Consider the following 57,671-nt stretch of genomic DNA (forward strand, 5'->3'; position numbering starts at 1 on the left):
ATGGGCGCCAAATTCAGGCCGTTTTCTTCTCTGGCCGATGATCGATGAAGAACGGTTTGCCCTTGGTTACCCGGTCCGAAGCCCGAGGCATATTCACCGCCTGACTATCCTGAGGCTCGACATACCAGTAGCAATGGCTGACTGCGCGGGTGATGCCGACATAGGCCAGGCGCAGGATTTCGTCTTTTTGCGCGCTGTCGTACGGCTCGCTGTCACCAGCCTTGCCGAGTCCGGCCAAGCGATAGACCTGATTCTTGTAGGGGGAACTGGTCAGGTGCTGGCAATCACCCAACAGGAAGACCGCGTCGGCCTGCAGGCCTTTGGCGCTGTGATAGGTCAATTGTTTCAGGCGTCGCGCTTCGTAAGGCAAGCTCGAATCCACATTAACTACAGATTGAATATGCTGCTCTATCAATGACTTATCGCTACTTTTTCGATAGAGCATCAGGATTGAATCGCCGTTTCGATAGTGTTCCGCCAGACGCTGGCCGAGTGCCTGATCGTCGCGCTCCAGCACGTTGACGGGCTGCAACGGCCTCTCCTCGCCGCTGGCTTTTGCCTTCTTGCCCGGGATCGCGGGCGCGGCACGAACGATGTGTTCTGCCGCGTCGATGATGTGCTGATGACTGCGATAGTTGTCGCTGAGCATTACACGGGTCGTGCTCGGCGACGGGAACTCCTTGTTGAACTCCATGAAGTAACTCGGCGAACTGCCGCGCCAGCCGTAGATCGATTGCCAGTCGTCGCCCACGCAAAGCAGAGACGATCGCTGCGCGCCTCGCCCGACGTGCATGGCCGGGCCGCGGCTGCGGATTTCCAAGAGGCTGGCACGAATCCACGAAACGATCTGCGGCGAAACGTCCTGGAACTCATCAATCATCAGGTGCGACATCGGGCGCAGCAGCTCATCGCTGAGCAGTTTGAGGTTTTCCGGTGAGTGCTCGCTGAACAGCGCGAACATCCGGTTGTAGGTCATGATCGGCGGCTTCTGATCCAGAAGGTGATCTTCCAGCGCGCGCCAGAACAGACTCAGGGCCTCGAAGAAAAACCTGTCCGGATCGTCCTTGGCAAAACTCATGCGGCCGACGGCGTCAGGTACGTCGAGCCCCAGGTTCTCGATGAAACCTGCGGCGGCGACAAAACAGTCGAGCAACGGCGCGGACGCCAGCTCACCCTTGACCTTGTAGTCGAAGCCCGGACCGGCGCTGACATCACCTGCAAGCGTGGCCAACAAGCGCCTTGAGGATTCATAACTATCCAGCCAAATCAATGGCTTGCGACAGAAAGCTTGAAACAGGGTGCGCTTGACTGCCCACTCTGCACGAACCGTCAGCTTGGCGTTGGGACGGCAGACCTGCGGGTTTTCCCGAGGATCGAAACCCAGTACAACCCAAGCATCCAGACTCGGAATATAGCCGTGGCAATGGAACGACGCGCCGTTGATTTCGAATGTCTGGCGGCTCGGCTCGATGTCCTTGATCGGCCAGGCGCCGGCGCGAAGCCACATGTCCTCGATCATGTCGCACAACTCTTCATCCCGTCGGGCCGCGAGTTCCGTTACAGCGACGCGCTTCTGCACGTCCGGGTGATCGCGCTCCAGTTCCTTGAGTTGCAAGGCGTGGCGGGACAACGGTTGGATCAATTGCGCGAAGCGCGGGTCTTCGTTGTAGAGACGGTGGTAGCAGGCGTTCAGCTGCTGGCGTTGCGCGTCGTTGATGCGCAGATCGAATGGATTGCTGTCGACGTCTTCGTCACCCGGCTGCGCGCGGTGGCTGACGTTTTCGAATGCCTGCAAGCGCTCGAATCCCGGCAGGCTGCGGACCATCGGCAGGATTCGCGAGTGAAACGTGCGCACCAGGTCTTTCGCAGCTTTTTGACTGAGTGAGCGGCCCCATAACGCGAACAGTTCGATCAGCTTGTTGATGAAGTCCTTGCGCGACTCGCGAGTGAAAGTCACCACGGTCATTGAATCGAGCTCAAAGCCGAGGTAATGGGTCAGCAGCAGGATCCGCAGGACCAGCGTGGTCGACTTGCCGGCTCCAGCACCGGCAATCACCGAAGTTGACGGGGTATCGCTGAAAATCATCTTCCATTGCGCAACGCTTGGCTGGGCGTGGGCTGGCAGCAGGCGCGCGACGTCGGCTTTCATGCGCTTTTTCAGTTCTGCGCTGAGCGGCAGGCGCCAGTCGTCGAACAGGTGATTGTCGATACCCGGCGGGCGATGCTCGGTGTTGCGGCTGTCGCGGATCAACAAAACCTGCCGGCCCTCTTCCAGCCCGTCAGCCTTGCCTTCCTTGTACCCGTAATCCACGCCGGCAGTATGTCCGCTGCGAAAGCCGTCGGCCTGGCCGTGCAACCACGAAGCCCGGTGCTGGGCGCGCAGTTGCGTCAGGCCGTGCCCAAGGAAACGCGCAGCCAGGCGCTTGAACCAAGGCATCTCGGCCAGGGGACGAAGTTCGGGAGGAAGATCGGGGGTGTGTTGCGCCACGCTGACGGACTCCGGATGTGAGGCTGTTGGGAGCTATGGTGTCTGCATTTGCTTTTTTGTTCTAGCGAAATGCTTACAGGTCATTGGTTTAGGCGATGAATTGAAAGTCGGATGAGACGGTTTCGAGCCTTATTAATATCTATCGATTCGATTGGAATGCCGCACTTTTTACGCTTTTTATCGATGTTTGGCTGATAGATGATGCCTGTCATCAATCACCGGTCTCGCTTCGTGGCTCAGGCATCGCGCCCCATGACGAACCTTTTGAGGAGACGATCATGCTTGAACTCAGACCTTTCAGCTCGCTGGGCGGCGCCCATCACGGCTGGTTGGATGCCCATCACCATTTTTCGTTCGCCGAGTACTACGATCCGCAACGCATGAACTGGGGCAACCTGCGCGTGTGGAACGACGACATCATTGCCGCCGGCACGGGCTTCCCGACTCACCCGCACCGCGACATGGAAATAATCACCTACGTGCGTGAAGGTGCGATCAGCCATCAGGACAACCTGGGCAACAAGGGCCGCACCGAGGCTGGCGACGTACAAGTGATGAGCGCCGGCACCGGGATCGCCCACAGCGAATACAACCTGGAAGCCACGGACACCAAGATCTTCCAGATCTGGATTCTGCCAACTGAAACGGGCGCACCGCCGTCCTGGGGCGCCAAACCGTTCCCGAAAGGCGATCGCGAAGGTTTCGTGACCCTCGCCAGCGGCAAGGACGGTGACGATCAAAGCCTGCGCATCCGCGCCGACGCGCGTTTGGTGGCGGCCACTGTCAAGGCCGGAGAAACGGCTGAATACCGCCTCGATGCCGGACGTCGGGCGTATCTGGTTCCGGCGACGGGTGTCATTGAAGTCAACGGCTTGCGTGCACAAGCTCGAGACGGTGTGGCGGTGGCTGATGAACAGGTGCTGACCGTCACGGCGCTGGAAGACAGCGAGATCGTGTTGGTGGACCTGGCCTGACCGGCGAATCGCGGGCACAAAAAAGGGCGACCTCAGGGTCGCCCTTTTCCGTTGTCTGGCGTTATTTAGCGCTGATCGCACCGTCTACCAGGGTTTGCGCTTCAGCCACCAGTTGCTTGAGGTGGGCGTCGCCGATGAAACTTTCGGCGTAGATTTTGTAGATGTCTTCGGTGCCCGAAGGACGCGCAGCGAACCAGCCGTTTTCGGTCATCACTTTCAGGCCGCCAATGGCCTGATCGTTGCCTGGAGCCTTGCTGAGAATACTCTGGATCTTCTCGCCCGCCAGTTCGGTCGAGGTGACCTGCTCTGGCGACAGCTTGCTCAGCAGCGCTTTCTGTTCCGGATTGGCCTTGGCGTCGACACGCACCGAGAACGGTTCGCCCAGTTCATCAGTCAGTGCACGGTAGGCCTGACTTGGGTCGCGACCGGTACGGGCTGTCATTTCAGCGGCCAACAGGGCCGGAATCAGACCGTCCTTGTCGGTGCTCCAGACACCGCCATCCTTGCGCAGGAACGAGGCGCCGGCGCTTTCTTCGCCGCCAAAACCCAGCGAGCCGTCGAACAGGCCATCGGCGAACCATTTGAAACCTACCGGCACTTCGTACAGACGACGGCCCAGACGCTTGGCCACGCGATCGATCAGACCGCTGCTGACCACGGTTTTGCCCACGGCTGCGTCGGCACGCCATTGCGGACGGTTCTGGAACAGGTAGTCGATCGACACCGCCAGGTAGTTGTTCGGTGCCAGCAGACCGCCGGATGGCGTGACGATGCCGTGACGGTCGTGATCCGGGTCGCAGGCGAAGGCCACGTCAAAACGCTCCTTCAGACCGATCAGGCCTTGCATGGCATGGCTGGACGATGGGTCCATGCGGATCTGGCCGTCCCAGTCGACGGTCATGAAGCGGAACGTCGAATCGACTTCCTTGTTCACCACGTCCAGGTCCAGGCGATAGTGCTCGGCAATCGCCGACCAGTAACGCACCCCAGCTCCGCCCAGAGGATCGACGCCAAGACGCAGCTTGGCACCGCGAATGGCATCGAAATCGATGACGTTGATCAGGTCGGCCACGTATGTGTTGACGTAGTCGTGACGATGGGTGGTTTGGGCCTTGAGCGCTTGCTCGTAGCTGATGCGTTTGACGCCGGCCAGTTTGTTGGCCAGCAGTTCGTTGGCCTTGGCTTCGATCCACTTGGTGATGTGGGTGTCGGCCGGGCCGCCGTTGGTTGGGTTGTACTTGTAGCCACCGCTTTGTGGCGGGTTGTGCGACGGGGTGATGACGATACCGTCGGCCAGGCCGGTAGTACGACCACGGTTGTAGCAAAGAATGGCGTGGGAGACTGCCGGGGTCGGCGTGTACTCATCACCTTCGGCAATCATCACGGTCACGCCATTGGCCGCCAGCACTTCCAGCGCGCTGGCCCCGGCTGGAGTCGACAGCGCATGCGTGTCGATACCGACAAACAGCGGCCCGGTGATGCCCTGGGCTTCGCGATACAGGCAGATCGCCTGGCTGATGGCCAAAACGTGCCACTCGTTGAAACTCAAATCAAAGGAACTACCCCGGTGCCCGGAGGTGCCAAACGCCACGCGCTGGGTGGAAACCGAGGCGTCGGGTTGACCGGTGTAATACGCCGTAACCAGTCGCGGGATGTCGACCAACAGTTCTGCCGGTGCCGGTTTGCCCGCAAAAGGACTGAGTGTCATGCAAAACCTCTGAAATAGAGTGGTTCAGGAAATTACACCGGAGTTTACTGGCAGTTTGGCCGAAGCGCGATGGGGTCTATTGCACACAGGCCGGGTGTTTACGCGCATCTGTCCGCGGAGCCAGTCGCAACGCATCCCCGAGCAGTCCGACAAGTCTTAACAACTCGTGCTCGGCGCTGCCTGTCACGCTCAAACGCATGTGTTGCATGTGCAGGCCCTGTAGGCTGAACAACTCCCCCGGTGCAATCAGCACGTGCTGTTTGAGTAACCGATGAAACACTGCATCCATCGCGATCGGGCGTGCAGAGCGCAGCCAGATCGTTGCGCCGCCAGCGGGTTCCACAACCTGCAGAAAGTCGCCCAGACGTTCACGTATCAAATCGATCCATTGCGTTCGACGCTCTCTGAGCAAGCACTTGAGCATCGGCAAATGCTGGTCTACTCGCCCACTCGCGTAGAGTCGGGCGATGGCCTTCTGGCGGATCGGTGACAGGCGGAACGAACGCAGCAGGAAGTGACGCTGAAGGTCCGTACGCCATTGTCGCGCCAGTACAAAACCATAGGGCGCTTCGACCCCGATGACGTTTTCGAACATGGAAAACACCAACAGGCGGTCGGGATCCACCAGCTCGCGCAGCGGCGTTTCTTCGGCGTCGTCCAGCAACTCGCCGTGACAATCATTTTCCAGCAGCCAGGTGCCATGCTTCACAAGCAACCGCGCAATCGCCTGACGGCTGGACAGAGGAATGCGGCTGCCATGGGGCATATTCAATCTGGAGGACAGCAGGATCAGTCGCACCCGCTCGTTTGCGAGTAGCCTCTGCAGTTTCTGCGGGTCGAATGCGCCATCTGGCTGTAGCGGCAGCTCGATCACCCGAACCTCGGCGGACTGGAACAGACGCAGAATCATCCAGTCACACGGCGACTCGATCACCACGGTTGCGTGGCGCAGCTCAAGGGCGGCGATCAGGATTTCCAGCACCCCTCGCAGATCGGCACCGATGTAGACGTCTTCGGCGTGCCAGCAATGGGCGGCCGATGTGGTGTAGCGGGCAGCCAGCAACGTGCGCAGTTCCAGTTCGCCGCAAGGCTGGGCCAGCGTCTGCAAGTGCCGGGGATACTGGCGCAACAACTCGCGTTCAAGCATCAGCAAGGGACGATCCAGGGGTTGGATCGACGCGGGCTCATCGGCACTCAATACTTGCATGCCGAAGCGTCTGGCATTCACGTAAACCGTTTCCAGCAAATCACTGCCGCACCCGGGTGGCATGACTGTCGATGTCGGCCGCGCGAAATATCCGGATTTGGCCACGGAATAGACCCGGCCTTCTTTTTCCAGCAACGCGTAGGCGTATTGAATGGTCGAAATCGACACATTCAGCCGTTCCGCCAGTTGCCGTAGCGACGGCAGTCGAATGGCTTCCTGATTGCCCGGCTCGCTGATCAGCTGTGTCAGGTAACGATAGACCGCCTGATAGGCAAAGTCGGATTCTCTTGGCTCACTCATGAGCGTACGTCCGCAGACTTGTCCCCGTGGCCGGACAACAAAACCCCACTCAACCTTCCGCCGAACGGTCGTCCAGAGTGACATCGTGCTCGAGTAACTCCTGCGCTTTGGGAACATGCCCGTCCATCTGGATCGCTTCCATTGCGTACAACCGGCAGATCAGTCGCAGTGGCAGGCCGCTGACATCGGTCATCCATTGCAAGACCTGCTCCGGAGCGTGCAGGCCTTGCATGGCACGGTGCAGATCCGGCATGGCAACCAGCATGCCCGGATGACAGGTGCGCAGGAATCGCTCCAGGCCGGCGCCAGCGTTGATGAAAGGTGCGAACAGCAGGCAAACCAGTTGCTGTTCATTGAGGCCGAAATTCTTTTGCAGGGAAGCCGCCGCCAGCGATTGGTGCTCCGCGAGATCGGACAGATTGCCGAACGCCGATTTAAAGCGTTCGCAAACCTGCTCAGGTGTGTTCCTGCGGCGCATCGTTGCCAGACATTGTTGCTGATACTCCGAGACCCCGGCCCCGTAGGTGCGTCCTTCGGTGTAACTGGCCTGCAAACCTTGCAGGTAGGCGCCGACCAGGGGATCGGCACACTCGCCGGTTCGCGCCTCAAGCATCAGATCGTCGGCCTGAAAGCCGAGGAAATCGCTGAGCAAGGGCCAGCGTTCCTCCATTTTGCCGACCACCATGTCGTCGATGCCGATATAGCTGGTACGACGGCAGGCTTCGAACTCACCGAGCGGTCGCCACAGTACCCGATCCTCCTGGGCATAGAGCTCGCGATAACAATCGCTGCCGAGGCTGTCGAGCAAACTGAACAGTTCATCGAACCCGCCGCCCTTGCGCGACAACCCGCCCATGCCGACCTTGCGCACGGCCCGGTCGAGGCCATCGAGAAACTGCTCCTGACGACGCGCGTTGTCGCTGTTGATCAAGGCGTCGACACCGTTGCTCCAGCGGGCGACCTGACCGTAGAACTCGGCGGTGGTCAGGTACAGGTCATCCCAAAGCGTCAACGGCTCATCCCGGTCGCGGCGATGTCCTACCATCAGCAGGTTGAGCCTGCCGGCTTCGCGCCCCTCGTCGCAGACAGGCGCCAGATGGTTGAATGGCAGGATCTCGCGATGATCCACCATCAAAAGTTCTACGCGTGGATCGTCATACAGGAACAGCGCACTGAAGCTGCGGTGCATGTTGTGCAATGCCGAAGCCGGTACGCCATTGCAACGCAAGGTGGCAACACGCAACTGAAACGTGGCAGGCGCGCGCCCGGCGATGCTCAACTGGGCTGCACGCAAAAGGGCCAGGCTGTAGCAGCAGTCGCGTGTGCCGGACTGGATGGCCAATATCTTGAATTCACCGATGCGATCCATGCCCCCGGCAGCAACTGCCAGGCGCTGGATCAACAGCTGCAATGCCGTGCGCTCGGCACGGGAAAAGAAACTCAGCAGTCGCTGCAATACTTGCTGGTAGACATAATTCATTGCCTGATCATGGATCGCGCTCATCAGTACTTCACCCGGTATCAAAGGTTTTATATCGCACGGCCACGAATGGCGGACGCACAATCATTCTTCATTAATTAATAGTCGCTGAAATGCTAACACTTAAGCTTTTGTAGTTATTTGAAACAGTTGAGCCAGCGACATTTAGGAATCACGGCCGACACCGCCGAAAGCCCCGCCACTACTGGGCGCCTTCCGGGATAAAGTTTTCCTAGGAAACTTCTTACAACCCCCTGCACATAATTAGCACAAGAAAAAAAGAAGGGATTACATTGCACCCCTACAAACTTTAAACAGAAGTTTGAGGCGCAATGATAAACAGCCGATTGATGCTGTACGACACAAACAGAATGCACAGACATAGCTCATTCCTTGAGATGAAAGTAGTCATTCAATTATCAGCGTCTGGAGGGCAATTAGAAGATACAGATCGAGAGTAAAAACCAGTTCAGTTGCTGAACATCCCCAGGCTTCTGGCCCAGGGTTTCTCGATGTCTGAAGGATAAAACGCACAAGAGTCCGTGGGGCCACGGACTCTGACAGGGAAGATCAGGCAGGTTCGATTTGCAGGGCAACCCGCTCGCGGCATGGGCACTCGTCCATGTAGCGATGTGCTTCGACAAACTCGTTGAACGGGAACACACGAGTCTTGAGCGGCAGCAGCACACGATCGGCAGTGAGCTGGTTGATATCACGCAAGGCGCGCTGCAAGGCGACATGGTCCTGAATGATGCCGAGCTCCGGCTTGCCGGTGAAGTTGCCGATGCAATGCACGAAGAACTGAATGTTCTTCTGAAACGCGGCACAGGCCGGGAACGGCGTCTGGTTGCCGCCCTGCAGGCCGTAAAGCACCAGGCTGCCACGGGGAGCCAGCACATCGCCAAGCAGCGACATCTGCGGTCCGCCGAGACCATCGAACACAACGTCGACGCCACGGTTGTCGGTGATCTTGTTGATTCGCATCAACAGGTCTTCTTCTTCGGTGACGATTACTTTCTCGGCACCGAGAGACAGCAGGTACTCACGCTCTTCCGCCGTTTTGGTGGCAGCAATGACCCGAACACCCAGCGCCTTGCCCAACTGTACGAAGGACGGCCCGGCGCAGTGGCTGGCGTCGGTCACCAGGGCGAACTGACCGGGTTTGACCCGTGCCAGATCAACGTAACCGAAATAGGCGATCAACAGCGGCGTGTAATGCACGCTGGCCTCAATCGGGCTGAGCACGTCCGGATAACGGGTCAGCGCAGTACGCGGCAGAACGATCAGTTCGCCGTAGACCGGGTAATCATTGGGGCTTTCGGCCGGGAAACTGGCCACCTTGTCGCCCAAGGCCAGATGTTCGACGCCATCGCCGATGGCTGTGACTACGCCGGCCATTTCATGACCGAGGCCCGAAGGCAGACGCGCCTGGGACGACGCCAGATTCTGGCGCCACAGCGTGTCATACCAGCTGATGCCGATCGCCTCGACACGCACCTGCACTTCGCCAGGACCTGGCTGAGCAGCCGCATGCTCTTCGCATTTGAGCACCTCGGCTGGACCAAACTTGTGAAAACGGATCGTGCGGGACATCGCAAACCTCGTCAAAGTAACCTCTAATGCCCTGAACTCTATCTGGGCTTTCCAGCCAAGACTATCAGTGGCTATTAATAGTCGACATGCCTGTCATTGATTCCGCAGCATGGTCAGCATTGAGAAAATCCATGAAAAAACTGCTGCCGGCTTCTCAGTAAAGCTGAATTACCCGGTGCAGACTACCAGCCTTTCCCCGTAAGATTCATGCCGGCCATTGTTCTCATATGGTCGCTCTCGTCAAGCTTGATGACTCTGCCAGGACTCCAGATGAATCGTAATGACCTGCGTCGTGTCGACCTCAACCTGTTGATCGTGTTCGAAACGCTGATGCATGAGCGCAGCGTGACCCGTGCGGCGGAAAAGCTGTTTCTCGGCCAGCCGGCGATCAGCGCAGCACTTTCTCGCCTGCGCGGCCTGTTCGACGACCCTTTGTTCGTGCGCACCGGACGCAGCATGGAGCCTTCCGCCCGCGCGGTAGAAATCTTCGCCCTGCTCTCTCCGGCCCTCGACTCCATTTCAACCGCAGTCAGCCGAGCGGCAGAGTTCGACCCGGCCACCAGCACCTCTGTATTTCGCATCGGCCTGTCTGATGACGTCGAGTTCGCGCTGCTGCCGATGCTGCTCAAGCGCCTGCGCGCCGAGGCGCCCGGCATCGTGCTGGTGGTGCGCCGCGTCAACTACATCCTGATGCCCGGCCTGCTTGCCTCCGGTGAAATCTCCATCGGCGTCAGCTACACCACCGACCTGCCGGCCAACGCCAAACGCAAGGTCTTGCGCCGCAGCGCACCCAAATTACTGCGCGCCGATACTGTGCCGGGACCATTGAGCCTGGACGATTACTGCGCCCGTCCGCATGCGCTGGTGTCGTTTGCCGGCGACCTCAGTGGTTTCGTCGATGAAGAGCTGGAAAAACTCGAGCGTAAACGGCATGTGGTACTGGCGGTGCCGCAGTTCAATGGACTGGGTACGCTGCTGGCGGGCACCGACATCGTAGCGACCGTTCCCGATTACACGGCGGAAGCACTGACAGCGGCTGGTGGTCTGCGGGCGGAAGATCCGCCGTTGCCTACTCGTACGTTTGAACTGCACATGGCGTGGCGTGGGTCGCAGGATAACGATCCGGGGGAAAGGTGGTTGCGGTCGCGGATTCAGATGTTTTTCGGCGACCCTGACAGTCTCTAGGTTTCGCCGGGCGTTTGTTCATCTGATCACTTCAGGCGCACCTCGCTATTACAGCCCGCCCGACTCATTTACCGCCCGTTACGTCCAGGAATGTACCGGTAACAAACGAGGCCTGCGCGCTGGCCAACCACAAGATGGCCCGCGCCACTTCCTCCGGCTGGCCGCCCCGGCCCATCGGGATCGAGTCCTTGACCCGATCAACCCGTCCCGGCTCGCCGCCACTGGCGTGCATGTCGGTATAGATGTGACCCGGGCGGATACAGTTGACGCGAATGCCCTCGCGGGCCACCTCTTTGGCGAACCCGATGGTGAATGTTTCCAGCGCGCCTTTCGAGGCCGCGTAGTCGACATATTCATTCGGACTGCCCAAGCGCGCCGAAGCCGACGAGACATTGATTACCACGCCGCCCGCACCGCCATGCCGCCGGGACATGCGTTTCACAGCCTGCTGGGCGCACAGTATCGGCCCGAGAGCATTGACCGCAAAGATGCGCTGCATGCGCTCGAAGCCAAGGTCCTCAAGGCGTGACTGTTGCGCCAGCACGCCAGCGTTATTGACCAGGACATCGATGCGCCCGAAGGTGTGGTCGATCGCTGCGAAAAGCCCCGCGACCTGCTCGGGGTCGGCACTGTCGGCGCGCATCGCCAACGCCTTGCGTCCCATCGCTTCGACATCTGCCGCAACCTTCAGCGCGGCGGCGTCATTGGCAACGTAACTTATCGCGACGTCGTAGCCTTGTTCAGCGGCGAGTCGGGCGGTGGCGGCGCCCACTCCCCGACTGCCACCTGTGATCAGAATCAGCGGAGCCTGCGAGACGTTAACCATGAAATTACTCCTTAGCAGATGAAGCCGAGTCAGCCGATGATGATCGCGCCGCTGGCGATCACCACACAGGCCAGCATCCGGCGGACGGTAAGTGTTTCACCGAGGAACAGGTAGCCAAGCAACGCCGCGAACAGCACGCTGGTTTCACGCAAGGCTGACACCGCGCCCAGCGGGGCTTCGTTCATCGCGTAAATTACGATTGCATAAGCGAGCAGAGAGACCAGCCCACCCATTGCCGCAGCGAACATTCCGGGCCGGATCGAAAACAGGCTGCGGGCATCGCGCAGACCGATGTAGACCGCCGGCATCAGCACGCCCCACAAGGCACTCATCCACACCGTGTAGGCAAGCGGCGCACCGGAAAGCCGCGCGCCAATGCCGTCGATCACGCTATAAGCCGCGATAAAGCAACCGGTTCCCAGTGCATAAGGCAGGCTTGGCACCGACAGGCTGCGTCCCCGGAAGGCCAGCGAAATGATTCCGCCTGACACCAGCGCAATGCCGAGCAACTGGCCGGGGGTGATGGTTTCGCCGGCAAACAACACGGCGCCGAGCGTAATCAACGCAGGTGATGAGCCGCGCGAAATCGGATAAATCTGTCCCAGATCGCCGACCCGGTAACTGCGCACCAGAAACAGGTTGTAGCCGACATGCAGCAATGCCGAGAGCAGCGCGTACCCCCAGCTCTGAGGTGCAGGCGCTGCCATGAACATCGCGGCAATTGCGCAAACCGTGGCAATCGCAACGCACATCACCGTCATCGACCAGAGCCGATCGACACCGCCGCGCAACAGTGCATTCCAGCCGGCGTGCAGCAGCGCGGCGAACAGGACAAGGAGGACGAGATGAGTAGGCATTGGCCATTTTAGGCAGCCCGAACGGCAGGATTACAGAGAAGACTCCTCATTGCACCATGAGTGATTATTCATGTCTTGAAACTTGCCCGCCCTGCACTTTCAGCGCCTCACCGAGTAACCATTCGCGAAAACACTCAATGTGCGGCTGCGTCTCAACGCCCTTGGGACAAACGAAGTAATAAGCGAGCGGCGACTGAAACGGCACATCGAACAGCCGCACCAGACGGCCATCGCCGATTTCGTTCTCGACATGCCCACTGCGCACCAGAGCAATACCCTGGCCGAGCAAAGCCGCCTCCACCGTCATATTGGTGTCGCCAAACCTGACGCTTTCCCGCAGTGGCGAAAACGCCAGCCCGACGGACTGGAACCACACTTCCCATTTCGGCGCGAGCTCAGCGCCGTCACGAGCCAGCAGCGGCAACTGCAACAAGTCGGCAGGACTGCCCGGCATTCCGACGCGTTGCAGCAGTTCGGGACTGGCCACCGGAAAAACCTGCTCACCGAACAAAAACTGCGAATACAGACCAGGATAATTGCCCTTGCCCAAGCGAATCGCGACATCGGCTTCGCTGCTGGCGAAATGGATCACCTCGTCCGTGGTGTCCAGCGACACCAACAGTTCCGGGTGCTGGCGGGCCAGGTTCGGCAAGCGTGGCAGCAGCCATTTCAGCGCGAAGGAATAGGTTGTGCTGACGCTGAGCCGGACCCTGCCCTTTTGCTCCCGCAAATCAGCCAGCGTCGCCTCAAGGCTCATGAAGAACTCGCGCACAATCGGCGCCAAGGTAGCGCCCGCAGGCGTAAGCCGTAACGACTTGCCGCGTTCAAACAGCTGCAGGCCCCAAAGTTCCTCCAAATGCCGGAGCTGATGGCTGACCGCGCTTTGGGTCACATGCAATTCCTGCGCGGCGGCGGTGAAAGTCGGGTGCCGGGTAGACACTTCGAAAGCACGCAAGGTTGCGGTCGGGGGCAGATCTCTCATAAACACAGGGTCCGGGATTGGCCAAACGTCGAAGTATGAATATCAAGTCATGTTAGAGCGAAGGTTCGCTGGTTGCTTCTTGCGTGTAACGGGACTCGCGATGATTGCGTATTGCTCCAGCAGCCAGGCGAGTTCTTTGTAAACAATCGCCAGATGTTCCGCACCGAGCCGGCTCATCGCTTTTGCTGTGCGCCGTGCCTGTACTGCAGTGATCCCCGGCTCACCCGAACATCGAGCCATTCGCCGAATGCTGGCTCGCGCACATTGGGCGACGGCAGAATCAGGGTCCATTTCGTCCGTGCACTGTTGAATTCGGTTCAATTGCTTACTCAATTGCAGCGACAGCCATCCAGCTCGGTCATCAAGCTTGATATCGGTGCCAAGCAGATTCTTCAATGTAACGATTCGATGCTGCTGTTTCGATTGCCATTGCGGGTGATTGATAGTGTCTGCACGACGCAGCAGTGACCGGATGCCCCTTTGAATAGAGCGCTTCAGTGCTTGAACATCCCGTGCTCTGTCTCTCGGCATCATCTGGAACGCCAACAGGCAGACGGCCATGGCCACGAACCAGGCGAGCGACTGATTGGCAAAATCAGCGAAATCATAGACCGCCGTACCGCCAGTACTCACCAAGGTGTTGAAGCCGATCAGGTAAGCAACCCCTTGCAGCGCGTGGCGAGGCTGACTCGTCGCATGAATCCCGAACGACCAGAATGCCGCCAGCATCAGCAGCAACAGGGGGAAATCGTTGATCTGCGGCAACAGCAGAAACTTGCACAGCGCAGCGGCGACCACGGCATAAAATGTACCCCGGATAAAACCGGCCATGCCTTGTTCCGGCGCGGGAGCGGTCGCCAGCAGTGTGCAGCAGGGCCCAACGACAGCTAGCAGCGTGGGGCCCTGACCCCAACCGCTGAGATACCAGATGGCGCCGGCGGCCAGTAAGGCGAGCAGTGCCCTGCAGCCGTTGCGTGCGGCATCGGCGTAGTTGCGGTGGAAACGCACGACCCTTACCGGTTGCCGGCGAGGGTGATCGAGGCTGGAAAAGTGTTGCAAGGCTTCGCTCAGGTCGGTCAATTGTTCGCAGAATGGTCGTACGCCGGGGGTTGCCCCCGCGCAAGCCTCCACCTGAACACGCAGTTGCCTCACGGTCTGGGCACAGGCGTGATAGTCGTCGCTTATCCGGTTACTCAGCGCGAGCAGCGCCGCACTTGTTTGGGCGAGCAACGGCGGCTCGGTTTCCATGCCGCAACGGTCGTAGTGCATATCGAGCACCACGGCGTGTAAATGCGCCAGCCCTGCCTGAATCGCCGATTGCCGCGCGCGAAGCAGCGCTGACTCACCGCGTCCCAGCCCCAACAAATCGTCCACTTTGCCGATATCGATAGCGAGCTGATGAGCCTGTGTAAACCGCTCGGCGCGCTGTTCGCCCGAGAGGTGCATCGCAAGCAGCCTGGCACTGCGGGCACATACTTCGGCGAGCGTGCGTCTGATTTTGTACTCCATGGTCCTCGAGCTGAACAGCGTGACCACCAGACTCAGGCAAAGCACGCCGATTGCCACCGCTGTGCCACGGGTCACGATGTGCTCAAAAGCCTTTTGTGGCGCGACGATGGCGGGACCCAATGCGAGGCAAACGGTATATCCGGCCACGACGGCAGCGGTGGCCTGGTAATGACGCAACACGGTCATCGCCGCCACACACAAGCCCAGCCACAGGCCGATGCCGAGCAAGAACAGCAACATCTGTTGGGCGAACAGCCCGGTCAGGACGCAAGCTGCGAACAAACCTGCCAAAGTCCCCAGCATCCGGTAGAAGCCCTTGCCGCGAACCGCGCCTTGTACCGGCTGCACCAGCAACAACACCGTGGAGGCGCCCGAGAACGGCGAGTCCAGATGCAGCTGAAAGCCGAGCCACAGCGCCAATCCTGCCGCCAGGACGCTGCGCGATACGTAGGCGAAAGTGCCAGCCGCCCAGGGCCGAGGGATTGCCGCAAACAGCCGTATTAACAGACGGGTCATCACATGAATGCCTGCAACCAATGGATGAGGCGCCAGCGCTTCACCGCGTCGGGCTGCGTGACTTCGACGCTGGCGGTGTCGCGCTGCAAAGCCTGGCCGAGGGGAAATCCGTACAAAGGACGGCTGAAGCGTTGGGCTACGAATCCGTCAGTTCCTTCATCAGCATGTTTCGCAAAACCTTGGGCAGCCCACCCGCGCGCTATCTGCGCAGTACGCATACATCAGCGCTGGCTGAGCGTTGAGCGTGAGGGGCGCCAGGGCCTGGTCACTTCTGCCGGACATTTAATCGTCGCGTAATCCTCACCGCGCAGGTTCAATCGCGACAGTTGCAGATCGCGCAACACAGAATTGTCATCAGCCAAATTGATAGCCACCTAACGAAAGGTGCATGCTAGAGGGCTTCGCTCGGGCTTATATCATTCCGAATGATAGTTACCTTCGTGTCATTCGATTCGTTTGCTTCCTACCCGCCGAGCATCATCCGCCCATCTTCAATACATTGGCGGATGCATCCATGGAACAATCACTCAAACATTTGCGCTTTCCGTTGGCTATGTTGGCCGTGCTGGTGATGAGCGCCTGCGGCAAGACACCGGAAACCGCCGCCACCATGCCTGCTGCCAAAGTCAGCGTGGCCAAGGTGCTGGAACAACCGGTCAACGAGTGGGACGAATTCACCGGGCGCCTCGAAGCGCCGGAAACCGTTGAAATCCGTCCGCGGGTCTCCGGCCAGATCGACGAAGTCGCCTTTACCGAAGGTGCGCTGGTCAAGAAAGGCGACCTGCTGTTCCAGATCGACCCGCGTCCGTTCCAGGCCGAGGTCCGCCGCCTCGAAGCGCTGGTTGCACAGGCCCGCGCCAACGCCACCCGTAGTGAAAACGAAGCTGGTCGTGGCGAACGACTGCGTGCCAGCAACGCGATCTCCGCCGAACTGGCCGACTCGCGCACCAGCGCTGCACAAGAAGCACGCGCTGCAGTCGGTGCCCTGCAAGCGCAGCTGGATCTGGCCAAACTGAACCTGAGTTTCACCCGCGTCACCGCCCCGATCAGCGGTCGCGTCAGCCGTGCCGAGATCACTGCCGGCAACCTGGTGACTGCCGACACCACTCCGCTGACCAGTGTGGTGTCCACCGACAAGGTCTACGCCTACTTCGACGCCGACGAGCGTGTGTTCCTCAAATACACCCAACTCGCCCGTCAAGGTCAGCGCGGCGCCACCACTCCGGTGTACATGGGCCTGTCCAATGAAGACGGCAACCCGCATCTGGGCCAGATGAACTTTATCGATAACCAGGTCAACCCGAAGACCGGCACCATCCGTGGTCGCGCGGTGTTCGACAACAGCGACGGCAGCTACACCCCGGGTCTGTATGCACGCTTGAAACTGGTCGGCAGCGGCACCTACAACGCCATGCTGATCAACGACGAAGCGGTCGGTACCGACCTCGGCAAGAAGTTCGTGCTGGTGATGGATGGCGACAACAAGACCGCCTACCGCGCCGTCGAACTCGGTCCGAAGATCGAAGGCCTGCGTATCGTGCGCAGCGGCCTGAACAAGGACGACACGATCGTCGTCAAGGGGCTGCAACGGGTTCGCCCGGGCTCCCCGGTTTCGCCTGAAGTGATTCCCATGGCCAGCGAGCAAACCATTGCCGCTCTCGCTCAACAACGACAAGCGCTGGAAGCCAGCAACCTGCCTAAAGTCGCACCTGCCAAAGGCGCGCCGGGTTCGGTTGTGAAACTGGCTGCTGCGACCCCACGCGGTTAAGGGACGACAACTTCGATGAATTTTTCCCAATTCTTCATTTCACGGCCGATCTTCGCAGCGGTACTGTCGCTGTTGATTCTGATCGCCGGTGCGATTTCGCTGTTCCAGTTGCCGATCAGTGAATACCCGGAAGTCGTGCCACCGACCGTGGTCGTGCGTGCCAACTTCCCGGGCGCCAACCCGAAAGTCATCGGTGAAACCGTGGCGGCTCCGCTGGAGCAGGCCATCACCGGCGTCGAGAACATGCTGTACATGTCCTCGCAATCCACCGCTGACGGCAAGATCACCCTGACCATCACCTTCGCTCTAGGCACCGACCTGGACAACGCACAGGTGCAAGTTCAGAACCGCGTGACCCGGACCGAGCCGAAGCTTCCAGAAGAAGTGACGCGCATCGGTATCACCGTCGACAAGGCTTCGCCCGACCTGACCATGGTTGTGCACTTGACCTCGCCAGACAAACGCTACGACATGCTGTACCTGTCCAACTACGCAATCCTCAACATCAAGGACGAGCTCGCTCGCCTCGGTGGCGTGGGTGACGTGCAGCTGTTCGGTATGGGCGACTACTCGCTGCGTGTATGGCTGGACCCGAACAAGACTGCTTCGCGCAATCTGACCGCCACTGATGTGGTGACCGCAATTCGTGAGCAGAACCGTCAGGTGGCCGCTGGTCAACTGGGCGCGCCCCCTGCCCCAAATGCCCAGAGCTTCCAGCTGTCGGTCAACACTCAGGGCCGTCTGGTCTCCGAGGAAGAATTCGAGAACATCATCATTCGCGCAGGCGACAACGGTGAAATCACTCGTCTGAAGGACATTGCCCGCGTCGAGCTGGGTTCCAGTCAATACGCCCTGCGTTCGTTGCTGAACAACCAGCCGGCCGTGGCAATTCCGATCTTCCAGCGTCCTGGTTCCAACGCCATCGAAATCTCGAACGAAGTTCGCGGCAAGATGGAAGAACTGAAGAAAAGCTTCCCGCAAGGCATGGACTACAGCATCGTCTATGACCCGACGATCTTCGTGCGCGGCTCCATCGAGGCGGTGGTTCACACCCTCTTCGAAGCACTGATTCTCGTGGTTCTGGTGGTGATCCTGTTCCTGCAGACCTGGCGCGCGTCGATCATTCCTTTGGTGGCGGTGCCGGTATCGTTGATCGGTACGTTTGCGGTGATGCACCTGTTCGGCTTCTCGCTCAACGCCCTGTCGCTGTTCGGCCTGGTACTGGCGATCGGTATTGTGGTGGACGACGCCATCGTGGTGGTGGAGAACGTCGAGCGGAACATTGAACTGGGGCTCAACCCCTTCGATGCGACCAAAAAGGCCATGGGTGAAGTTACGGGCCCGATCATTGCCACGGCGCTGGTGCTGTGTGCGGTGTTCGTACCGGCGGCATTCATCTCGGGTCTCACCGGTCAGTTCTACAAGCAGTTCGCACTGACCATTGCGATCTCGACCGTAATCTCGGCTTTCAACTCGCTGACCCTGTCGCCAGCGCTGGCCGCTGTTTTGCTGAAAAGTCATGACGCACCGAAAGACCGTTTCTCGCGAGTGCTGGAAAAGATCTTCGGTGGCTGGCTGTTCCGTCCGTTCAACCGGTTCTTCGACCGTGCCAGTCATGGCTACGTCGGCACCGTGCGCCGGGTCATCCGTGGCAGCGGCATCGCCCTCTTCCTGTACGCAGGCCTGATGGTGCTGACCTTCTTCGGTTTTTCCAGCACACCGACCGGTTTCGTACCTGGCCAGGACAAGCAATATCTGGTGGCCTTCGCGCAACTTCCGGACGCCGCAAGCCTGGATCGTACCGAAGACGTGATCAAGCGCATGTCCGACCTGGCATTGAAACAGCCGGGCGTGGAAAGCGCCGTAGCGTTCCCGGGCCTGTCGATCAACGGCTTCACCAACAGCCCGAACGCCGGCATCGTGTTCGTGACCCTGAAACCGTTCGAAGAGCGTAAAGACCCGAGCATGTCCGCCGGTGCGATTGCCGGTGCCTTGAACGGCCAGTACGCCGGGATCCAGGAAGCCTACATGGCGATTTTCCCACCGCCGCCGGTACAAGGTTTGGGCACCATTGGTGGTTTCCGCCTGCAAATCGAAGACCGGGGCAACCTGGGCTACGAAGAGCTGTACAAAGAGACCATGAACATTATTGCCAAGAGCCATAACGTTCCGGAACTGGCCAACCTGTTCACCAGCTACACCGTGAACGTGCCGCAAGTGGATGCAGCCATCGACCGGGAAAAAGCCAAGACCCATGGCGTGGCCGTCAGCGACATCTTCGACACCCTGCAGATCTACCTGGGCTCGCTGTATGCCAACGACTTCAACCGCTTCGGTCGCACCTATCAGGTCAACGTTCAGGCTGAACAGCAGTTCCGCCTCGAGTCCGACCAGATCGGCCAGCTGAAAGTACGCAACAACAAAGGCGAAATGATCCCGCTGGCGACCTTCATCAAGGTCAGCGACACCTCGGGGCCGGATCGCGTGATGCACTACAACGGCTTCATCACCGCTGAAATCAACGGTGCGGCAGCCCCGGGCTACAGCTCCGGACAGGCCGAAAAAGCCATCGAGAAACTGCTCAAGGATGAACTTCCGAACGGCATGACCTACGAGTGGACCGACCTGACCTACCAGCAGATTCTGTCCGGCAACACCGCGCTGTTCGTGTTCCCGCTCTGCGTATTGCTGGCGTTCCTGGTGCTCGCGGCTCAATACGAAAGCTGGAGCCTGCCACTGGCGGTGATCCTGATCGTACCGATGACCCTGCTGTCGGCCATCACCGGTGTGATCATCTCTGGCGGCGACAACAACATCTTCACCCAGATCGGTTTGATCGTACTGGTGGGTCTGGCCTGTAAGAACGCGATTCTGATCGTCGAGTTCGCCAAGGACAAACAGCAGGAAGGTCTTGATCCGCTGGCCGCTGTACTGGAAGCCTGCCGTCTGCGTCTGCGGCCAATCCTGATGACCTCGTTCGCGTTCATCATGGGTGTGGTGCCACTGGTGTTCTCCAGCGGTGCCGGTGCCGAGATGCGTCATGCCATGGGTGTGGCGGTGTTCTCCGGGATGCTGGGTGTGACCTTCTTCGGTCTGCTGCTGACCCCTGTGTTCTATGTGCTGATCCGTAACTTCGTGGAGCGCAGTGAAGCTCGCAAAGCGGCCAAGGCGCAAAATCTTCAAAAGCCACTGGAGGCGCACCAATGAGTCTGAAAGTCTTCCTGCCGAGCCTGCTGGTGCTGGCCCTGAGTGCCTGCGCCGTCGGCCCTGACTACAAGACCCCGACGACGGAGGCGGCGAACATCACGTCCGCCACCGACGGCGCTGCCGGCCAGAAGAACTTCGACCGTTCGAAATTCGAAGGCATCTGGTGGCAGCAGTTCGACGATCCGACCCTCAACCAGTTGGTGACCCAATCGCTGCAAGGCAACCGTGAACTGCGCGTGGCGTTCGCCCGCTGGAAAGCTGCCCGGGCGATCCGCGACGACGTCAGCAACGATGCGATGCCGACCATCACCAGCCGCGCCAGCAGCGATCTGGCCAAAGGTCAGATCCCGGGCCAGACCACCAAACGGGTCAACAGCGAACGCTATGATCTGGGGCTGGACATGGCTTGGGAGCTGGACCTGTTCGGACGCATCCAGCGCAATCTGGAGGCCAGCGACGCCGACCAACAGGCGGCCGAAGCCGATCTGTACCAACTGCAAGTCACCATGATTGCCGAACTGGTGGATGCTTATGGTCAACTGCGCGGTGCCCAGCTGCGGGAAAAGATCGCCCTGGCCAACCTGAACAACCAGCAGGAGTCGCGCAAGATCACCATCAGCCTGCGTGACGCCGGCGTTGGCGATCAGCTCGATGTGGAACGGGCCGATGCACGGCTGGCGTCAGTCGAGGCCAGCGTGCCGCAACTGCAGGCAGAACAGGTACGGCAGAAAAACCGCATCGCCACCCTGTTGGGTGAGCGTCCGGACAAACTGACCGTCGACCTGAGTCCGAAAGACCTGCCGGCGATTGCCAAGGCCTTGCCGATCGGTGATCCGGGCGAACTGCTGCAACGTCGCCCGGACATCCTCAGCGCCGAACGCAAACTGGCTTCGGCCACTGCGCGTATCGGTGTGGCCAAGGCCGACCTGTTCCCTCGGGTCAGCCTCAGCGGTTTCCTCGGCTGGACGGCCGGGCGTGGTTCGCAGATCGGTTCCTCGGCGGCCAATGCCTGGGCACTGGGTCCGAGCATCACCTGGGCAGCGTTTGACCTTGGCAGCGTGCGGGCCCGCCTGCGTGGCGCCGATGCCGATGCCGAAGGCGCGCTGGCCACCTACGAGCAGCAAGTGCTGCTGGCCCTGGAAGAGTCGGAAAACGCCTTCAGCGATTACGGCAAACGTCAGCAACGTCTTATTTCGCTGATCCGTCAGAGCGAATCGAGCCGCAAGGCTGCCGACCTCGCCGAGATTCGCTACCGCGAAGGCACCACCGATTTCCTGGTATTGCTCGACGCCCAGCGTGAACGTCTGAATGCCGAAGACAGCCAGGCCCAGGCCGAAGTGGACCTGTATCGCGGCATCGTTGCGATCTACAAGGCCCTCGGTGGCGGCTGGCAGCCAGAGACGGTCGCGAGCAAGTAATCGTTTTTTAAAGAGCTCCTTTGGTTGGCCGCAACCAACCAATTTTTTGCCCCGCGTATCATTCGGTCGCGGGGCTTTTTTGCGCCTGTCCTTCAGTGTTCTCCAGAACGGTGACCGTCGCGGTGGTGCCGGCTCTCAGTCGGTTCTTGCCTGCGTAATCGGGATCGATGCCGATCCGCACCGGCACCCGTTGCGCCAGTTTCACCCAGGTGTAGCTGGGGTTGATGTTGGCCAGCAATCGACTGCCCGGCGCGTTTTCCCGGTCAGCAATGGCGAAGGCAATGCTTTGCACGGTGCCGCCGAATTTTTCCCCGCTCATCAATTCTATCCGCACCCGGTCGCCCTCCTCGATGCGTGGCAGCTTGGTTTCCTCGAAATAGCCGCTGACATAAAACGAGCCGCTGTCCACCAGCGCCAGCAAGGCGCCGCCGGCCACCGCGTAATCCCCCTGACGGGTCAGCAGGTTGGTGACATAACCGCTGACCGGCGCTTCGACACGGGTGCGTTGCAAATCCAGTTCAGCCTGGGTCAATGCCGCAATCGCCAGTTGCACGTTGGCTTCGGCCAGACCGAGATTCGCCTGATTGCGTAACAGATCCGCTTGGGCCACCGCTACGTCAGTGCTCGACTTCTCCCACTCCTCCCCTGAAATCGCAAACCCTTGCTTGAGCGTACGTCGCCGGCGCTCTTCGCTCTGGCGCTGTTTGAGCAACGCTTCGCTGGCAACAATGGCCGCTTGCGACTGCCCGAGCGTGGCCCTGGCAACCTCCACCGAGCGCTTCGCATGCTCGACGGCGAGGCTGTAGCGAGCCGGGTCGATCTCCAGCAACAACTGCCCCTTGTCGACATGCTGGTTGTCCTGCACCGCCAGCGTGACGATGCGGCCCGAAACATCGGCCGATAGCGTCACCACATCCGCCCTCACCCGCGCATCCCGCGTCCATGGGGCCCGGGTGTAATGCTCCCAGGCAAACCAGCCGAGCACGATCGCCAGCAGTACCACCGCCAATGTCGTCAATCGAGTGAGCAAGGTCTTCAAGGTTTCAGGCTCCCATCAGCAGAATCAGTGTGGCGCACACACAGGCATACAGAGCGCCTTCGAACAGCGCCTCGTGCCAGACAAAACGCAGGACGCCGAGCCGGCGCAAACCCCAGTCGAGAAATAAAAAAACCGGTATGGCCAGCAACAGGGCCTGGGCGATGGGAGGCAGGTAAACGCCGCCAATCTCGAAATCAATGGGCAAGGACGGGCTCTCCTTCAGAACGGTGGGGCTGCAAATGCTCGCCGTGTCGCTCCAGAAACGACACCACGATCAACAGGGCCACACGCATGCGAAACACCGACCACAAGTGTTCATGGGTGGCGACATGCAAGGCATCCAGCTCATCGCCAAGCGCATGCAGCGTAGTCAGCAACGGCGTCAGGGGCACATCGGGTCGGCCCGCGACAAAACGACCGGTCTGACGCAATGCCGTCGCCAGCTGTCGACCAAAAGCGTCGGTGAGCAATGTGTTGTTTTGCGCCTGTTGCCTGAGCTGGTGCATGGCCACGCCCAGCGCCACACAGCCGAGACTGATTTCATACAGACGCTGCATGTCCCGATCATTGGCCGCCGGCAACACGCCCAGCATCGAGGTCAGGCGATCGACCATACGGCTTTCGAAAGCAAATTGCTGTTCGTCGGTGGCCGGACTCTTGATCAGTTCGTAGACCTGCTCCCTTGCCTCGTTGTAGAAGCGCCGGATGCGCAGGGCCGGACGGAACGGGAAAATCCAGGCATAGACAATCAATGCCAACATCGCCGCACTGACGTAGGCCCCGGCAAATTCGAACCATTGAATGGCGGTGTTCTGCCCGGTACCGACGTTCTGCGGACCGAGCATCAAAAAACTCGACAGCCCCAGCCCCATGCCGATACCGGCGGTGGCCGGGCTGGACAGTCCGACCGCGATCACATACAGCAACGGCGCGAGCATCAAGGCCAACATTTCAAAATCACTGATCGTCGGGACCAGCATGAACTGATAGAACGCCGACACCACCAGTGCCAGTCCCAGCCCTCGGGCGTAGCTCTGCGCGGCGATCAGAGGTCGCGGGAACGTCGCCATCAACGAACACAGGATTCCCACCAGGATCATCCCGCCCCGCGCGCCGTCCCAGGCGGTTTCGATCCAGATCAGCCCGGCCACCAGCAATGCGCTGAAGGCGCGGATGGCGTTCATCGTCGCGAGCGTGAAATCCAGATGCAAGGGATTGGATTGGCCACGGAACATGCAGCTGGCTTCCCGCCCTTCCTGTATCGCATCGCTCAATTCGAGAATCTGCTCCAGTTGCTGCAACAGCCGCGCCTGTTCCCAACGCAATGCCCAGGCCAGCGAGCGCAGGGTTGCACTCATGTCTTCCGTCAGCTGTTCGGCCTTGTAGGCGAGCGCTTCGAATTGCTGTTGCAGCGCGACGAACTGATGACGAACCTCGGCCGGTAAGGAGCGCCCTTGTTCTGCGAGCTGATCAAGCAATGCCAGCTCCTCGGCGCGCAATTGCTGGATGTCCAGCGGCAGATCGCCCTCCCAGCGTTCGGTGAGCAATTCCCGCTGGTGACGCAACGCGGTCAGGCGCGAGGTCAGCAACATCAGTTGATTGCCCAGCAACAGCACCAGATTGTTGGCACTGCGCAGGCGCGGGGCATCGAAGTACAAATGCCGGCGCAGCCCTTCAAGCGCACTGATCTCCCCCAGCAACTGCATTTGCCGGCGCTGAAAGTCCGCTTCGCTTTCTTCTGTCCTAAGGACGGCAGCCGAATGACTGGCGACCAACCTGATCACCTGATCGACCTTCGCGAAATAGTTGCGTGATACCGCCTCGGGCCGCGCCGTCAGCAGGCTGACCACGCATACGCACGCCACCGCCAGCAAGGTTTCGGTAACCCGGGTCACCGCCAGCAGGAAAGTGCCGTCCTGATCCGGAAGCGCCAGCAGCGCCACCACCACGGCGGTATACCCACTGAGCACGAACGCCTGCGAGCTGGTGTAGCGCAACAACGTGCCGCCGGCCGTGCACAGGGCCAGCCACAGCGCCAGGGTCGTGATGAACGGCAACGGCGCCTGGGGAAAAATCGCCATCAGTAGCACTGCCACTGCCGCGCCGAGGGTCGTCCCGATGATTTGTCCGAAGCTGCGTGCCAGCGCCATCCCGGCCAGTGGCTGGCTGATGATCACCACGGCCATGATCGACCATTTCGGCTGGTCCAGATCGAACAGGAACGCCAGGTACAAGGTCAGCAATCCGGCGGCAATGGTGCGCAAACCAAACAGCAGCACTGCCTGGCTGGGGTGGATCACCGCCTTGAAATAAACAAGCAGGGATTGCATGGGTAGCCTCTTCGAAACAACTTCTGCAAGCGTAGACACTGCATGGAGGGCATGACGACTAACAGGGTCGACAAAAGCTGTAGGGCGATTCAACGCCTGTAGCAGGCCATATCCGGCAGAGAGTTTGACTCACGGCGCGAGCTGACAGAAGCTTGCGACCTCCGCTACAAAACGAAAGTTTCGGAAATCCGCATGCCTCAGTCTCGCCGCTATTTGCTCGTCAGCCTCGGCCTCGTGCTGGTCTTCATCGTGGCCTGGCTGTCATTGCGCAGTACCGCGCCCGTGGTGCCGGAAGCGATCAGGCATGGGTACAGTGAAGCGCTGGCTGCCGCTCGTGCCGGGCAGCCGGGTGCCGCGCGAGTTTTGTATCAGCAACTGGGGCGTCCGGATCTGTCGGTCAAGCGGCGTGTGTGGCTGCATGCCGAACTACCCAATTACCCGAGCCCGCAGGCCTTGAAGCTGGCGGATGCCGATCTGCAAAACGCATCGCCGGACGTTCGGCTGGCAGCGATCAAAAGCGTGACCGGTCTGGTGCCGGGCGGACAGCGCAGCCTTCTGCTGGGGCCATTGCTTGAGGATGAAGACCAAACTGTCCGCTTCGCGGCGATCAACGCCCTGCTCGGCTTGTCTCCGGATCAACTGGGCCTGTATTTCGCCCCGCTCCAGCAAGGCATCGACGCGTGGGAGCAGGCGCTCAAGAGCCAGCCGCAAAGCGCGGCCAACTACGTGCAACTGGCGCGCCTGTATCTGCACAACGCCGAGCTGAAACAGGCACAGGAAGCGTTGGAGCAGACCTTGCGCCTGGACCCCGGGAACTTGCCGGCGCTGGTGATGCAGATTGAAGTGCTCGACCGCCAGGGCCAGAGCGACGCCGCGCGGCAATTGCTCGCTCGACAATTGAAGGCCCAACCCGACTCGGCTTATCTGCAACATGCGCTGGGACTCTGGCTGTTGCACCACGATCAGCGCGAGTACGCCCTGCTCGGTCTGTCCAAAGCCGTGGAGCTGGAGCCTGACAACAAGGACTACCGCTACGACCTCGCCACCACCCTGCACAGCGCCGAAGAACTGGAAGCGGCGCAAAAGCAGTTGCAGGAAATCGTCCAGCGCCACCCGGCTGATCGCAAGGCGCGGGTGCTGCTGATCAGTTACTGGAAAGAGAGCGGCCAGTTACAGAACGTACAGATTCTGCTGGCCCAGCTTGAGCAGATGAACCCGGACGACCCTTCGTTGCAGCAAGGACTCTAGCGGTCTTCTCGACACATCCTGCAAGAAACTTGGAACCGCCGTCTCGGCATAAGGTCATGTAAATCAGGCAGTGCCAAACGGCGTCCGGCGCCCGCTGCCTGGTTTCTCCTAGTCATGAGAGGGCATTTTTTGTCTACATCGAACGCGTTGATCAGTGCCAAAGCCGCCACCGGCATCGAGGGCCTCGACGATATCCTGGCCGGTGGTTTGTCTCGCAGTCATGTTTTCTTGCTGGAGGGCGAGCCTGGAACCGGTAAAACTACCGTCGCGTTGCATTTTCTGCTGGCCGGCGCCCGTGCCGGTGAACGTTCGCTGTACATCACGCTGTCCGAAACCGAGCACGAATTGCGCCAGGGTGCGGCGTCCCACGGCTGGGAACTGGACGAAAACATCGAGATTTTCGAGCTGACGCCTCCGGAAAGCCTGCTCAACGCAGAACATCAGCAAAGCCTGTTGTACTCCTCGGATCTTGAGCTGGGCGAAGCGACCAAACAGATTTTCGAAGTGGTCGAGCGCTTCAAGCCCACCCGGGTCGTACTCGACAGCCTCTCGGAAATCCGCCTGCTGGCGCAAAGCTCCCTGCGCTACCGCCGCCAGATCCTGGCGATCAAGCATTACTTCGTGCGCTACGACGCCACGGTTTTGCTGCTGGATGACTTGACCACCGAATCCCTCGACAAAACCGTTCACAGTGTCGCTCACGGTGTGATCCGCCTCGAAGAACTGACCCCCAACTACGGCGCCGAACGCCGTCGCGTGCGGGTGATCAAGTATCGCGGCCAGAAATACCGTGGCGGCTTCCATGACTTCACCATCACGGGCGATGGCGTGCACGTTTTCCCGCGTCTGGTGGCGGCGGAGCACCGCAGCGACTACCCGCGGCTGCAGCTGTCCAGCGGCATCAGGGAAATGGACGCTCTGTTGGGCGGCGGTATCGAGACCGGCTCCAGCACGCTGATTCTGGGCCCGGCAGGGACAGGCAAATCCTTGATCAGCATGATTTTCGCGGCGGCTGCCGTGGCGCGCGGTGAAAAGGCTGCCCTGTTCATTTTTGACGAAGAATTGGGCCTGCTGTTCGAGCGCATGAAAAACATCGGTATCGACCTGAAGGCCCTGCAGGCCACCGGCAACCTGCTGATCGAACAGGTCGACGCCGCCGAGCTGTCCCCCGGCGAGTTTTCCCACCGCGTACGCCGCTGTGTCGATGAAGGTGACATCAAGACCGTGGTGATCGACAGCATCAACGGCTATCAGGCCGCGATGCCCGAAGAAAACGCGCTGGTACTGCACATGCACGAACTGTTGCTGTACCTGAACCGCAAGGGCGCCGCGACGTTCATGACCGTCGCCCAGCATGGACTGGTCGGCGACATGCATGCTCCGGTCGATATCACTTACCTGGCCGACACGGTAATTCTGCTGCGTTACTTCGAAGCCGCGGGCAAGGTCCGTCGGGCCATCTCGATCATCAAGAAACGCACCGGCAGCCATGAATCGACCATCCGCGAATACCGCATTTCCACTCAAGGCATGACCATCGGTGAGCCTTTGGAGGCCTTTCAGGGTGTATTGCGCGGCGTGCCCACCTATCTCGGTGCAAGCAACCCGCTGCTCAAGGATGACAACTTGTGACCGTCACCGTACCGCTATCGGAACGGGCGCTGATCCTTGCGCCGCTGGGACGCGACAGCCAGGTAGCGCTGATGATTCTCAACGAGGCCGGATACGGTGGGCTGATCACGCCCGACCTGGCCACTCTTTGTACCGAGCTCGAGCCCGGCGCCGGTCTGCTGCTGATCGCTGCCGAGGCCCTTAATGGTCCGGAACTCGAGTGCCTGCTGGCGTATCTGGAACAACAACCGGCTTGGTCTGATTTGCCAATCGTCCTGCTCACCCATCACGGCGGATCCGAACAAGGCCCTTCGTCGCAGCTCAGCAAGTTGTTGGGCAACGTCACTTTTCTTGAGCGCCCTTTCCATCCGGCCACCCTGGTCAGCCTGATCTCCACCGCCCTGCGCGGACGACGACGACAGTACGAGGCCCGCGACCGCCTGATCGATCTGAGCAATAGCGAACGTCGCCTGCAATCGACGCTGGAAACCCTTGAGCAACAAGTGGAGGAACGCACCGCGCAACTGCGGCACAACGAGGAAGCCCTGCGCCAGTCGCAGAAGATGGAAGCGGTCGGCCAGCTCACTGGCGGTATCGCCCACGACTTCAACAACATGCTGACCGGAATCATCGGCAGTCTTGAATTGCTGCGCCGGCGGCTGGCCCGTGGCCGCCTGGATGATCTGGACAGCCTGATCGACCTCGGTGTGACCTCGGCCAACCGCGCCGCTGGCCTGACTCACCGCTTGCTGGCGTTCTCCCGTCGCCAGTCGCTGGATTCCAAAGCCGTTCATATGAACGATCTGGTGCAATCGATGGGTGAGTTGCTGCAACGCAGCCTCAACGAAAGCATCCACCTTGACATGCGCCTGCACCAACAATTGTGGGTGGCCGAGGCCGACCCCAATCAATTGGAAAGCGCCCTGCTCAACCTGGTGATCAACGCACGCGACGCGATGCCCGACGGCGGCAATCTGGTGGTCGAGACGGGTAATCAGGTGCTGGATCCAGACTACACCGCGGCCTACAGCAATCTTGAACCTGGTGATTACGTTGTATTGAGCGTCACAGACAATGGCTGCGGCATGCCGGAAAGTGTCATCAATCGCGCGTTCGATCCGTTCTTCACCACAAAGCCGATCGGCCAGGGCACCGGTTTGGGTCTGTCGATGATCTACGGTTTCAGCAAACAGTCCGGTGGTCATGTGTCGATCGACAGCAAGATCGATAAGGGCACCACGGTCAAACTCTACCTGCCGCGATTCCAGGGCGAATCACTGCCTCACGCACCAACGGATATGGAACAGGCGCCCGACGCCGTGGAAGGCGAAACCGTATTGATCGTCGAAGACGACCCGGCCGTGCGCGTGCTGGTCAGTGCAGTATTGAGTGAACTGGGTTATGGATTTGTCGAGGCCAGCGATGCCGACGGTGCCGTGCCGATTCTGGATTCGGAGCAGCGCATCGATCTGCTGATCAGCGACGTCGGCCTGCCGGGCATGAACGGTCGGCAACTGGCGGAAATCGGCCGGCAATACCGGCCAGACCTGAAGGTCCTGTTCATCACAGGTTATGCCGAGCACGCCGCTGTGCGCGGCGGGTTTCTCGATCCTGGCATGCAGATGATCACCAAACCGTTCACCTTCGATCTGCTGACGGCAAAGGTTCGGGAAATGATCAAGAGCTGAGGCGGTTGACGCCTCAGGCCAGCAGTTCCTGAATCTTCTCCTGCAATACATCCAGATCGAATGGTTTTTCCAGGATCGGCGCCCGGCGGGTAATCGGGCTGCCGGTCTCGCGGATTTCCTGCGGATAGCCGCTGATGAAGATCACCTTCAGATCAGGGCGCAATTTGACGGCGGGCTCGGCGATCTGCACGCCGGAGATCCCGCCAGGCAGGCGAAAATCAGTAATCAACATGTCCAGATGCGGCTTGCTCGCCAGAATCTCGAACGCCTGCTCGCCGTTTTCGGCCTGCAATACGCGATAGCCCTGGCTTGACAGATAGTCTGTCAGGACCATCAGGATCACCGGTTCGTCCTCGACGACGAGTACTACATCTTGTGCATCTACGCTCATGGGAAGCCTTTGTTCGTTCAATAGCTGCTGATACGACCGTGTGGTCACTCAGAGGTTGCGTTTGTTTTGCCGTTTTCCTGGAGCGGCAGACAGACGCGAAACAGGGCGCCCTCGTTGATCTTGCTTTCGACGACGATGGAGCCGCCATGGGCGGCGACGATCTGTTCGGAAATGAACAACCCCAGCCCGAGGCCGGCCACCACCGTCTTGGCGGAGACCCGTTCGAACTGTTGAAAAATGCGCTTCTGATTCTCTTCGCTGATGCCGATGCCCTGATCCTGAACTTCGATCCGGGCTTCATCGTCTTCGCGATAAACCCGAACCTGGATCGGACTTTTACCGCCATAACGCAAGGCATTGGTCAGCAGGTTCGACACCACCTGCTCGATACGGAATTCGTCCCACTGCCCTTCCACCGGTTCGGTCGCGGTGAAACTGACCTCAGTCTCGGCGGCTTCGATCTGCTGGGCGAAATTCTCCAGCAGAGTGCCCACCAACTGCACGAGGTCAAAGCGACTCGGTCGGATCGACAACTTGCCGGTGCGGATCCGCGAAACGTCGAGCATGTCTTCGATCAGTCGGATCAGGCTTTTGATCTGGCGCTCGTCGCGGTCGACCATGGCGTGCATCTTGTCGAGGGTGAACGCGGCGGCGTTGTCCCGGGCCAAGTGCATCTTGCGCAGTTGGGTTTCGAGAATAAGGCCGTTGAGCGGCGTACGTACTTCATGGGCGACGATCGACATGAAATCGTCGCGCATGCGCACCGCCTGCTCCAGTTCGCCCTGAGTGCTTTGCAGTTGCTGCAACAGCGCTTCCTGCTCACGCCGGCTCTGCTCGAGCGCTTCGACCTGTTGCTTCATCGCCTTGCTCTGGCGGTACAGGTCGACGAAGACGTTGACCTTGCTCTTCACCGCATGGATATCCAGCGGCTTGTGCAGAAAGTCCACCGCCCCGCTTTCATAGCCCTTGAACGCATAATTGAGTTCACGGCCGGCGGCGCTGACAAAGATGATCGGGATGTTCTTGGTTTTCTCGGTGCCGCGCATCAGCTCGGCCAGCTCGAAGCCGTTCATGCCGGGCATCTGCACGTCGAGGATGGCCATGGCGAATTCGTGTTGCAGCAGCAGCGACAGCGCTTCGTCCGCCGACAGCGCTTTATAGACGGTGCGGTCTTCGCGTTTGATCAGCGCTTCGAGGGCCAGCAGGTTCTCGGGCAGATCGTCGACGATCAGCAGTTTTGCCTGGATATTACTCAGCATGCGATTCGTTCCAGCTCGACAAGCAGACGGCCGATGCCGTGGATGGGAAGAATGTAATCCGGTTGATGTGTCTTCAGCGCGGCGCGTGGCATTGTCGCGACCTGCGCCTCGTCCGGGTCTTGCACGATGGTCAGCCCGCCCTGGCGTTTGACTTGCGCCAGGCCCCGCGCGCCATCGTGGTTGGCACCCGTCAGCAACACTGCAGCCAGCGTCGGCCCGTAGGCATCGGCGGCGGATTCGAACAGGAAGTCGATCGAAGGCCGCGAGTGATGCAGACGGTCTTCAAGACTCAGCGACAGGGAGAAATCCTGCTCTACCGACAAGTGATAGCCCGGCGTCGCGAAATACACGGTGCCGGGGGTGATGTCCTGTTTGTCGATGGCTTCTGCCACCGGCAACGCCAGCCGTCGGGCGAACACATCGGCGAGCTGGCTGCGGCGCTCTTCAGGCAGATGCAACACGATAATGATCGGCAGCCCGAATCCGGCCTTTAATGAACCGAGCAAGTTCAGCAACGCCTCGACGCCACCGGCAGAAGCTCCGATCACAATCGCCTCGATCCGAGGCAAATCCGCTGCACTGTTCATGTTTTTCGGTAGATCCGTTCTTGTTTCACCAGCGGTTCGAACTGGTTGGAATAGCCGGAGAAATCCAGAGTTTCCTTGCTGCCCAACACCAGAAAACCGCGGTGGCACAACGATTCGTGAAACAACCCAAACGCTCGATCCTGAAGTTTTTTGTTGAAATAAATCAACACGTTACGACATGAAATTAATTGGGTTTCGGAGAATACGCTATCGGTCGCCAGGCTGTGATCGGCGAAGGTCACGTTCTCGCACAGGCTCTTGTCGAAAATCGCGTAGCCATAGGCAGCAGTGTAGTAGTCGGCGAACGAGCGCTGGCCACCGGCCTGCTGATAGTTGGCGGTGTAGGCGCGCACGTTCTCCATCGAAAAGATCCCCTGCTTGGCCTTTTCCAGCGAGCGCGGGTTGATGTCGGTGGCGTAGATGATCGTGCGATCAAGCAGGCCCTCTTCGCGCAGCAGGATCGCCATCGAGTAGACCTCCTCGCCGGTGCTGCACCCCGCGATCCAGATCTTGATCGACGGATAGGTCCTGAGCAGCGGCACCACTTCCTGACGGATCGCCAGGAAGTGCGACGGATCGCGGAACATCTCGCTGACCGGAATTGTCAGCAATTGCAGCAACTGCATGAACGCCGTCGGGTCGTGCAGGACTTTCTCCTGCAAGGCCGAGATGGTCGCGCATTCGAACTGGCTCAGCGCATGTTGCACCCGGCGCTTGATCGAAGCGCCAGAGTAATCGCGAAAGTCATAGCTGTATTTGAGATAAATCGCCTCGATCAGCAGCCGCAGTTCGATTTCACTGTTTCGTTCAACGTGATGACTACGTTCCACTAAATGCGTTCCATCTTCGGTAACCACACGCGAATCAGCGAGAACAGGCGATCCAGGTCGATGGGCTTGGCCAGGTAATCATTGGCGCCCGCCTGCAGGCAACGCTCCTGATCATCCTTCATGGCCTTGGCCGTCACCGCGATGATCGGCAGCTTGCGCCAGCGCGGATCCTTGCGGATTTCCATGGTGGCTTCAAACCCATCCATTTCCGGCATCATCACGTCCATCAGCACCAGGTCGATGTCCTCGACTTCATTCAGTTTTTCAATCGCTTCACGGCCGTTACGGCCGATGACCACGACTGCACCCTTGGTTTCCAGCGCGCTGGTCAGGGCGAAGATGTTGCGCACATCGTCGTCTACCAGCAACACTTTCCGACCTTCGAAGACCTTGTCGCGGCTGCGGGCGGTCTTGAGCATCTTCTGCCGTTCATGGGACAACTGCGATTCGACTTTGTGCAAAAAGAGTGTGACCTCGTCCAGCAAACGCTCCGGCGAGCGCGCACCCTTGATGATGATCGAGCGCGAATACTTGCGCAGGTCGGACTCTTCGTCGCGGGTCAGGTTGCGTCCGGTATAAACGATGACCGGCGGGAACGAGCAGATGTCCTCGGTGGACATTCGCTTGAGCAATTCGTTGCCGAGCATGTCCGGCAGCTTCAGGTCGATGACCATGCAATCGAATATCGTCGTGCGCAATAACTCCAGCGCGTCCTGTGCCAGGCCGACGGCGGTGATCTCGATGTCGTCGTCGCCGATCAGTCGGGCGATGCTTTCCCGTTGCAGATCGTCGTCCTCGACCAGCAGTACGCGTTTGACCTTCTGGGTCAGCTTGGCTTCCAGACGGGCGAACACATCCTTGAGTTCTTCGCGAGTGGTCGGTTTGACCGCATAACCGATGGCGCCCATGTGCATCGCTGCTTCGACACGGTCTTCCACGGAAATCACATGCACCGGAATGTGCCGGGTTTCGGCGTGTTCTTTCAGGCGTTGCAGGACGGTCAGACCCGAGTGGTCCGGCAGGCGCATGTCCAGCAGGATCGCGTCCGGCACGAACTCTTTCGCCAGGTCGTAACCTTCGTCGGCGCCGTGGGCAACCAGGCACTGATAGCCCAGTTCGTGGGCCAGATCGTAGAGGATGTGCGCAAAATTCGGCTCGTCTTCCACCACCAGGATGCAACGAGTATTGAACGGCGCCTTGTTGCGATCATCGTCGAAGCGCGGGATGTGGACCGGCGCCAGAGGCGAAACCGCCGCCACGGACGCCACGGGCGCGATGACCGGCGTAGAGGCCGGTGGGGTGAAGGTCAACGGCGTTATCGGCGTGTCACCCGGCTCGCGGTATTGCTGCGGCAACACCAGAGTGAAAGCACTGCCCTGCCCCGGCGCACTGCTGACGCTGATCGAACCGCCCAACAGCGTTGCCAGATCCCGGGAAATCGACAGACCCAACCCGGTGCCGCCGTATTTGCGGTTGGTGGTGCCGTCGGCCTGGCGGAAGGCTTCGAAAATACTTTCCTGTTGATCCTGCGCAATCCCGATTCCCGAATCGCGCACAATGAAGGCAATGCGATCGTCCGACTGGCCGGCGATGGTCAGGCTGACAGTCCCGTGCTCGGTGAATTTCACCGCATTGGACAGCAGGTTCTTGATCACCTGTTCCAGACGCTGACGGTCGGTAAACAGGGTGATCGGTGCATCAGGCTGCAATTCGACGTTGAACGTCAGTTTCTTTTCCGCCGCCAGCGGTTCGAACAGGCTGCGCAGGCTGTCGGCCAGACGCGCGACGCTGGTGTTTTCCGGCATCACTTCGAGTTTGCCGGCTTCCACTTTGGAAATGTCGAGAATGTCGTTGATCAGGTTGAGTAGATCGTTGCCGGCGGAATAGATCGACTCGGCAAACTTGACCTGCTCGGCACTGAGGTTTTCCTGCGGGTTTTCCGCCAACAGCTTGGCCAGGATCAGCGAGCTGTTCAGCGGCGTGCGCAGTTCGTGGGACATGTTGGCCAGGAATTCGGACTTGTACTTGCTTGAACGCTGCAACTCTTCGGCGCGTTCTTCGAGCTGGATCTGGGCCTGATTGAGCTCGGTGTTCTTCTGGTCCATGGCATCGCGCTGCTCGGCCAGAGTCTGGGCCTGTTCGGCCAGTTGCTCGTTGGTCTGTTCCAGTTCGATTTGCTGGGTTTCCAGATGCGCCTGGGATTCCTTGAGAATCCGCGACTGTTCTTCCAGCTCTTCGTTGGCGGTCTTCAGCTCCTCCTGTTGCACCTGCAGCTCTTCGTTGAGTTGCTGGGTTTCGGCGAGCACTTCCTGCAAGCGTTGGCGATAGCGCGCCGCTTCGATGGAGGTGCCGATGTTGCCGGCGATCAGTTCCAGCAACGCCACATCACGATCGGTGAGCGGACGCAGGAAACCCAGTTCGATCACGCCGTTGACCCGTTCGTCATCGCTGGTCGGCACCACCAGCACGCTGTGCGGCAGGCCTTCGCCCAGGCCGGAGCTGACCTTGAAATAGTCGGACGGCACCGAATCGAGTCGAATCAGCCGGGCCTGCTGCGCAACCTGACCGACAAGGCCTTCGTCGCTGTAGATCGATTGATCCTGTTGTTCCTGCTCGCGGGAGAAACCGTAGGTCGCCACGCGTTTGAGGCCACCATGTTCTTCGCGCACATACAAAGCAGCGACAGCGCTGCCAAGGTACTGGGCACAGAATTGCAAAATGTTGCGCCCCAGCAGATTGAGCGTCAGTTGCCCCAATACCTGCTCTGCAAGCTGAGTCTGGCCATTGCGCAGCCAGGCTTGCTGCTCCAGACGAAGCGCGCTGGCCTCTTGCGCCGCCAGGGTTGCGCCATAGCTTTGGGACAGGTTGAGCAGATCGCGCCGGCCTACATAGGCCAGCAGGCCGCTGATGCCGGCCACGAACAGCAGGTAGAGGCTGATGCTCCAGATCGTGGTGCGGCGCACGTCTTCGTTGCGTGAAGCACGCAGAAGCTGTTCGGTTTCAATCACGTCTTCGAACTGTTTACGTATTTCGTCGGTCAGGCGCTTGCCCTTGCCCGCTTTGACTGCTGCCTTGTAGTCACCGCTCGCGCGTTGCAGATCGATCATCGACTGCGCATACGTCGCCCATTCGGTTTGCAGCGCCTGAAGACGACGCAGGCGATCGGTCTGCGCCGGATTGTCGGCAGTCAGTTCAAGCAAGGTGCTCAGCGCCACGGCGATGCGCGGCTTGGCCGTCTCGTACGGGTCGAGGAAATGCTCGTCGCCGCTGAGCAGAAAACCGCGCATGCCGGTTTCCAGGTCCACGGTGAGTTTCACCGCTTCGTTGGCGTTATTGATCACCCGGTCGGTGTGCTCCACCCACTGAATCACGGACAACAGATAAGTGATCAGCGAAACGAAGAACACGGCACTGATGAAGCCGACGCCCAACGGCAAACTGACGTTGCGGCTCAGAAGTTTGCGAAACCGTTGCTCATCAACCGAAGACGGAGAGGACATGTGGCAGCCTTGTCGAACTGGTGAAAACCAGGGAGTTTGCCCCAAAACAGCGGCATGGATCCATTTTTCTCACAGTTTTAGTATCGTTTTCCTACATTTGCCTGCGCCGAATAGCAGGCCAGCGGTTATCCTTGCCCACCCGTTTGCGCCTATTCTTTTTTGTATCCATCCGGGAACTTGTGGCTATGCGCCACTTACTCATGCAAGAGCCCGGCATTTTTGATCGACCGGCGCCCCGTCCCCCATTCTTGAGAGCCGCCATTATGTCCAGCACCACGTCCACCATCCTTGTAGTAGAAGACGACGCCATCGTGCGCATGCTGATCGTCGATGTACTGGAGGAGTTGGAGTTCAAGGTTCTGGAAGCCGATGGCAGCGAACAGGCGCTGGAAATCCTCAAGGATGTGAATCAGCACATTGATTTGATGATGACCGACGTCGGTCTGCCGATCATGGATGGCCGTCAGCTGGCCACCGAAGCCCGCACAATTCGCCCGTCACTGCCGATTCTGTTTGCCAGCGGTTATGCCGAGACCATTGAAGTGCCGGCAGATATGCATGTGATCGGCAAACCGTTTTCGATCGATCAACTGCGCGACAAGGTGAAGAGCGTTCTGGGTCAACACTGACACAAACGGCTTTGCAGCGCGGATTCAACCTCAGGATATGTTCTAATCCGCGCGTTTTTTCTTCTTCTCTCTCGTTCTTCAGGAAATACCTTTTCATGAGTCAGCCCGCAACCAAAGTCCTCGTCATTGGTTACGTCTGGCCGGAACCCCGTTCCTCCGCAGCGAGCGGGCATGTGATGCAGATTCTCGAGACCTTCCTGCAACAGGGCTGGGACATTACTTTTGCCAGCCCCGCAGGCGTTGGCGAACATCCGGCCGATCTTGCCGAATTGGGCATTCGCACTGTTCCGATCGAACTGAACAACAGCAGCTTCGATGTCTTCGTCAGCGAGCTGGCGCCGGATATCGTGCTGTTCGACCAGTTCATGATCGAAGAACAATTCGGCTGGCGCGTAGAAAAACACTGCCCCAACGCTCTGCGCGTACTGGAAACATCGGACTTGCAGAGTTTGCGGCACGCTCGTCATCAACGTTTGAAGGATCGGCTGAAGAGCAGCGATGACGCTGACGACTTCCATGCACTGTTCGCACCTGCGCTGCGCGAAGAGTTCGAATTGATGGCTGACACCGATCTGGCCAAGCGCGAGATTGCCGCGCTCTACCGCTGTGATCTGAACCTTATGATCTCGCCGGTAGAAATCGAGTTGCTGGTGCAGCAGTTCAAATTGCCGCCCGAGTTGTTGCACTGGTGCCCGTTGATGGTCGAACCGGCCCGCGTTCCAGCAAAAGCATTTGAAGAGCGCGCGAACTTCCTCAGTATCGGCAACTTCCGCCACGCGCCGAACTGGGACGCGGTTTTATGGATGAAATCGACCATCTGGCCGCTGATCCGCGCGCAACTCCCGAAAGCACAATTACACATCTACGGCGCCTACACGCCGCCCAAGGCAGCCGCTATGCACAACGCGGCGCAGGGTTTTCACATCATGAACTGGGCGGAAGATGCGTTGCAGGTCATGTCCGACGCGCGCATCTGCCTGGCACCCTTGCGTTTCGGCGCCGGCATCAAAGGCAAACTGATCGATGCCATGCTCTGCGGAACGCCGAGCGTCACTACGCCGATCGGCGCCGAAGGCATGCGCACCGACCAACCCTGGCCGGGTGCCATTTGTCGTACGGCGCAGGATCTGGCCAATGCCGCCGTTGAGCTCTATCGCGACGAGGTCCGTTGGCAAGCCGCTCAGTCTCAGGGGCAAGCACTGCTCAACGACGTTTACCCGCAAGCGATACATGGACCGGCATTGATCGAAAAGTTGCAGGAATGTCGCAAGAACCTTGTTCAACTAAGACGTCAAAACTTCATGGGCAGCATGTTGCGCCACCATTCGCACAAGAGCACGCAATATATGTCGCAGTGGATTGAAGCCAAAAACCAGAATAAATAATTCTCCAGACAACTAAAAAAACATTCGCCAACACGTTGAATCAAACTCCAAATGGTCAACTAAAAAGCCAGACATTATAAAGACCCTGCAAGTGCTGCCTTGACTGTTTCGCAACGCAGCACACTACTTCAATACATGCAGGATGCATTCATGAGCACTCATAACTGGATGGGATCGACTCCCGCCATTGATTCACTGTCGATATTTGAACTGTCATTGCCGGGCACCCATAACGCCGGCAGTGACTGGAAAGCTTCCTATCCGGTTTTCGGTCCTCCGCGCCACTGGCTCGCCTGCCAGCATGACAGTTTTTTTGCCCAGCTGAATAACGGTTCCAGGGTACTCGACATTCGTCTGACTTATGACGCGAAGGCCAAAGAGCTGGAAAAGTTCATCGCTCACCACAATGGATATCGAAATTCTAGAACCCTGAAAAATCTGGTAGTGGATGTCAAAGCGTTTCTTGAGAACAATCCGGATGAGTTCATTATTCTGGACTTTCACAGCCTCGATGGCGCCGATTTTGATTACGACTACTTCAATAAAATAATCATCCAATTTCTGGGGCAACGTCTTGTTCCCCGCCAGAATGCAACTCTGAGTCTTCGTGAACTCAAGCGAATCAGCCCCCAACAGCGCGTGTTTGCAACGGCCAAGTCTCATTGGCAGCTGGAACACAATGCATTTCATGACGTCGTCAATCATCAATGGTCCGGTAGCGGCATTACCAATCCTGAAGAACTGAGGCAGTTCATTGACAGAGTTTTGCAAAGCCCTCCTGGTAGCTGGCGGCTCTGGTCTTTATCCGCCACCAGCTACACCGCCCTCGGCGGCCCCGTCGATATCCATGACAAGCTGAACGAATGGTTTGATCTGGATAAGAGCGACTGGGCGTTGAAGTGCAACATCATCAATGTCGACTTCATGGAAGAGTCGGACCTGGTGGAGTTCTGCCGGATCGCCAGCCTGAAGAAAGCCCGACAACGGGGGCTTTGAGCTGCACTGGAAACTGGCGCATCCCGTGCACAAAGAGGCATGATCGCCAGGCGATAACAAAAAAGCCCCCGATCATGACCCGAACAGCCCGCGTCACCGACCCCTCGTATGAATTGATGGATGACCACAACGGGTTGTCCATCATTTACCGCCAGCACGGCTTCCCTTGCCCGCTGGTGCGCTGGCACTTCCACAAGGAATACGAGTTGCATTTGATCGTCGCCAGTTCGGGCAAGGTGTTCATCGGCGACTACATCGGCAACTTCTACCCGCAGACGCTGTTCCTGACCGGCCCCAACCTGCCGCACAACTGGATCAGCCAGGTGGCCGAAGACGAAGTGGTCGAGAAGCGCGACATGCTGGTCAACTTCACCGATGAATTGTTCGAGAGCGGCCATCATGTGTTCGCCGAACTCAAGACCTTGGCACCGTTGCTGGAACGTGCGCAGTACGGCATCGAATTCCGCTCACCACAGACAATTCGTCAGGCCATGATCCTGATGCAACGCATCGCCGATTCAAACGGCATTACCCGTCTCGGGCACTTTTTCATCCTGATGGAGTTGCTCGCGGCCTGCGACGACTACCAGTTGTTGTCCGGCGCAACCACCCCGCAACTGGCCGACGAGCACAACATCGACCGCACCAACCGCGCGGTGGACTACATCTTCGCCCACTACGCCCGTGAACTGCCGCTGGAGGAAGTCGCCGAGCACCTGGGCATGAAACCCACCTATTTCAGTCGCGTGTTCAAGCAGGCGACCGGACGCAATTTCATCGAATTCGTCAATCGCCTGCGCATCAGTAAATCCTGCGAGCTGCTGGCGGACGGCGACAAACCGGTGACCGAGGTGTGTTTCGAATCGGGCTTCAACAATATTTCCAACTTCAACCGGCGCTTTCAGCAGCTCAAAGGCATGACGCCTTCGCATTATCGCCGGCTGGTCGTACAGCGCCTGACCGAGCAAAACCACGGCTGACACAGGAAAACCTGTACGGATTCATGGCTGCCGCCCTTCTGAAACGCCCTTCCCTGCGTTTATCGCGTCAATCCCGAGTGCAAAAAAGTATCGATTCAAGTGCTAGGGATGATTTGTCAGCCCTGCGTTAGAAGGCTGTAATCAGTGCACATTCTTCCCCTGCCGGAAGAACACAAAAACAATAACTGTCCTTCTGCCCCCGCCGGGCGCAGAAAAGGAGTGCACGATGCAACCCACTGCAAAAGCTCTGCTGGCCCTCACCTGCATGACCCTCAGCAGCGTCAGCCTTGGCGCCCAGACCCTGACCATCGCCACCGTCAACAACAGCGACATGATCCGCATGCAAAAGCTCTCGAAAACCTTCGAGACCGAGCATCCGGACATCAAGCTCAATTGGGTCGTGCTGGAAGAAAACGTCCTTCGCCAGCGCCTGACCACCGACATTGCCACCCAGGGCGGTCAGTTCGATGTGTTGACCATCGGCATGTACGAAGCTGCACTCTGGGGCGCCAAGGGCTGGCTGGAACCGATGAAGGATCTGCCGGCCAGCTACGCACTCGACGACGTGTTTCCGTCGGTGCGTGAAGGCCTGTCGGTCAAGGGTTCGCTGTACGCCTTGCCGTTCTACGCCGAAAGCTCGATCACCTATTACCGCACCGACCTGTTCAAGGACGCCGGCCTGACCATGCCGGAGCGTCCGACCTGGGAGCAGATCGCCGGCTTCGCCGAGAAACTCACCCAAAAGGACAAGGAACAATACGGCATCTGCCTGCGCGGCAAGGCCGGCTGGGGCGAGAACATGGCGCTGATCACCACCGTGGCCAACGCTTACGGCGCGCGCTGGTTCGATGAGCAGTGGAAACCGGAATTCAGCGGCCCGGAATGGAAGAACGCGCTGAACTTCTACGTCGACACCATGAAGAAGTCCGGCCCGCCGGGCGCCTCCAGCAACGGTTTCAACGAAAACCTCGCCCTGTTCAACAGCGGCAAGTGCGCGATCTGGGTCGATGCCAGCGTCGCCGGATCGTTTGTCACCGACAAGACCCAGAGCAAGGTCGCCGATCACGTCGGCTTCACCTACGCGCCGCATCAGGTCACCGACAAAGGCTCGGCGTGGCTGTACTCGTGGGCGCTGGCGATTCCGACCAGCTCCAAGGCCAAGGACGCCGCCAAGGAATTCAGCGCCTGGGCTACCTCCAGGGAGTACGGCGAACTGGTCGCCAAAACCGACGGCATCGCCAACGTACCGCCGGGCACTCGCGCCTCGACCTACAGCGAGGCCTACATGAGCGCCGCACCGTTTGCCAAGGTCACGCTGGAATCGCTGAAAGCCGCTGATCCGAGCAAACCGACCCTCAAGCCCGTGCCGTACATCGGCATTCAACTGGTGACCATCCCTGAATTCCAGGGCATCGGCACCCAGGTTGGCAAGCTGTTTTCGGCCGCGCTGATCGGCCAGACCACGGTCGACCAGGCGCTGACCGCTGCGCAACAAACCACCGAACGCGAGATGAAGCGCGCGGGTTATCCGAAGTAACCCGTAAAGCTCGCTCCTGCCTCCTGTGGGAGCGAGCTTGCTCGCGAAAGCGGTGTTTCAGTGAAACATTTGTTGTCTGACACGACGCCTTCGCGAGCCAGCTCGCGCCCACCGGGGATCTCCATAGGTCTGTATGACTCGGTTGTGATCACCATGAATACTTCAACTGCCAAAGCCCACATCGACCTGTCGCAGCCCCGGCGCAAAAGCCGCGTGGCCAATCCCGGCTGGTTCCTGGTCAGCCCTTCGGTCGCCCTGTTGCTGCTGTGGATGATCGTGCCGCTGGGCATGACCGTCTATTTTTCGATGATCCGCTACAACCTGCTCGACCCCGGCGTAAACGAGTTCGTCGGGCTGGAAAACTTCACCTACTTCCTGACTGACTCAGGCTTCATGCCCGGCGCCACCAACACCCTGCTGCTGGTAGGCAGCGTGCTGCTGATCAGCGTGGTGTTCGGCGTGTTGATCAGTGCGTTGCTGGAGGCCAGTGAGTTCTTCGGTCGAGGCATCGTGCGGGTGATGCTGATTTCGCCGTTCTTCATCATGCCCACGGTCGGTGCGCTGATCTGGAAGAACCTGATTTTCCATCCGGTGTCCGGGATCCTCGCCTACATCTGGAAGCTGTTCGGCGCGCAACCGGTGGACTGGCTGGCCCACTACCCGCTGCTGTCGATCATCATCATTGTCTCGTGGCAATGGCTGCCCTTCGCGATCCTGATCCTGATGACCGCCATGCAGTCCCTCGACCAGGAACAGAAGGAAGCCGCCCGCCTCGACGGCGCCGGCCCGATCGCAATCTTCTGGCATCTGACGCTGCCGCACCTGGCACGTCCGATTGCCGTGGTGGTGATGATCGAAACCATCTTCCTGCTGTCGGTGTTCGCCGAAATCTTCACCACCACCAACGGCGGCCCCGGCTACGCATCGACCAACCTCGCCTACCTGATCTACAACCAGGCGCTGGTGCAGTTCGACGTCGGCATGGCCTCGGCCGGCGGCCTGATCGCCGTGGTCATCGCCAACATCGCCGCGATCATTCTGGTGCGGATGATCGGCAAAAACCTGACTGACAAAGCCTGAGGCCTGCCATGACTCTTCAACAATCCCGCCGGCTGCAAAGCCTGCTGCTCGGCACGCTGGCCTGGGCCATCGCGATCATCATTTTCTTCCCGATCTTCTGGATGGTGCTGACCAGTTTCAAGACCGAAATCGACGCCTTCGCCACACCGCCGCAGTTCATCTTCACGCCGACGCTGGAGAACTATCTGCACATCAATGAGCGCAGCGACTACTTCAGCTTCGCCTTGAACTCGGTGGTGATTTCCTTCAGTGCCACGGCACTTTGCCTGCTGATCGCGGTGCCGGCAGCGTACTCGATGGCGTTCTACGAAACCCAGCGCACCAAGGGCACGCTGCTGTGGATGCTCTCCACCAAGATGTTGCCGCCGGTGGGCGTGCTGATGCCGATCTACCTGCTGGCCAAGAGTTTCGGCCTGCTCGACACGCGCATCGCGCTGATCGTGATCTACACGCTGATCAACCTGCCGATCGTGGTCTGGATGGTTTACACCTACTTCAAGGACATTCCCAAAGACATCCTCGAAGCCGCCCGCCTCGACGGCGCCACCCTCGCCCAGGAAATGCTCCGCGTGCTGCTGCCGATCGCCAAGGGCGGCCTCGCGTCGACCGTGCTGCTGTCGCTGATCCTGTGCTGGAACGAGGCGTTCTGGTCGCTGAACCTGACCTCGTCCAAAGCCGCGCCGCTGACCGCGCTGATCGCTTCCTACTCAAGCCCCGAAGGATTGTTCTGGGCCAAGTTGTCGGCCGTCTCGACCCTGGCCTGCGCGCCGATCCTGATCTTCGGCTGGATCAGCCAGAAACAACTGGTGCGCGGCCTGTCGTTCGGCGCCGTCAAATAAGAATTCGCAAGAGGAGCGCCACCATGGCCAACCTGAAAATCAAGAATCTGCAAAAAGGCTTCGAAGGTTTCTCCATCATCAAGGGCATCGACCTTGAGGTGAACGACAAGGAATTCGTGGTGTTCGTCGGCCCGTCGGGCTGCGGCAAATCCACCCTGCTGAGACTGATCGCCGGCCTTGAAGAAGTCAGCGGCGGCACCATCGAACTGGATGGGCGCGACATCACCGAAGTCAGCCCGGCCAAGCGTGACCTGGCGATGGTGTTCCAGACCTACGCGCTGTATCCGCACATGACCGTGAAAAAGAACATGTCGTTTGCCCTCGATCTGGCCGGTGTGCCGAAGGCTGAGGTCGAAAAGAAAGTCGGTGAAGCGGCGCGGATTCTCGAACTGGGCCCGATGCTGGAACGCAAGCCGAAACAGTTGTCTGGCGGCCAGCGTCAGCGTGTGGCCATCGGCCGCGCGATCGTGCGCAACCCGAAAATCTTCCTGTTCGACGAGCCGCTGTCCAACCTCGACGCCGCCCTGCGGGTGCAAATGCGCCTTGAGCTGCTGCGCCTGCACAAGGACCTCAAAGCGACCATGATCTACGTGACCCACGATCAGGTCGAAGCCATGACTATGGCCGACAAGGTCGTGGTGCTCAACGGCGGCAAGATCGAACAGGTCGGTTCGCCGCTGGAGCTGTATCACAACCCGGCCAATCTGTTCGTCGCCGGCTTCCTCGGCACGCCGAAAATGGGCTTCCTCAAAGGCCAGATCGCGCGGATCGATGGCGCGAGCTGCGAAGTTTCGCTGGACGCCGGCACTCGCATCACCCTGCCATTCAACGCGTCGAACCTGAGCGTCGGCAGCGCCGTGACCCTGGGCATTCGCCCGGAACATCTGGAACTGGCGCAACCGGGCGACTGCACCCTGCAAGTCACTGCCGACGTCAGCGAACGGCTGGGCAGCGACACCTTCTGCCACGTCAAGACCAACGCCGGCGAAGCCCTGACCATGCGCGTGCGCGGCGATCTGGCGAGCCGTTACGGCGAACAACTGAACCTGCACCTGGACGCTGCCCACTGCCACCTGTTCGATGCCGACGGCGTGGCGCTGACCCGCCCGCTGCGCGCGGCTGCCTGATTTCGAGACTGACCCGATGAAACTGAACAAGCAAAACCTCAACCGCCTCGCCGCCGAAGTAAAACTGCCGGCCTATAGCCTCAGCGACACCCGCCAGGGCATCGCCCACATTGGCGTCGGCGGTTTCCACCGCGCACATCAGGCGTATTACACCGACGCGCTGATGAACACCGGCGAAGCGCTGGACTGGGCCATTTGCGGCGTCGGCCTGCGCGCCGAAGACCGCCGCGCCCGCGACGACCTCAAGGAACAGGATTACCTGTTCACCCTGTTCGAACTCGGCGACAGCGACGACACCGAAGTCCGCGTCATCGGTGCGATCCGCGACATGCTGCTGGCCGAGGACAGCGCTCAGGCGCTGATCGAAAAACTCGCCGACCCGCAGATCCGTATCGTCTCGCTGACCATCACCGAGGGCGGCTACTGCATTGATGACAGCAACGGCGAGTTCATGGCGCACCTGCCGCAGATTCAGCACGACCTGACTTACCCGCAACAGCCGAAAACCGTGTTCGGTTTCCTCTGTGCCGCGCTGGCCAAGCGACGTGCGGCAGGCATTCCGGCGTTCACGGTGATGTCCTGCGATAACCTGCCGCACAACGGCGCCGTCACCCGCAAGGCGCTGCTGGCCTTCACCTCGCTGCTGGATCCGGACCTGCGTGACTGGATCGACGCCAACGTCAGCTTCCCCAACGCGATGGTCGACCGCATCACCCCCATGACCAGCACTGCGCATCGCCTGCAACTGGCGGACAAACACGCCGTCGACGACGCCTGGCCGGTGGTCTGCGAACCCTTCGTGCAATGGGTGCTGGAAGACAAATTCGTCAACGGCCGCCCGGCCTGGGAAAAGGTCGGCGTGCAATTCACCGACGATGTTTCGCCCTACGAAGAAATGAAGATCAAACTGCTCAACGGCAGCCATCTTGCACTGACTTATCTGGGCTTTTTGAAGGGTTACCGCTTCGTTCACGAAACCATGAACGACCCGCTGTTCGTGCGTTATATGCGCGCCTACATGGATCTGGACGTGACCCCGCAACTGGCGCCGGTGCCGGGCATCGACCTGACCGACTACAAGAACACGCTGGTGGCACGGTTCTCCAATCAGGCGATTGCCGATCAGTTGGAGCGGGTTTGTTCGGATGGTTCGTCGAAGTTTCCCAAGTTCACCATTCCAACGATCAATCGGTTGATTGCCGACGGACAGGAGACCAAACGGGCGGCGTTGGTGGTGGCGGCCTGGGCGCTGTACTTGAAGGGTGTGGACGAGAATGGCGACACTTACTCGATTCCGGATCCTCGGGCGGCGTTCTGTCAGGGGTTGGTGGCGGAGGATGCTTTGATCACTGAGCGGTTGTTAGGGGTTGAAGAAATCTTCGGTACCGCGATACCGCGCTCGAAGGAGTTTGTGGCGGCGTTTGAATGGTGCCTGAACAGCTTGCGCGAAGAAGGCGTGACTCGCACCCTCGAACACCTGTTGACCTGATCGTTCCCACGCTCTGCGTGGGAATGCAGCCCGGGACGCTCCGCGTCCCTCGATCTGTGTGGAGCGCACATGACAACACAGCAACTGTTCCTCGGCATCGACTGCGGCACTCAAGGCACTAAAGCCATCATCCTCGACACTGTCAGCGGTCAGGTCCTCGGCCAAGGCGCCGCCGCCCACACGATGATCAGCGGCGCCAACGGCCGTCGCGAGCAAGACACCGCGCAATGGCTGGAGGCCTTCGCCCTCGCCACTCGCCGTGCCCTGCTGGCAGCGAAAGTGGACGGCCAGTCGATCCTCGGCATCGGCGTTTCCGGTCAGCAACACGGCCTGGTGCTGCTAGACGATCAAGGCCAGGTCTTGCGCCCGGCCAAGCTCTGGTGCGACACCGAAACCACGCCTGAAAACGATCGCCTGCTGACTCACCTGGGTGGCGAACAAGGCTCGCTGGAGCGTCTCGGCGTGGTCATCGCGCCGGGCTACACCGTCTCCAAACTGTTGTGGACCAAGGAAAAGCATCCAGAGGTGTTTTCACGCATCGCTCGGATCCTGTTGCCCCACGACTACCTGAATTTCTGGCTCACCGGCCGTGCGTGCAGCGAATACGGTGACGCATCCGGTACCGGCTATTTCAACGTGCGCACCCGCCAGTGGGATTTGCAGCTGCTGCGTGACATCGATGCCAGCGGTCGCCTGCAATCCGCGCTGCCCGAGCTGATCGACGCCCATCAAGCAGTCGGCACGATCCTGCCCGCAATCGCCGAACAGTTGGGCATCAACCCCGATGCATTGGTGTCCAGCGGTGGTGGCGACAACATGATGGGCGCCATCGGCACCGGCAATATTCAACCGGGTGCGATCACCATGAGCCTCGGTTCTTCCGGCACGGTGTACGCCTACGCCGAAGCGCCAAAGGTCAGTCCGGACGCGTCGGTCGCGACCTTCTGCTCCTCCAGCGGTGGCTGGCTGCCGCTGATCTGCACCATGAACCTGACCAACGCCACCGGCGCGATCCGCGAACTGTTCAACCTCGATCTCGATGCCTTCAACGCTTTGGTGGCCCAGGCCCCGATCGGCGCTGACGGCGTGAGCATGTTGCCGTTCCTCAACGGCGAACGCGTGCCACCCCTTCCCCACGCCACTGGCAGTCTGCATGGGCTGACGATCGATAACCTGACGCAAGCCAATCTTTGCCGCGCGGCGGTCGAAGGCACCACCTTCGGCCTGCGTTATGGACTGGATCTGTTGCGCCAGAATGGTTTACAAAGCCGCAGCATTTGCCTGATCGGCGGCGGCTCGAAAAGTGCGGTGTGGCGCCAGATCGTCGCCGACATCATGAACACCCCGGTGATCTGCACCGAGCAGAGCGAGGCCGCTGCCCTGGGCGCGGCGATTCAGGCGGCGTGGTGCAAGTCGTGGTCGAACGGCCACGAAGACACCCTGGCGGACCTGTGCCAGCGCTGCGTGAAGCTCGACCTGAACAGTGAAACCCTGCCGGTTGCCGCGAATGTCGCGGCGTTCCAGCAGGCCTATGAACGCTATCGACTGCATGTCGCAACCTTATAAAGAGCAAACAACTATGTACCTGGTGTGTGGCGAAGCGCTGTTCGATTTCTTCAGCGAAGACGATGCCGGCGGGCAGGCCTCAAAAGTCAATTTCAAGGCGATTGCCGGTGGCTCGCCGTTCAACGTGGCGGTGGGGTTGCGCCGGCTGGGTGTGGATTCGGCGCTGTTCGGCGGGTTGTCCAGCGACTACCTCGGCCGGCGCTTGCAACAGGTGCTGCAGGATGAGGGCGTACGTCCGGACTATCTGGTGGATTTCGCTGCGCCGACCACCCTGGCGATGGTCGCGGTAGGCGCCAATGGCTCGCCGCATTACAGCTTCCGTGGCGAAGGCTGCGCCGATCGCCAGTTGAGCCTGGCACACCTGCCAACGCTGGGCCCTGAGGTGCGCGGTTTGCACTTCGGTTCCTTCTCGCTGGTGGTGCAACCGATTGCCGATACCTTGCTTGCGCTGGTGCAGCGTGAAAGCGGCAAGCGCCTGATCAGCCTTGACCCGAACGTGCGCCTCAACCCCGAACCGAACATCGACCTGTGGCGCGAACGAATCGCTACGCTGGTGCCGTTGGCAGACTTGATCAAAGTCAGCGACGAAGACTTGAGCCTGCTGTACCCCGAGCAGGACCCGCAGCGCGTCATCGAAGGCTGGCTGCAGCATCGTTGTCAGGTGGTGTTCCTGACCCGTGGCGGTGAAGGTGCGACGGTGTTCAGCCGGGCCCACGGTTCATGGTCGGTGCCGGCGAACTCGGTGAAGATCGCCGATACCGTCGGCGCCGGCGATACCTTCCAGGCCGCGTTGATCACCTGGCTGACCGAGCATGAGCTGGATTCGGTGGAAGGCGTTCAGCACCTGAGCCGCGAACAGATCGACGGCATGCTCGGGTTTGCCGTACAGGCCGCCGCCCTAACATGCAGTAAAACGGGTCCGGATTTGCCTTATCGCCACCAGTTGAGCTGACCGCGTAGACTGGCGCCCTTTTTTGCACGACGGGATGACGGCTTTTGAATTCGGGGCGTACGGTTGGACTGTTGGTATTGGCGGCACTGCTGACCGGTTGCGGAACATCGCCACCGCGTTCGCCGGAAAACCTCTGCGAGATTTTCCGCGAAAAGAGTGATTGGTACGACGCGGCGCAAGTCACGCAAAAGCGCTGGGGCGTACCGATCCAGGTGCCGTTCGCGATCATGTATCAGGAGTCCGGCTACCGCTACGACGCCAAGACGCCGCGCAAATACCTGCTGTGGGTGATCCCGTGGGGCCGGGTTTCGACGGCCTCGGGCTATGCGCAGGCCAAGGATGAGGTCTGGTCCGATTACCAGAAAAGCACCGGCCGATATGGCGCCGATCGCGAAGACTTCGACGACGCCATCGACTTCGTCGGCTGGTACATGGACAAGACCACCTCGATCAACGGCGTGTACAAGTACGACGCCTACAACCAGTACCTCAACTACCACGAAGGCTGGGGCGGTTTTCGCCAGAAGACCTATGCCAGCAAGGCGTGGCTGATGCCGACTGCGCGCAAGGTGCAGAACCGCTCGGACATGTACGGTCAGCAATACGCGGCGTGCAAGGATGATCTGAATCGCGGGTTCTGGAGCCGGTTCTGGCATTGGCTATAGCGGTAGCCATGAAACCGCATTCGCGAGCAAGCTCGCGATGGCGTCAGCTCAGACACCGCCGACCTATGGGTTACAACACCGAAAAGTTGTAACTCACGATCAACCGGGTCTCATCCACGTCCCGAGCGAATTTCTCGTAGTTCGTCCGATACGTCGCATTGCGCAAACGCAGGCTGACATCCTTGAACGTCCCGGTCTGAATCACATACTTCAACTCGCTGTCGCGTTCCCACTCTTTGCCTTCCTGATCGCTGCCCGGCACCTTGACGTGATCGCCGTTCACGTAACGGGTCAGGAAGCTCAGGCCGTTGATACCGATCGCCTTGAAGTCATAGTCATAACGCAGCTGCCAGGAACGTTCCTGTGCGGCGGCGAAGTCGTTGACCTGCACGTAGTTCACCAGATACGGGTTGCTGCCATCCAGATATGGCATCGAGTTATCGCCATTCATGCGCTGCCAGCCGGCACTGAAGGTGTGGCCGCTGATGCCGTAGGACAGCATTGCGCTCAAGGCACGGTTGTCGATGGACCCGGCCTTGGCATCACCGCTGTCGGCGCTCTTCAGCAAACGCAGATCGGCTTTCAGCACGCCGTCACCCAGCGGCTGATTGGCCAGCAGACCCACAAAGTGCTGGCGATAGATGTCTTCCAGCTCGGCGTAGTGATACTGCGCAGTCAGGCGATCGTTGATCTTGTAGTCGAAGCCGTACATGTCGAAATGATCGGCGGTGGTGTTGCAGGCATAGCGCTTGTTCTTGCAGTGCACGCGGATGTCTTGCGAATCGGTCGAATCCCGCGCGGTGTATTTGTCCAGACGCGCGGCCATGAAGGTCAGGTCCTTCACCTCCCTGGAGGTCAGCATTGCCCCGTTGAACATGGTCGGCAGCAGGCGACCGTCGTTGTACTTGAGCAGCGGCAGATCCGGCAGCAGCGCGCCGTACTTCAGCACGGTGTCCGAGACTTTGACCTTGGCGGTCAGGCCCATTTTTGCGTATTGGCCTTTCGAGCCGCGCGGGTTGTCGCCGCTGGAGGGCAGCAGGCCGCTGTTGCTGCGATCAGGGCTGGAATCGAGCTGGAAGCCCGCCATGCCCAGCGCATCGATACCGAAACCGACAGTGCCTTCGGTGTAGCCCGATTGCAGATTGAGAATGAAGCCCTGCGCCGACTCTTCGCGCTTGGACGCGCCCTGATCATTGGAGGTGTGCCCATCACGGAAATCACGGTTGAAGTACACCGTGCGCGATTCGATCTTCGCCGTGATGTCTTCGAAAAAACCGCTGGCCTGGACCTGCGCGGTAAAACCGGCGCACAGCACAAAGGCTCCGAAGCCAAGCGACTGGCGCGGGGTGATGAGGGGAAATGGGGGACGCATTGAAAACTCCAACAGGGCAACGATTGCGCAGAGGCGCAAACAACCAGAAATAGCTCCCGTCCCGGGTCGATAAAGAACCGGGAGGCAGTGAACACGCGGGGGTGAAGAGCAATGATGGCAGATGGCTTTGACGTGCTACAGGCGACTTTAGTCTGAAACTGACTGGCTGTTCCTGGACGCTGAGGTTGACGATTGCACGCAATCTCTCGCGCGCAAGTGCCTGTTTCATGGGGCGAAACAGCCGACCTAAGGGTTTTCCCTATGACTTCAGGCCTGTGCTTCTACGGCATTTGCGCCTTGAACGAGGCGGTTTAATCCTGCACCATCCGCCCACGCTAATCCAAAGGACGGAAATAAAGGCATGCTGGACGCCAATGCTACCCACATTACCCTCACGCTCGAAGGCGCCTCCGCCGACCTGCAAGTCCTCAGCTTTACCGGTCGCGAAGCCCTCAACGAACCGTTCCGTTTCGACCTCGAACTGGTCAGCGCCCGCCCCGACCTCAAACTCGAAGAACTCCTGCACAAGCCTGGCTGCCTGACCTTCGGCGCCACTGGCGAGGGCAAGATTCATGGTCTGGTGTACCGCATCGAGCAAGGTGATTCCGGCAAGACCCTGACCCGTTACAGCATCAGTCTGGTGCCGCAACTGGCCTACCTGCGGCACAACCATGACCAGCAGATCTTCCAGCAAATGACGGTGCCGAAGATCATTGCCCAGGTGCTGGAAGATCGCGGGATCCTGTCCGACGCCTACAGCTTCCAGCTCGGTGCCGAGTATCCGGAACGCGACTACTGCGTGCAGTACGACGAATCCGACCTGCATTTCATCCAGCGCCTGTGCGAAGAGGAAGGCATTCACTTCCACTTCCAGCACAGCAGCAGCGGCCACAAACTGGTGTTCGGCGACGACCAGACCGTGTTCCGCAAACTGAAACCGGTGAACTACCAGCAAGACTCCGGCATGACCGCCGACAAACCGGTCATCAAGCGCTTCAACCTGCGCCTGGAAACCCGCACCAGCCGCGTCAGCCGCCGCGACTACGATTTCGAAAAACCGAAGATCCTGCCCGAAGGTGCCGTCAAGTCCGCGTTCGCCCCGGACCTGGAGGACTACGACTACCCCGGTCGCTTCACCACACGCGAGCGCGGCAAGTTCCTCTCGACCCGCGCCCTGGAACGCCATCGCAGCGACTACAAACTGGCTGAAGGCAAAAGTGACGAGCCGACCCTGACCACCGGCCACTTCCTGACCCTGGCCGAGCACCCGCGCGCCGAGTGGAACGATTTGTGGCTGCTGCTGGAAATATTCCACGAAGGCAAGCAGCCGCAAGTGCTGGGCGAAAACGTCACCAGCGACGTCACCGACAACAAGAGCGATTTCCACCAGGGCTATCGCAACTCATTCGTGGCCACCCCGTGGGACGCCCACTACCGCCCTGCCCTCGAACACCCGAAACCGAAAGTCCTCGGCAGCCAGACCGCCATCGTCACCGGCCCCGCCGGCGAAGAAATCCACTGCGACCAGTACGGCCGCGTGAAAGTGCAATTCCACTGGGACCGCGAAGGTCAGGCCGACGACAAGACAACCTGCTGGCTGCGCGTCGCCAGCGGCTGGGCCGGCGCAGCCTACGGCGGCATCGCCATCCCACGGATCGGCATGGAAGTGCTGGTGACCTTTCTCGAAGGCGACCCCGACCAGCCATTGGTGACCGGCTGCCTGTACCACAAGGAAAACGTCGTTCCCTACGACCTGCCGGCGAACAAGACCCGCAGCACCTTCAAGACCCTGAGTTCACCCGGCGGCAAGGGCTACAACGAATTTCGCATCGAAGACAAAAAAGGCGCGGAACAGATCTACATCCATGCCCAGCGCGACTGGGACGAGAACATTGAGCACGACCAGAAGATTCGGGTTGGCAATGAACGGCATGACACGGTCGAAGCCAATGTTTTAAGTGAATTCAAGGTTGAAGAGCACCGCATCACTCATCTGGATCGCAAGAGTGAAATGCGCGCCAACGATCACCTGACCGTGGGCGTGACCCAGCATGTGAAGGTCGGCACTGCGCAGTTCGTTGAAGCGGGCACGGAGATTCATTACCACGCCGGCGACAAGGTCGTGATCGAGGGTGGCATGGAACTGACGGCCAAGGCTGGCGGCAGTTTCGTCAAGGTTGATGCGGGTGGTGTGACCATCAGCGGTGCGGAAGTGAAGGCCAATACTGGTGGTGCGCCGGGGGTGGGTTCTGGCGTTCAGATTTTGGCACCACTGATTCCGGTCATTGCCGACCAGTCTAGAGCCGGAAGCGTACTTAAAGCCAAAGTGATAGAGGAACGTTTTGACGAACAACTCAAGTTCGTGACTAAACTCGGAAAACCTGTCAAGTCCGTAAAGGCTGCACTGATTGTTCCCTCTGAAGCAACACCGCAAATATCGAAAAGTGATGCAGATGGACTTCACCCTCGAGTACAAACAGACGCTAAAGAAGCTGTGAAGGCTCACCTGATATGGGATGAGCTTTCTGTTCCATCTGGTGCGGATGACTATGAAGCGAGCCGAAACAAATGAGTGCGCAACCGATTACAACATTTACAACCAACGACAAAAAATGCTCTGTGCATGAAGTCGTGCTTGGTTGCGAAAAGTTATGGGCAATGGGACAAGAAGAAGCTATCCGACGCCTGAGCAAACGACGCACTGCAAACTCAGGAAAGTACGAGCTGATATCCGACTTTAGTGCGCGAGCCGCGAGAATTGCGGCTGCGTATGCCGGCTTCTATCTAGAATCCGGTGAAGATGGAAAGCCAGAACTAAAAGGCCGGTTTTACTGGATGGGTTTAGCAGCATTCGCAAGCAAGCAAGTTAAGTGCGGGCTGGACTTCATTCCAAACGATCCTTATCTCGCGCTTACCCCACCAATCGTACAGCCGCCCTTACGAATTGGTAAAAATTCGCTGGGGAAAGGAAATTTCTGGTTATTTCAGGATATTTTTGTTTGGCATTGGTTTTACGCAAAATACAAAGACCAATTTGATGAGTGCGCTCCGGAACGCAACGCTCGGAGTTGCGAAGGTCAGATAAAAACCAATATCGACAGTTTGCCTTGGGCAGATGACGCACTGCCAATATTGAAAAATCTGGCTGTAACCAGTGACATCATTAAAGGTTTTAAAGCCATCAAAGCAACCGAGGAACTTTCTTCGGGACCAGCAAGAAGAAACGCCCAGCTTACCTCTTTACTTGCTATTGCCGACCATGAGCAACGTCGCATCCTTCAACCTTTGATTTATGAAAGTACACCATTTAGAGCAACGCTGAAAATGCAAGCAGGTTTCGAATGGGCACCATTCGTACCGGTAAGGGTAGCTGCGTTGAGTACTGCTTGCGACGTTGAAAGTCCTGATTTCAGAGTGCAAATGTCGGAAGGCGATCTCTACGACGAAGCAGACCGAATGGAGTTTATTGGAGCCATTGCCAAGCAATACCATAAACTCATGGGGGAACGAGAAAGCTACATGGAAGGCCAAATCAAGACAATTTCCACTTGGTCAAATGCCAAATGAAGTATTTATGGATATTTCTTTATAGCTTACTACTAGCGGCTTGCAACAACGGTGAATCCAATATGACGAATACACCAAACAACATTGAAATAGAGCTGCGCGGCGAAATAGAAAAAACCATGCAAAATAGCCCCTTAGAGTTCTCTCAAGAATGCATGAGCGAGCTAGACCTCTGCTGGTACAAATTTAAAAAATCGGCAAATGAAAAAGAGCTGCCCTCCATCACCGTAAAAAATGAAAGCAGTTCACTTTCAATCGAAAAAGCAACAAGCATCACAATGGTGATAGACAAAAAGACAGGCAACACCATTGAAAACCTTGACATCACAGTGAGAGGCCTCCCTGACAACAGCCCGCATGAAAAACAAAAAGACTTTATTTATGACTTGCTAAAAAAAATACAATCAGCTGGCTGGAGTCACTATTACTATCCAGGCGACCCTAGGATTTCCGGGTCTCAGATCAGAAAAATTCCGTCACCAGACAACGTATTGGGGCACTTGACTTCCAGTCATCCCTGGCTGGATCCGAATTACGAGCTGGACATTGATCGCTGGCTGAAAATTGAGTCATTCTACAATTGGTATTTCTACAATGACGGCGTCTATCTGACCTTTAAAGCTTGGCGCCGTGATTCCAAAGACACCCCGGACAAAACGGGTACCTATTTATTATCGATGGAGTTCCTTAGCGAGCGCGACTTCTGGTCTTCAGGTTTTACCAAAGATGAAGAAAAGGCAAGATGGAAAGAGCTGCTGCCTGCTCAATTGAAGCGTGACCATGAGGTGCGCATCGCTGCTGAAAACAATGCCCGTGCTGCAGGGATAGAAATCGATGAGAACTATAAAGATCCTGTTATAAAAGCAATTCAGTGAAATAGGCATATGCACTGACCAGCGAAAAGCGTGGTGAATTTTCTTTGAAACACCTGCGCCTACAAATCTTTGCTTCCTTCCTTGTGGCGTACTCGACTACTCATGGAGCTTCTCTGCCTTATGAGGCCTGGCGAGTGGGTTTCTCTGCACCCAACTATATGGAAGTGTGGATCGAAACAGCCGATGTAATCGATATTCAAGGACAGGTCTACCGTCGGGCCATGAGTGGTGTTGCTGCAATTCAGACTCCACCTCGTAACACAGGAAATCCAAAGGGTTGGCCGGTAAAACCCGCCTGGGGCAAGGGGAAATACCTCACAGGCGCAGACCTCCCCAAAAAAATCTACGTCCGATGGCAGTCCTTGGTTGAACCTCAAACCTATCAGATGGCATAGACATCCCTGAGTCGGCCAGAGAAGTCATGCGAAAAGAGGAGAAAGCCTACTGCGCTGCCGATGGAAAATGGATTACAGGTTATCGAGAAGCTTTGGTCATCGGACTTGCTCCAGGTGGTGTTGCCAAACTCTGGGCCCTCGGCCCATGCCTGACGCCCGTTGAAATTACTCGCGTTCAAGCTGAGGTTGACCCACGTGGTCCTTACGAAGGAGGGTCCGGAGGGAAACATCGCCCACTTTCCGCAGTGTCGAAAGCCTACGTTGAAAAATTTGGCGTGCCATATGGCTCTTGGTAATTGAACAGGGAGGAGTCTCGTCCGACTCCTCCTCCATCCTGTACAGATACTTTAAACCGGCGCCTGCCAGTTCAACATTTTCTGCTGCGCAACCTGCAGCAAATCGCTGCCATCCTGCGTCAGCAGGTATAGCGCATGGGTGATGTGGGGAATGTCCTGGACATCGGCGTGTTTGAAGCACAGGCAGTGCAGGGTTTCGAGCAGGTCGGCGGCGGCGCGTACGCGCTGGACGGCGGCTTCGAAGATGTCTTGGGGGTTGGCTTGGGTGTCGATGACCAGCGGTGCGCTGTCGGTGACACCGCTGTTGAGCGGGAGATAGCGGGAGGAGCTTAGTTTCAGGATTGGCATTGGAATTACTCAAGGCAGCTTGAAAGTAACCGCCAGCACCGTGACCAAACGATGGGGAGGCGGACTGTGAACAGGCTTGGTCAACCGAGAACCACCTGACTCGGCTCGCCCGAAGGCGACCCTGCACACAGCCGCCACAGCAATGCACTCCACGGACACGAATGTTCGTCGGGGCGAATAATGGCACACATGCACAGGTGATTACGTTAGGTGACCAAACCTAAGCCGCTGATTTTGCAGCGACACCAAACCATAACCGCCCCACTCCAGCCCCCGAAAGCAGACAAGGCATCCACCCTTGTAGGAATCCGCCGAGACTCCCCCGTGAAACAATCCCCGTCCGGACAGCCGGCGTTCAGCCCGGTTAACCATCGCTTAACGCCGCGGTCAAAAACTCTACTGAACCGCACGCCCTCAGTCCCTGGCTGATGCCCAGTGCGGCAGGTTTGGCTTGCAACATGCCGAACTCATTTTCCGTCGCACCGGAGTCCATCATGAACATTCGTCCGTTCCTGCTCACCACTGCCCTCGCCTGCACCGCGTTTGCCGGGCTGGCCCAGGCCAATGACACCGCCAAGGCTGTTCCCTATGAATACGGCATGCCGTTGCATGTCGCCAAAGTGGTATCCCTGACTGAGCCGCCGACACAGGAATGCAAGGTCATCACCGCCGACATGAAGTACATCGACAACGCCGGCAAACCCGAGCAAATCAGTTACCGGAAATTATCTGACGCGTGCAGCTTCCAAAACTGACAGAAAGCTCTGATTTGCGGCTTTGCGGTAGGCGAACACGGGTCTCGAAGGGTATGCTCGGGGCCCTCCTCACTGCCGCAAGGATTCGCCATGCAGTTGTCGTTTCGCACGCTCTCGACCCTCACTTTCTCCCTGTGTTTTCTGCTGTCTTTGGCGTGGGGGCTGGCGCCACAGATGTTGCTGGCGATCTGGAGTATTGAGTACACAGAGGCAGCAGGATTTGTTGCACGACGCATGGCGGTGCTGTTTGCGGCGCTGGGGGTGATGTTTTATCTGGTGCGCAACGCCCCGGTGTCGATCGCGCGTAATGCGCTGAG

At 59.0% G+C, this 57,671-nt stretch carries 45 protein-coding genes and 2 pseudogenes (1 of these 47 running past the window's edge); 27 read left to right on the plus strand and 20 right to left on the minus strand.

Translation table 11 applies throughout. The features are described from left to right. Nucleotides 1-13 precede the first annotated feature (13 nt). Entirely contained in the window at nucleotides 14-2,488 is a 2,475-nt protein-coding gene (locus AC1MDC_RS26335; RefSeq protein WP_480394021.1) for a UvrD-helicase domain-containing protein, read from the minus strand. A gap of 278 nt (nucleotides 2,489-2,766) precedes the next feature. Between AC1MDC_RS26335 and AC1MDC_RS26340 the strand changes: the two genes are divergently transcribed. Next, complete coding sequence (locus AC1MDC_RS26340; RefSeq protein WP_085696210.1) at nucleotides 2,767-3,462, plus strand: pirin family protein; 696 nt, start codon at nucleotides 2,767-2,769, stop codon at nucleotides 3,460-3,462. A gap of 61 nt (nucleotides 3,463-3,523) precedes the next feature. Here AC1MDC_RS26340 and pgm read toward each other — a convergent pair whose 3' ends face one another. The 4 genes from pgm to AC1MDC_RS26360 all read right to left on the minus strand — a co-directional run bounded on the left by pgm (nucleotide 3,524) and on the right by AC1MDC_RS26360 (nucleotide 9,750). Beyond that, nucleotides 3,524-5,170 carry a phosphoglucomutase (alpha-D-glucose-1,6-bisphosphate-dependent) gene (pgm, locus tag AC1MDC_RS26345; RefSeq protein ID WP_227235511.1) on the minus strand — a complete coding sequence of 549 codons (1,647 nt, stop codon included), beginning with the start codon at nucleotides 5,168-5,170 and terminating at the stop codon, nucleotides 3,524-3,526. 76 nt (nucleotides 5,171-5,246) lie between these two features. Beyond that, a complete protein-coding gene (locus tag AC1MDC_RS26350) occupies nucleotides 5,247-6,677 on the minus strand; it encodes an aminotransferase-like domain-containing protein (protein ID WP_480394022.1) in 1,431 nt (476 codons plus the stop codon). Between the two features lie 49 nt (nucleotides 6,678-6,726). Further along, on the minus strand, nucleotides 6,727-8,181 hold the full coding sequence (locus AC1MDC_RS26355) for a hypothetical protein (RefSeq protein ID WP_480394023.1): 1,455 nt from the start codon (nucleotides 8,179-8,181) through the stop codon (nucleotides 6,727-6,729). A 546-nt stretch (nucleotides 8,182-8,727) separates the two neighbouring features. Then, nucleotides 8,728-9,750 carry a zinc-dependent alcohol dehydrogenase family protein gene (locus AC1MDC_RS26360; protein ID WP_480394024.1) on the minus strand — a complete coding sequence of 341 codons (1,023 nt, stop codon included), beginning with the start codon at nucleotides 9,748-9,750 and terminating at the stop codon, nucleotides 8,728-8,730. 270 nt (nucleotides 9,751-10,020) lie between these two features. On the opposite strand from AC1MDC_RS26360, the gene AC1MDC_RS26365 reads away from it, so the two are divergent. After that, entirely contained in the window at nucleotides 10,021-10,935 is a 915-nt protein-coding gene (locus AC1MDC_RS26365) for a LysR family transcriptional regulator (RefSeq protein ID WP_074690647.1), read from the plus strand. A gap of 64 nt (nucleotides 10,936-10,999) precedes the next feature. Here AC1MDC_RS26365 and AC1MDC_RS26370 read toward each other — a convergent pair whose 3' ends face one another. From AC1MDC_RS26370 to AC1MDC_RS26385, 4 genes are all read right to left on the minus strand, one after another. Beyond that, nucleotides 11,000-11,761, minus strand: coding sequence for an SDR family oxidoreductase (locus AC1MDC_RS26370; protein ID WP_480394025.1), 762 nt, complete (start codon nucleotides 11,759-11,761; stop codon nucleotides 11,000-11,002). Between the two features lie 29 nt (nucleotides 11,762-11,790). Beyond that, the gene (locus AC1MDC_RS26375; protein WP_227235507.1) at nucleotides 11,791-12,618 is read right to left on the minus strand and encodes an EamA family transporter; all 828 of its coding nucleotides are present in this window, start codon (nucleotides 12,616-12,618) and stop codon (nucleotides 11,791-11,793) included. A 64-nt stretch (nucleotides 12,619-12,682) separates the two neighbouring features. After that, a complete protein-coding gene (gcvA, locus tag AC1MDC_RS26380) occupies nucleotides 12,683-13,600 on the minus strand; it encodes a transcriptional regulator GcvA (RefSeq protein WP_480394026.1) in 918 nt (305 codons plus the stop codon). Between the two features lie 42 nt (nucleotides 13,601-13,642). Further along, nucleotides 13,643-15,625, minus strand: coding sequence for an FUSC family protein (locus AC1MDC_RS26385; protein WP_085703010.1), 1,983 nt, complete (start codon nucleotides 15,623-15,625; stop codon nucleotides 13,643-13,645). 77 nt (nucleotides 15,626-15,702) lie between these two features. Between AC1MDC_RS26385 and AC1MDC_RS26390 the strand changes: the two are divergent. The 4 genes and pseudogenes from AC1MDC_RS26390 to AC1MDC_RS26405 form a co-directional block, all read left to right on the plus strand. Next, nucleotides 15,703-15,867: pseudogene (locus AC1MDC_RS26390) on the plus strand (helix-turn-helix domain-containing protein); the annotation flags it as partial. A 272-nt stretch (nucleotides 15,868-16,139) separates the two neighbouring features. Then, nucleotides 16,140-17,393, plus strand: coding sequence for a multidrug efflux RND transporter periplasmic adaptor subunit MexE (gene mexE / locus AC1MDC_RS26395; RefSeq protein WP_085703014.1), 1,254 nt, complete (start codon nucleotides 16,140-16,142; stop codon nucleotides 17,391-17,393). 15 nt (nucleotides 17,394-17,408) lie between these two features. Beyond that, nucleotides 17,409-20,600: an efflux RND transporter permease subunit gene (locus AC1MDC_RS26400; protein WP_480394027.1), complete on the plus strand. Its 3,192-nt coding sequence runs from the start codon at nucleotides 17,409-17,411 to the stop codon at nucleotides 20,598-20,600. After that, nucleotides 20,597-22,018 (plus strand): efflux transporter outer membrane subunit, encoded by a 1,422-nt coding sequence (locus AC1MDC_RS26405; RefSeq protein ID WP_085703015.1) that lies wholly within the window; start codon nucleotides 20,597-20,599, stop codon nucleotides 22,016-22,018. The genes AC1MDC_RS26400 and AC1MDC_RS26405 overlap by 4 nt, the downstream gene beginning before the upstream one ends. Before the next feature lie 58 nt (nucleotides 22,019-22,076). On the opposite strand, the gene AC1MDC_RS26410 is transcribed toward AC1MDC_RS26405, so the two are convergent. From AC1MDC_RS26410 to AC1MDC_RS26420, 3 genes are read right to left on the minus strand one after another with little or no spacing between them, the layout of a single operon-like run. Then, entirely contained in the window at nucleotides 22,077-23,057 is a 981-nt protein-coding gene (locus tag AC1MDC_RS26410; RefSeq protein WP_085696222.1) for an HlyD family secretion protein, read from the minus strand. Between the two features lie 4 nt (nucleotides 23,058-23,061). Beyond that, the gene (locus AC1MDC_RS26415) at nucleotides 23,062-23,262 is read right to left on the minus strand and encodes a DUF1656 domain-containing protein (RefSeq protein WP_085696223.1); all 201 of its coding nucleotides are present in this window, start codon (nucleotides 23,260-23,262) and stop codon (nucleotides 23,062-23,064) included. Then, nucleotides 23,252-25,387 (minus strand): FUSC family protein, encoded by a 2,136-nt coding sequence (locus tag AC1MDC_RS26420; RefSeq protein WP_480394028.1) that lies wholly within the window; start codon nucleotides 25,385-25,387, stop codon nucleotides 23,252-23,254. The genes AC1MDC_RS26415 and AC1MDC_RS26420 overlap by 11 nt, the downstream gene beginning before the upstream one ends. A gap of 192 nt (nucleotides 25,388-25,579) precedes the next feature. Here AC1MDC_RS26420 and AC1MDC_RS26425 point away from each other — a divergent pair, with 192 nt between their 5' ends. From AC1MDC_RS26425 to AC1MDC_RS26435, 3 genes are all read left to right on the plus strand, one after another. Beyond that, the gene (locus AC1MDC_RS26425; RefSeq protein WP_480394029.1) at nucleotides 25,580-26,635 is read left to right on the plus strand and encodes a HEAT repeat domain-containing protein; all 1,056 of its coding nucleotides are present in this window, start codon (nucleotides 25,580-25,582) and stop codon (nucleotides 26,633-26,635) included. Nucleotides 26,636-26,764: 129 nt separating this feature from the next. Beyond that, nucleotides 26,765-28,267, plus strand: a complete 1,503-nt coding sequence (locus AC1MDC_RS26430) for an ATPase domain-containing protein (RefSeq protein ID WP_085696226.1) — start codon at nucleotides 26,765-26,767, stop codon at nucleotides 28,265-28,267. After that, nucleotides 28,264-29,934 carry an ATP-binding protein gene (locus tag AC1MDC_RS26435; RefSeq protein ID WP_085696227.1) on the plus strand — a complete coding sequence of 557 codons (1,671 nt, stop codon included), beginning with the start codon at nucleotides 28,264-28,266 and terminating at the stop codon, nucleotides 29,932-29,934. The genes AC1MDC_RS26430 and AC1MDC_RS26435 overlap by 4 nt, the downstream gene beginning before the upstream one ends. Nucleotides 29,935-29,947: 13 nt before the next feature. Here AC1MDC_RS26435 and AC1MDC_RS26440 read toward each other — a convergent pair whose 3' ends face one another. Genes AC1MDC_RS26440 through AC1MDC_RS26460 form a run of 5 tightly spaced genes read right to left on the minus strand, consistent with a single transcriptional unit; the run spans nucleotide 29,948 to nucleotide 36,501 of the window. Next, nucleotides 29,948-30,325 (minus strand): response regulator, encoded by a 378-nt coding sequence (locus AC1MDC_RS26440; RefSeq protein ID WP_085683718.1) that lies wholly within the window; start codon nucleotides 30,323-30,325, stop codon nucleotides 29,948-29,950. A 44-nt stretch (nucleotides 30,326-30,369) separates the two neighbouring features. After that, entirely contained in the window at nucleotides 30,370-31,584 is a 1,215-nt protein-coding gene (locus AC1MDC_RS26445; RefSeq protein ID WP_085696228.1) for a hybrid sensor histidine kinase/response regulator, read from the minus strand. Next, nucleotides 31,578-32,171, minus strand: a complete 594-nt coding sequence (locus AC1MDC_RS26450; protein ID WP_266200421.1) for a chemotaxis protein CheB — start codon at nucleotides 32,169-32,171, stop codon at nucleotides 31,578-31,580. Before AC1MDC_RS26450 ends, AC1MDC_RS26445 begins: the two co-directional genes overlap by 7 nt. Then, the gene (locus AC1MDC_RS26455) at nucleotides 32,168-33,001 is read right to left on the minus strand and encodes a CheR family methyltransferase (protein ID WP_085696230.1); all 834 of its coding nucleotides are present in this window, start codon (nucleotides 32,999-33,001) and stop codon (nucleotides 32,168-32,170) included. The genes AC1MDC_RS26450 and AC1MDC_RS26455 overlap by 4 nt, the downstream gene beginning before the upstream one ends. Beyond that, nucleotides 33,001-36,501: a response regulator gene (locus AC1MDC_RS26460; RefSeq protein ID WP_085703019.1), complete on the minus strand. Its 3,501-nt coding sequence runs from the start codon at nucleotides 36,499-36,501 to the stop codon at nucleotides 33,001-33,003. The genes AC1MDC_RS26455 and AC1MDC_RS26460 overlap by 1 nt, the downstream gene beginning before the upstream one ends. Nucleotides 36,502-36,764: 263 nt before the next feature. Here AC1MDC_RS26460 and AC1MDC_RS26465 point away from each other — a divergent pair, with 263 nt between their 5' ends. The 12 genes from AC1MDC_RS26465 to AC1MDC_RS26520 all read left to right on the plus strand — a co-directional run bounded on the left by AC1MDC_RS26465 (nucleotide 36,765) and on the right by AC1MDC_RS26520 (nucleotide 49,746). Further along, nucleotides 36,765-37,130 (plus strand): response regulator, encoded by a 366-nt coding sequence (locus tag AC1MDC_RS26465; RefSeq protein ID WP_085696232.1) that lies wholly within the window; start codon nucleotides 36,765-36,767, stop codon nucleotides 37,128-37,130. Nucleotides 37,131-37,225: 95 nt separating this feature from the next. Continuing rightward, nucleotides 37,226-38,515 (plus strand): glycosyltransferase, encoded by a 1,290-nt coding sequence (locus AC1MDC_RS26470; RefSeq protein WP_480394042.1) that lies wholly within the window; start codon nucleotides 37,226-37,228, stop codon nucleotides 38,513-38,515. A 150-nt stretch (nucleotides 38,516-38,665) separates the two neighbouring features. Then, on the plus strand, nucleotides 38,666-39,511 hold the full coding sequence (locus AC1MDC_RS26475) for a phosphatidylinositol-specific phospholipase C domain-containing protein (RefSeq protein WP_480394030.1): 846 nt from the start codon (nucleotides 38,666-38,668) through the stop codon (nucleotides 39,509-39,511). Between the two features lie 74 nt (nucleotides 39,512-39,585). Then, the gene (locus AC1MDC_RS26480; protein ID WP_085696235.1) at nucleotides 39,586-40,491 is read left to right on the plus strand and encodes an AraC family transcriptional regulator; all 906 of its coding nucleotides are present in this window, start codon (nucleotides 39,586-39,588) and stop codon (nucleotides 40,489-40,491) included. A 226-nt stretch (nucleotides 40,492-40,717) separates the two neighbouring features. After that, nucleotides 40,718-42,028 (plus strand): ABC transporter substrate-binding protein, encoded by a 1,311-nt coding sequence (locus AC1MDC_RS26485; RefSeq protein WP_480394031.1) that lies wholly within the window; start codon nucleotides 40,718-40,720, stop codon nucleotides 42,026-42,028. Between the two features lie 153 nt (nucleotides 42,029-42,181). Continuing rightward, complete coding sequence (locus tag AC1MDC_RS26490) at nucleotides 42,182-43,108, plus strand: carbohydrate ABC transporter permease (RefSeq protein ID WP_085696464.1); 927 nt, start codon at nucleotides 42,182-42,184, stop codon at nucleotides 43,106-43,108. A gap of 8 nt (nucleotides 43,109-43,116) precedes the next feature. Continuing rightward, nucleotides 43,117-43,947, plus strand: coding sequence for a carbohydrate ABC transporter permease (locus tag AC1MDC_RS26495; protein WP_085703024.1), 831 nt, complete (start codon nucleotides 43,117-43,119; stop codon nucleotides 43,945-43,947). 23 nt (nucleotides 43,948-43,970) lie between these two features. Further along, nucleotides 43,971-45,074, plus strand: a complete 1,104-nt coding sequence (locus AC1MDC_RS26500) for an ABC transporter ATP-binding protein (protein WP_085696238.1) — start codon at nucleotides 43,971-43,973, stop codon at nucleotides 45,072-45,074. Between the two features lie 16 nt (nucleotides 45,075-45,090). After that, on the plus strand, nucleotides 45,091-46,563 hold the full coding sequence (locus AC1MDC_RS26505; RefSeq protein ID WP_085696239.1) for a mannitol dehydrogenase family protein: 1,473 nt from the start codon (nucleotides 45,091-45,093) through the stop codon (nucleotides 46,561-46,563). A gap of 69 nt (nucleotides 46,564-46,632) precedes the next feature. Then, the gene (xylB, locus tag AC1MDC_RS26510) at nucleotides 46,633-48,129 is read left to right on the plus strand and encodes a xylulokinase (RefSeq protein ID WP_480394032.1); all 1,497 of its coding nucleotides are present in this window, start codon (nucleotides 46,633-46,635) and stop codon (nucleotides 48,127-48,129) included. Between the two features lie 13 nt (nucleotides 48,130-48,142). Next, nucleotides 48,143-49,081, plus strand: a complete 939-nt coding sequence (locus AC1MDC_RS26515; protein ID WP_480394033.1) for a carbohydrate kinase family protein — start codon at nucleotides 48,143-48,145, stop codon at nucleotides 49,079-49,081. Between the two features lie 44 nt (nucleotides 49,082-49,125). Then, nucleotides 49,126-49,746, plus strand: a complete 621-nt coding sequence (locus tag AC1MDC_RS26520; RefSeq protein WP_085696242.1) for a transglycosylase SLT domain-containing protein — start codon at nucleotides 49,126-49,128, stop codon at nucleotides 49,744-49,746. 70 nt (nucleotides 49,747-49,816) lie between these two features. Here the strand turns inward: AC1MDC_RS26520 and AC1MDC_RS26525 are convergent, their stop codons facing one another. Further along, nucleotides 49,817-51,118: an OprD family porin gene (locus AC1MDC_RS26525; RefSeq protein WP_480394034.1), complete on the minus strand. Its 1,302-nt coding sequence runs from the start codon at nucleotides 51,116-51,118 to the stop codon at nucleotides 49,817-49,819. Between the two features lie 361 nt (nucleotides 51,119-51,479). Between AC1MDC_RS26525 and AC1MDC_RS26530 the strand changes: the two genes are divergently transcribed. The 4 genes and pseudogenes from AC1MDC_RS26530 to AC1MDC_RS26545 all read left to right on the plus strand — a co-directional run bounded on the left by AC1MDC_RS26530 (nucleotide 51,480) and on the right by AC1MDC_RS26545 (nucleotide 56,251). Further along, a complete protein-coding gene (locus AC1MDC_RS26530) occupies nucleotides 51,480-53,690 on the plus strand; it encodes a type VI secretion system Vgr family protein (RefSeq protein WP_480394035.1) in 2,211 nt (736 codons plus the stop codon). Next, nucleotides 53,687-54,685 carry a DUF2515 family protein gene (locus AC1MDC_RS26535; protein WP_480394036.1) on the plus strand — a complete coding sequence of 333 codons (999 nt, stop codon included), beginning with the start codon at nucleotides 53,687-53,689 and terminating at the stop codon, nucleotides 54,683-54,685. Before AC1MDC_RS26530 ends, AC1MDC_RS26535 begins: the two co-directional genes overlap by 4 nt. Before the next feature lie 62 nt (nucleotides 54,686-54,747). Beyond that, nucleotides 54,748-55,560: a hypothetical protein gene (locus AC1MDC_RS26540; RefSeq protein WP_480394037.1), complete on the plus strand. Its 813-nt coding sequence runs from the start codon at nucleotides 54,748-54,750 to the stop codon at nucleotides 55,558-55,560. A 65-nt stretch (nucleotides 55,561-55,625) separates the two neighbouring features. Continuing rightward, a pseudogene (locus AC1MDC_RS26545) lies at nucleotides 55,626-56,251 on the plus strand (DUF2931 family protein). Nucleotides 56,252-56,302: 51 nt separating this feature from the next. Here AC1MDC_RS26545 and AC1MDC_RS26550 read toward each other — a convergent pair. Both AC1MDC_RS26550 and AC1MDC_RS26555 read right to left on the minus strand, forming a co-directional pair. Beyond that, a complete protein-coding gene (locus AC1MDC_RS26550) occupies nucleotides 56,303-56,599 on the minus strand; it encodes a hypothetical protein (protein ID WP_480394038.1) in 297 nt (98 codons plus the stop codon). Between the two features lie 364 nt (nucleotides 56,600-56,963). Beyond that, nucleotides 56,964-57,101 carry a hypothetical protein gene (locus tag AC1MDC_RS26555; RefSeq protein ID WP_170929684.1) on the minus strand — a complete coding sequence of 46 codons (138 nt, stop codon included), beginning with the start codon at nucleotides 57,099-57,101 and terminating at the stop codon, nucleotides 56,964-56,966. On the opposite strand from AC1MDC_RS26555, the gene AC1MDC_RS26560 reads away from it, so the two are divergent. Beyond that, on the plus strand, nucleotides 57,094-57,354 hold the full coding sequence (locus AC1MDC_RS26560) for a DUF2790 domain-containing protein (protein WP_085696249.1): 261 nt from the start codon (nucleotides 57,094-57,096) through the stop codon (nucleotides 57,352-57,354). The genes AC1MDC_RS26555 and AC1MDC_RS26560 overlap by 8 nt on opposite strands. Nucleotides 57,355-57,444: 90 nt before the next feature. Next, nucleotides 57,445-57,671, plus strand: the 5' portion of a protein-coding gene (locus AC1MDC_RS26565) for a hypothetical protein (protein WP_085703033.1). It continues 172 nt past the right edge of the window; the window shows 227 of its 399 coding nt (coding positions 1-227); it begins with the start codon at nucleotides 57,445-57,447; the stop codon falls past the right edge of the window.

This window comes from Pseudomonas sp. 1 (assembly GCF_056626735.1).

Coding starts and splice junctions, on each gene's coding strand:
- AC1MDC_RS26340 (WP_085696210.1), top strand. CDS start 2,767: ATGCTTGAACTCAGACCTTTCAGCTCGCTGGGCGGCGCCCATCACGGC.
- pgm (WP_227235511.1), bottom strand. CDS start 5,170: ATGACACTCAGTCCTTTTGCGGGCAAACCGGCACCGGCAGAACTGTTG.
- AC1MDC_RS26350 (WP_480394022.1), bottom strand. CDS start 6,677: ATGAGTGAGCCAAGAGAATCCGACTTTGCCTATCAGGCGGTCTATCGT.
- AC1MDC_RS26355 (WP_480394023.1), bottom strand. CDS start 8,181: ATGAGCGCGATCCATGATCAGGCAATGAATTATGTCTACCAGCAAGTA.
- AC1MDC_RS26360 (WP_480394024.1), bottom strand. CDS start 9,750: ATGTCCCGCACGATCCGTTTTCACAAGTTTGGTCCAGCCGAGGTGCTC.
- AC1MDC_RS26365 (WP_074690647.1), top strand. CDS start 10,021: ATGAATCGTAATGACCTGCGTCGTGTCGACCTCAACCTGTTGATCGTG.
- AC1MDC_RS26370 (WP_480394025.1), bottom strand. CDS start 11,761: ATGGTTAACGTCTCGCAGGCTCCGCTGATTCTGATCACAGGTGGCAGT.
- AC1MDC_RS26375 (WP_227235507.1), bottom strand. CDS start 12,618: ATGCCTACTCATCTCGTCCTCCTTGTCCTGTTCGCCGCGCTGCTGCAC.
- gcvA (WP_480394026.1), bottom strand. CDS start 13,600: ATGAGAGATCTGCCCCCGACCGCAACCTTGCGTGCTTTCGAAGTGTCT.
- AC1MDC_RS26385 (WP_085703010.1), bottom strand. CDS start 15,625: ATGACCCGTCTGTTAATACGGCTGTTTGCGGCAATCCCTCGGCCCTGG.
- mexE (WP_085703014.1), top strand. CDS start 16,140: ATGGAACAATCACTCAAACATTTGCGCTTTCCGTTGGCTATGTTGGCC.
- AC1MDC_RS26400 (WP_480394027.1), top strand. CDS start 17,409: ATGAATTTTTCCCAATTCTTCATTTCACGGCCGATCTTCGCAGCGGTA.
- AC1MDC_RS26405 (WP_085703015.1), top strand. CDS start 20,597: ATGAGTCTGAAAGTCTTCCTGCCGAGCCTGCTGGTGCTGGCCCTGAGT.
- AC1MDC_RS26420 (WP_480394028.1), bottom strand. CDS start 25,387: ATGCAATCCCTGCTTGTTTATTTCAAGGCGGTGATCCACCCCAGCCAG.
- AC1MDC_RS26425 (WP_480394029.1), top strand. CDS start 25,580: ATGCCTCAGTCTCGCCGCTATTTGCTCGTCAGCCTCGGCCTCGTGCTG.
- AC1MDC_RS26440 (WP_085683718.1), bottom strand. CDS start 30,325: ATGAGCGTAGATGCACAAGATGTAGTACTCGTCGTCGAGGACGAACCG.
- AC1MDC_RS26445 (WP_085696228.1), bottom strand. CDS start 31,584: ATGCTGAGTAATATCCAGGCAAAACTGCTGATCGTCGACGATCTGCCC.
- AC1MDC_RS26450 (WP_266200421.1), bottom strand. CDS start 32,171: ATGAACAGTGCAGCGGATTTGCCTCGGATCGAGGCGATTGTGATCGGA.
- AC1MDC_RS26460 (WP_085703019.1), bottom strand. CDS start 36,501: ATGTCCTCTCCGTCTTCGGTTGATGAGCAACGGTTTCGCAAACTTCTG.
- AC1MDC_RS26465 (WP_085696232.1), top strand. CDS start 36,765: ATGTCCAGCACCACGTCCACCATCCTTGTAGTAGAAGACGACGCCATC.
- AC1MDC_RS26470 (WP_480394042.1), top strand. CDS start 37,226: ATGAGTCAGCCCGCAACCAAAGTCCTCGTCATTGGTTACGTCTGGCCG.
- AC1MDC_RS26475 (WP_480394030.1), top strand. CDS start 38,666: ATGAGCACTCATAACTGGATGGGATCGACTCCCGCCATTGATTCACTG.
- AC1MDC_RS26480 (WP_085696235.1), top strand. CDS start 39,586: ATGACCCGAACAGCCCGCGTCACCGACCCCTCGTATGAATTGATGGAT.
- AC1MDC_RS26485 (WP_480394031.1), top strand. CDS start 40,718: ATGCAACCCACTGCAAAAGCTCTGCTGGCCCTCACCTGCATGACCCTC.
- AC1MDC_RS26490 (WP_085696464.1), top strand. CDS start 42,182: ATGAATACTTCAACTGCCAAAGCCCACATCGACCTGTCGCAGCCCCGG.
- AC1MDC_RS26495 (WP_085703024.1), top strand. CDS start 43,117: ATGACTCTTCAACAATCCCGCCGGCTGCAAAGCCTGCTGCTCGGCACG.
- AC1MDC_RS26500 (WP_085696238.1), top strand. CDS start 43,971: ATGGCCAACCTGAAAATCAAGAATCTGCAAAAAGGCTTCGAAGGTTTC.
- AC1MDC_RS26505 (WP_085696239.1), top strand. CDS start 45,091: ATGAAACTGAACAAGCAAAACCTCAACCGCCTCGCCGCCGAAGTAAAA.
- xylB (WP_480394032.1), top strand. CDS start 46,633: ATGACAACACAGCAACTGTTCCTCGGCATCGACTGCGGCACTCAAGGC.
- AC1MDC_RS26515 (WP_480394033.1), top strand. CDS start 48,143: ATGTACCTGGTGTGTGGCGAAGCGCTGTTCGATTTCTTCAGCGAAGAC.
- AC1MDC_RS26525 (WP_480394034.1), bottom strand. CDS start 51,118: ATGCGTCCCCCATTTCCCCTCATCACCCCGCGCCAGTCGCTTGGCTTC.
- AC1MDC_RS26530 (WP_480394035.1), top strand. CDS start 51,480: ATGCTGGACGCCAATGCTACCCACATTACCCTCACGCTCGAAGGCGCC.
- AC1MDC_RS26535 (WP_480394036.1), top strand. CDS start 53,687: ATGAGTGCGCAACCGATTACAACATTTACAACCAACGACAAAAAATGC.
- AC1MDC_RS26540 (WP_480394037.1), top strand. CDS start 54,748: ATGACGAATACACCAAACAACATTGAAATAGAGCTGCGCGGCGAAATA.
- AC1MDC_RS26550 (WP_480394038.1), bottom strand. CDS start 56,599: ATGCCAATCCTGAAACTAAGCTCCTCCCGCTATCTCCCGCTCAACAGC.
- AC1MDC_RS26560 (WP_085696249.1), top strand. CDS start 57,094: ATGAACATTCGTCCGTTCCTGCTCACCACTGCCCTCGCCTGCACCGCG.
- AC1MDC_RS26555 (WP_170929684.1), bottom strand. CDS start 57,101: ATGTTCATGATGGACTCCGGTGCGACGGAAAATGAGTTCGGCATGTTG.